Origin of the sequence: Mesorhizobium sp. BR-1-1-10, from assembly GCF_020165595.1 — a bacterium.
Taxonomy (GTDB): domain Bacteria; phylum Pseudomonadota; class Alphaproteobacteria; order Rhizobiales; family Rhizobiaceae; genus Mesorhizobium; species Mesorhizobium australicum.
This window is the reverse complement of sequence record NZ_JAIUIL010000003.1, coordinates 510,797-563,614: the sequence shown is the minus strand read 5'-3', so window position 1 is coordinate 563,614 and position 52,818 is coordinate 510,797. Positions and strand designations below refer to the sequence as shown.

The following is a 52,818-nucleotide window of genomic DNA, read 5'->3' as shown; positions in this document are numbered from 1 at the left end:
ACCAAGTCCGAATCCAGGTAGCGCTGATAATCCGGGGGCTGGATGAGCTGGCTGGCTATCGAGTCGATAAGGTCGAGCTGAACAGGACTAAGCCTTTCGAGCTTAGCCGCGACCTCCCCAACCTTTGGCGCCTCCGCCATCCCCGTAAGCCCGCTCCTGCAAGTCTTTGCAGAGGCCTAGCAAAACGAGTCTGATTCGGCGAATCTATTACGGGCTGCTTGGCCGATAAAGTTCCGTGGCAATTCGCGCCTTCCACTCCGGAACATGCATAACTGCGGCGCCTCTAAAATCATTCGCCCAGATCGGGTTGTCTAACCCCCAGTAAAAGAAGTGTGCCGTATTTCCGGCCTTCAGCGCTTTCTTGGAAGGAGTTCCTTCGCGAGTATATATTATCACCAAGTCGCCCGCCGTGATCTGGTCATAAGGAAACCAAAAGGTGTGATAAATTTGGATACTCGGCTCGCTACCGACCCAGCCCACTTGCGCGACCAGAAAATCTCCTATGTCGAGAGCAGATTTTACTCTCAACGTGAGCCGCTCAAGCCTGATATTGCCAGGTTCTATGATTGAACGGAGTTCCAGATTCATAGTCGTAATGCCTTCGCAGCCAACCCAGCCAATAGGACGATAGCGCCGAAGATTAACAGTAATATGGAGGTGTTCTGCTGGGCTGACCAAATGCTCGGTGCATAGCCCAACGCCGCACCTCCCACAGCCAAACAGCCACCTGCCATCACCTCAAATCCGGAATGCGGCTTCAATTTTTCGGTGAGAATCGCCTGCTGCTTGTCGGCTTGATGGAACATTTCCTGAAAATTGTTCGCCTCTTTACGAAATTTCTCCTGAAAGTCCTTTGCCTCTTTCAATTCCTCGGCCAACCGATCCGTGTCATCGAGCAGCATTTTCTGCACAGCTGGCGATTTTAGGTCTTCCTCTGTTAGGTCTCGTCGAACATTACTGAACGACCTTCGTGATCCTTTAGTTAGGACCACCGGAGCCGCACCCTCGGCGGCTTCGGGTTCAGGTTCTGTATGAGGCTCAGCCATGACGTGTACCCACGGGCGTTGTCGCCGTCCGTGCTATTAGCCGCGAAACAGATCGCCGGTCAATGAGTGCGGTTCGCGAAAGAAAAAGCCCCACGTGGGGCTTTTTTGTTGAAGCAACGGTTACTGATGGGCGTTGGACTTGGAATCCAGGAAGTGCGGGGCATCCGGGTTAGCCTTGGCCTGGTTGAAGCCCATGTTGGCAACGCCGAAGACGACAGCACCGAAGATTAATAGAAAAGCCATGATTTTCACTTTCGATTGATTAAGTGCTTTAGCGTCTCGCTATTCCTTATTGGTGTCAAACGTAATTGTTGGCGGGTGGCTGCTTATGCCGTAGGGTGTAGGGGTGAAGAAGAGCGTAGGCCGTCCGACTGAGTTTAAACCTGAATACAGCGAGCAGGCCGCGAAGCTCTGCCGACTCGGTGCAATCGACGCCGATCTTGCCGAATTCTTCGATGTGAGCGAGGTGACGATTAACGCTTGGAAGAAGGCTCAACCCGAATTTCTTAAGTCCATAAAGGGCGGGAAGGCTATCGCCGACCGAGAAGTGGCCGAAAAGCTTATAGACCGAGCCCTAGGTGCTCATTATTCCCAGCAGAAGGAGGTCAAGCTCAAGTCGGTAAAATACGACCCTAAGACCTTCAAAAAGATGTCTGAGGAAGAGCGGGTCGAGGTCATCACATTGGAGATGACCGCTCCGCCCGACACTCAGGCGCTTATCTTCTTCCTGAAGAACCGCCGCCCCGACCTATGGCGCGATAAGCAGGAGGTCGAGCACTCGGCCAACAAGGACGCCCCGCCCGTCTTCACGCTCAAAATCGACAACAGCTAAGAACGCCGATGCGAGGTTATGTCAGAACTTCAGATGGGATATTGGGCGTGCTAGGTAGAGGCCAAGTCCATCGTCTTCGCATGGCACTTCAAGCGGGCTTGGTTCGTGAACTTCCCTTTATGGTCGACGGGTGGCGGAAAGGCCAGATATTCGACGGGTTGATGCTGTGGCTCGATATTCCGTACCGCCAGATCGCGGATATGCACGAGAAGTACCCGCAAATCGTAATCGAGTTGCCCAAGCGTTAGCCGCCATGAGTGAGCGAACACGTCTACCAGCGGCCTAAGCTCTACGCCAAGCAAACAGCCGCCTTCTTCAACGATAGCCGCTACTCGTGGATTGAGGGCAGCACCAAGAGCGGCAAGACCGTCTCCTGCATGGCCTGGCTATTTGAGCAGGCTCTATTCCTCGGCAAGCCGGGACGGCAATTCTGGTGGGTAGCGCCAGTCTTCGCGCAAGCCAAGATCGCCTATGGCCGGATGAAGCGTGGCCTTCCGCATGAGCTTATCCGCTGCAACGATACCGAACAAACCATCACCATCATCCCCAACGGTGCCATCATCTCGTTTAAGTCGGGCGAGAAGACCGACAACCTCTATGGGGAAGACGTGTGGGCGGCAGTGCTGGACGAAGCCAGCCGTATGCGCGTGGAAGCCTTCTACGCCATCCGCTCGACACTCACCGCCACCCGTGGGCACGTCCGCATCATCGGGAACGTCAAAGGCCGTAAAAACTGGTTTTACCTCGGTTGCCGCAAGGCTGAAGGCGGGGAGCAGGGGCACAGCTACCACAAGATTATTGCTACTGACGCCGTCGCGGCCGGTGTGTTCCCTCAGGAGGAGCTGGACGACGCCCGGCGCGCCTTGCCGGACGCGGTATTCCGGGAGCTGTACCTGTGCGAGCCTTCCGACGACGGCGGTAACCCGTTCGGGCTGCAATTCATCCGGCAGAACATCGCACCGCTTTCAAACCACGCACCAATCGTCTTCGGTGGCGACCTGGCCAAGTCCGTCGACTGGACGGTGCTGCATGGGCTGGATGCCAGCGGCGCCACATGCCTGCACACCCGCTTTCAGAAGCCTTGGACCGATACCATCGACCACATCAAGCTCATTTGCGGCCACACGCATACGGTATTGGACAGCACTGGCGTTGGCGACCCTATTGTTGAAATGCTGAATAAGGTCGGGGATAACTTCATTGGCTTAAAGTTCACCGCGCAATCCAAGCAAATGTTGATGGAAGGTTTAGCGGTTGCCATCCAACGGGGCGAAGTGCACTATCCTGATGGGGTAATTGTATCCGAGCTGGAAAGCTTCGAATACGAATACACACGGACGGGAGTACGGTATTCCGCACCTGAAGGCCAGCACGATGACTGTGTGATGGCTTTGGCGCTGGCGGTTCATGCCCGGAATAGCCGACCGCCAGAACCACAACTGATTGTCCTGTAAGTGCGAGTTTTAAACTGGTTTTCTAAGAAGGCGCTGCCGGCGCCCGGCATGACCACATTTTTCATCAACGGCACCGACAGCCTTCCGCAGAACATCAAGGCCTATGCCAAGGAAGGATATTCGCAAAACCCCGTCGTATTCGCCTGTGCCAACATCATTGCCAGCGCTGCCGCCTCGGTAAAGCTGGAGCTGCATAGCTTCGACGCCAAAGGGCAAAAGAAGGTTGATACAGCGGCGCCCATCCTCAGCCTGATGGCCCAGCCCAACAAGATGCAGACGTGGGAAGACTTCGCCCTGGAGCTGGTGGCGTGGCACCGGGTGGCGGGCGAGGTATTCATCCTGCGGCTGCCTGAGACTGGCAAGCCGGTCGAGCTGCACATTCTCAATCCTGATGCCATGGAAGTGAAGCCCGGCAAGGGCGGCATCCCTGAGCAGTATGTCTTCGGCTCCGGCCCCGACAAGAAGACGTTCCCGGTAAACCAGTTCGACGGCACCAGCCAGATCCTCCACATCAAGACGTTCAACCCTCTCGACCCGTGGCGCGGCCTGTCGCCTCTCTCTCCAGCCGCCCGCGCCGTCGACATTCACAACCAGGGCAGTGCGTGGAACTCGGCCCTGCTGGTGAATGGCGCCCGGCCATCCGGCGTGGTGGAATTCACCAACGCTCCCTCTGAGACCACGCTGTCGCAGCTTCGCGAGTATTTCAAAAAGGCCTGGCAAGGGGCAGTAAATGCCGGCAACATTCCCCTCCTCACCGGCGGCGCCAAGTTCACACCCCTGTCCCACAATCCCAAGGACATGGATTTCCAGAAGAACATGGGCGAGGCAGCCAAAAACACCGGTCTCGTCTACGGCGTTCCCCTGCCGCTGCTGACGATGGATGCCGCCACCTTCTCCAACATGGATTCGGCACAGGAGCGCCTGTGGACGGAAACCGTGCTGCCGCTGCTCAACGTCGTCATCAAGAAGCTCGGCCAATTCGTCATGCCGCTCTACGGCGCCGCCGAGAAGAACACCCGCACATACCTGGCCTATAACTCGGAAAGCGTGCCTGCGCTCGAACCGAAGCGCGAACGCCTGTTCAAGCGCATGAAAGACGCGGTGGCAGGTAGCCTGCTGACGCCGAACGAAGCCCGCGCCGAGATGGGCTATGCCGAACTCGACGGCGCTGACCAACTCCTCATCGCCGGCACCATGAAGCCGCTCGATGCGATCGAGACCCAGCCCAATACCGAGCTGGTGAAGGCGATGAAGGCCAGCGGCTACACCGCGGCTGAGATTGCCGACGCGCTCGCCCCTCACCTCAAGGCTGCTGCATAGGGTGATCCTCTGGCGGGCCAAAACGAAAGACCCGCTGGCCCGGTGGGATGCGCTGATGCGCGTGGTGGAGGTCCCTTTCGCCAAAGAGGTCGAAGCCGAAAAGAACCGCTACATTCAGGAAGCCGCCGCCAACTTCCCCCTGCTCCGCCAGCTCTCGCAGACCGGCGCCGATCTGCACACGGCGAACATGATGGACATTGCCGCCCGGTACGACGGCATCGCCATACGTCTCGGCCTGAAGGAGGCGCTGGGCGGCATCAAGTCAGTGCATGACCGCCTCGGGAGGAAGGAGGATTGGGACAAGCTGTGGTTTTACCTCGTCCGGCTCTGGATACAGGAGAACGGCGCACAGCGCGCCCGCGAGACCGCCGCCACCACCCGGCAGGACATGCAGCGCATTGTCGACCAGGCGCTTGCCCCTGATGTCGAGTTCAACCCGGTCGAGGTCGCCACCAGCCTGCTGAAGGTGCAGGCGATGTCGGCATGGCGTGCCAGCACGATCGCTCGCACCGAAGTCCACGCGGCCATGATGTTCGCCAGCGAGGAAGGTGCAGCGAAGCTCGGCCGCGATGACAGCCTCAGGCTGCTCAAGTCGTGGCTGCCGGTGATGGATGAGCGCACGCGCATAAATCATGCGGCAATGGCCGACCATCCGCCTATCGGGCTGGATGAAGATTTTCTCGTCGGCGGTGTCCGCATGAAGCGGCCGGGCGACCCGCGCGGCGGTGCCGACAACTGTATTAACTGCCGTTGCGTCCTCACCTTTAAGGAGCAGGAATAGTTATTGCGTGATGTTTAATGTTGTGAGCTAAATATAACCATGAATAAAAAGCACCTTGAGTTTAGCGCAGAGTTTAAAGCAGTCGGTGACGATGCTAGCGGCGAGTTTGAAGGTTATGGCTCTGTGTTTGGTGTGGTCGATAGCTACAATGAGGTCGTCGATAAAGGTGCGTTCGTTGACAGCCTGAAGAAGAACGGCCTGCCGAAGCTCCTGCTTCAACACTCAACCTGGATGGTGGGCGGCGTCTACCTCGAAGCTCGGGAGGATGAACGCGGCCTCTTTGTGCGCGGCAAACTCAATCTCGAAGTGCAGGCGGCCCGTGAGGCTTATTCCCTGCTCAAGCAAGGTGCGTTGAGCGGTCTTTCCATCGGATTCCGCACCGTCCGTGAGGAAACCAACGCCGACACACGTATTACGCACATCAAGGAAGTGCGCCTGTACGAGGTGTCAATCGTGACCTTCCCCGCCAACGAGGCGGCGACCATTTCAGCGGTAAAATCCGCGCCCGATACCATTCGGGATTTTGAAGATTTCCTGCGTGAGGCAGGCAAATACAGCCAGCAAGAGGCAAAGCTTATTGCCTCTAAAGGCTTCAATGCATTGCAAGCACACCGAGAGGGTGGAGACGCGGCATTGGCTCTGTTGGCGCTGAAAGGCGCCCAAGACCAATTACGAAAGTTCCTCCCTCATGGATCAACTCCAAGAGCTGACTAAGCTCGGCGGTGATTTGCAAGTTGGCCTTACCGCCCTGCAAGCCGCCCAAGAAAAGTCCCAAAAAGACACCGACGGCCTGATTAAGGGCCAGATTGATAAAATCTCCACCGACATCGGTGCCAAGCTTGAAGATCTGCAAAGCAAGCAGGCTGCTTTGCAAGCCGCAGTCGAGCGCGTTGGCACCGGCACCGGCGAAAAAGCTGAGGATGCCGTCTCCCGCGAGAAGAAGGAAGCGTTTGTCGCGTTCCTTCGCGCTGGTGGTGACGCCAACAAGCTGACCGTCGACCAGGTGAAGGCCCTGTCCACCGACAACCTCGCCAACGGCGGCTACCTCGTCACCCCGCAAATGCTCGGTATCGTGAACGGTCGCGTGTTCGAGACCTCGCCGATGCGCAAGGTGGCAAGCGTCATCAAGACCAGCCACAAGAGTGTCGAAGTCATCTTGGATGACGATGAGGCTAGCGCGGGCTGGGCAGGCGAAAACGACACGCCTTCCGAGACCAACACCCCGCAGCTCGGCAAGCTCGAAATCGTCGCCAAGAAGCTCTACGCCTATCCCAAAACCAGCAATGAAATGCTGGCCGACGCCGAGTTCGACGTTGAGGCCTGGCTCACCGGCAAGATCGGCGACCGGTTCTCCCGCCTCGAGAACACCGCTTTCCTGACCGGCGACGGCGTGAGCAAGCCCCGCGGCCTTCTCACTTACGGTAACTGGACCACTCCCGGCGCTTACCAGCGGGGCGCGATTGAGCAGATCGCCAACGGGAGCACCACCGCGCCGGCCGAAGTTGGCCTGATTCAGCTGATGGGTTCGCTCAAGGAAGACTACCAGGCGAACGCATCCATGATGATGAACCGCGCAACCTTCATCGAGTACCTGAAGCTGTCCGGCACCAACGTGTTCCGCTTCTTCAACCTCCAGCCCCAGAGCGGTCCTACCGGCACCGTGCTGGGCACATCGCTGTCCCTGCTGGAGAAACCGGTCTACTTGGCATCCGACATGCCGGTGATCGCGTCCAACGCCCTTGCGGTGGCCTACGGGGATTTCTCCCGCGCCTACACCGTCGTGGACCGTCAGGCGATTTCCGTCCTGAAGGACCCCTACACCGCGCCGGGCATGACCAAGTTCTATGCCGAGAAGCGCGTAGGCGGTGCCGTCACCAACTATGACGCCATCAAGCTCCTCCGGATGTCTGTCTCCTAGTAACAATCGAAAGTCCCGAACATGCAGTTCGATACCGCAAACAGCTTGACGCCGAAGGTGGCCCTTAACACGGCAGCCATCTCGTCCAGCACCACCACCAACGGCGTTATCCTCGACACTCAAGGATATGGCGGCCTCACGTTCGTCTTGAACGTGGGCGCCCGCACTGACGGCACCTTCACCCTCGCCGTCACTCATGGCGACGACTCTGGCCTGTCAGATGGCGTCACCCCGGCAGCTGATGACTTGGTTGGCACTGCTGCCGGTACTGCCGTTAGCGCCGCACAGACAATGAAGAAGCTCGGCTACGTCGGCAACAAACGCTACGTGCGTGCCAGCGTTGTCAGCACCAGCGTCACGTCCGGTGCGACGGTCGGCGTTACCGCAATCCTCGGCCGTCCCGAGATTGGCCCAGCCGCCTAGACCTGATGGGGCGGTTCGCCGCCCCATGCTTTAACAATCGAAAGAAATTGCGATGAAAATCAAGATGCTTCGCAACAGCCTCGGCTCGAACGACGGCCACACCACCAAACATTACGATGCTGGCGAGATCTGTGAGGTCTCCGAAGGCCTTGGCAAATCCTTCATCGACGACAAGGCCGCCGAATTGGCAGACGAAAAGGCCGTAGCCGCCGCGCCCGCTAACAAGGCGATCGGCAAGGCGCCCGCTAACAAGGCGTCCTAGCTTGAAGGCTTACACGCTAGTCACAGCACCGGGCACTGAGCCGGTGTTGCTGGCTGACGTGAAGACATATCTCCGCATCGATTCCTCGGCTGATGATGCCGTGCTTGCCATCCTCATCGCCTCGGCCCGGCGCGCGGCGGAGGAATACACCAAGCGGGCCTTCATCACCCAGACCTGGCAGCTCGTCATGGATCGCTTTAGCGAGGACCATGATTACCACCATGGCCACCATCACAACCCGTTGGCTGCCATCCTGCACCACCGTGGGCGGGCCATTCGCCTGTCTCGTGAGCCCATCCAATCTATTACCACCATCAAAACCACAGACTGCGCCAACGCTGAAACCACCGTGCTGGCGGAGACCTACACGCTCGACACAAGCGCCGCCCGCATTCTCCTGAATGACGGCTATAGCTGGCCGTCCAGCCTGCGCGAGTACGCGGGTATCAAGATTACCTTCGTCGCCGGGTACGGCCTCGCCGCCGCTTCGGTCCCCGAGCCTATCCGGCAAGGCATTCTCCAGCACGTTGCTGCCAGCTATTCAGCCAAGGTGTGCGGGGACATCCCCGAAGGCGCCAAAACCCTTTACGACGGCTTCCGGCTGCCTGAGGCATTCGGTGCCGTCTGATGTGCAAGTGCGGGGCCGACTTCCCCTCTTCCGCTAATAAGCGGATCTCCGTGCAATCTGCTGCAACCGTGGATGACGCTGTCGGTGGGCGTTCTGAGACGTGGTCTGAGCTGCTTGCGCTGTGGGCCGAGATAGAACCCATGGCAGGCCGCGAAATCTACGTGAGCGCCCAGCTGCAAAGCCGGGTGGACGCCCGCATTACCGTTCGCTACCAGGGCGCCCTCTCCGACACCACCACAGCCGCCACACTCCGCGTCGTGTACGGCACCCGCGTCTACAACATCAAAGCCGTCCGCAACCTGTCGGACGACATGAAGACCGAAGGCACCGAATTCCAGCAACTGTTCTGCGTGGAAGGCGAGCCGTCATGACCGTGCGCGGCGCCGACAAGCTCATCAAGCAGCTCAACCGCCTGCCCCTTCAGGCGCGCTCTGGTATCGGCACGGCGCTTGCAGGCTCCGTGGTCATGCTCGACGCCTACGCCAAGCAGAAGATCCAAGGTGGTGCACGTAGCGGGCGGGTCTATCGTCGCCGGTCAATAAGCCATCAAGCCTCTGCGCCCGGCGAGTTCCCAAAAACGGACACGGGCCAGTTGGTGGCCTCGCTGTTCTTCCGGGTCGCGGCCGACAAGCTCTCCGCCTTCTTCGGCACCAAACTGGCATACGGCCGATACCTCGAATTCGGCACCAGCCGTATGCAGGCACGTCCTTGGCTGCGGCCGACGCTGCGGGCCAACCGAGATGCCATCACTCTTCGTATCCGAAACGCGGTCAACGAGGCCTTGAAGCGTGGCTGATACCGCAGTTCCCGTTATCAAAGGCATCATCGCCGCGCTGAAGGCGAGCGCTCCCGTCGTGACGCTAGTAGGCACGCGCATTTATTCCGACGTTCCGCAGGACGCGACCTTCCCTTACCTTGTCGTCTCCGTCCAAAGCGAACCTTTTGCCGCGAACGATTTCAGCGGCCAATCCCATACCGTCCGCCTGCAAGCCCATAGCCGGAAGTCTACCATTTCTGAGGCGCTGCTTATCCGGGCGGCTGCCATGACGGCTCTCGACCGCAACGAAGCTTCCATCTCGCTCGACGCCGGCACGCTGGTGAAGTGCGAGTATTCCGGCCTGAGCGACGCCTTTATCGAAGACGACGGTAAAACGTGGCAGTCGGTCGGCGAGCTGGAAGTCATCGTGGTTTAATGTTGCCGAGTGTCGATATTCGGGTTTTACTAATGGAATAAAGAAAGTCTCAGTTCATGGCCCCACAAAAAGGTCGCAACGTACTCGTAAAGATTAATACTACCGGTTCCACCTATGTTGCCATTGGCGGTGCACGCGAGCCCACCATCACCATCAATAACGAAGCCGTCGACGTGACAAACGCTGATGATAGCGGCATTCGCAAACTTCTGGAAAATGCTGGCGTCAACTCTGTGAGCATCAAGCTTCAGGGCATCTACGTGGAAGACGCCGCCGCCGCACTCATTCGCACCGATGCCAGCGTGAACGCGCACCGCAATTACCAGTTCGTCATCCCCGGCACGGTTTCCCGCACCTATCAGGGTTCCTTCATGGCGGCTTCGTTTGAAGAGGCCGGTTCCTACAAGGACGCCGTGACCTACAACCTCACGCTCGAATCTGCGGGCGCGGTGACCATCAGCTAATCGAAAGCACTGTCGTGAATAAACTCCCCCTCATCATCGCAACAGTCGGCCTACTCAGTGCAGCTTCTTGGGTATCAGCTCAAGTTGCCAACATCAGCACGACGGCAGCCAGCTCGTTTAACGCGCTGAACCTGACCACCACGATGCAGAATGCCTCGCCAACCACCTCGTTCAGCAATGACGGTTACACCATGCTGGTCATCAAAACCGGCGCCAGTGCGGTCAGCGCTACGCTGAAGACGCAGGCGCAGTCGATTTCACAGAATGGCTACGGCACCACGGCGCTGTCTGACATCCCGCTGGCCATTCCGGCCAATAGCGTCGTGCTTGCAGGGCCTTTCCCGCAGGCGCGTTGGAATACGTCGCAGGGAACCGTGAACGTGACCATCACGCCGACGGTAGCCGGTGTGAGCGTGTCGGCAGTAAGTCAGGCCCAGTAGATGGCCGACGTACTCCGCAACGAAGTTGCCATCACCCTCGGGGGCGCCGAGCGCACCATGCGCGCCACCTTCACCGCAATCCGGGCTATTGAGGCGGCTGTTGGTAAAAGCCTTATCGCGCTAATCAGCCAGGTCGGCGCCAACGGCGACCTCTCCATCACCGACGCTGCCACGGTCATCTATCACGGTCTGCGCGGTGCTGACGACAAGCGTTTGACGCTCGAACAGGTGGGCGATGCCGTGATGGAAGCCGGTTACAGCAAGGTCAGCATCCCGGTGATTGAATTTCTCAGCTCCGCCCTGAATGGTGTGAGCGTGGGAAAGCCGGAGCCGACTCCGGCCCAATAACAGAGCTACCGTGGGCGGAAATTATGTCGTCCGCGCTCGGTGTTTTAAAGTGGACTCCGAATATGTTTTGGGGCGCCGGGTTTTACGAATATACTGCCGCTATGAAGGGGCACTTAATCTCCCAAGGGATTGACCTTAAACCAGCCATGACACGGGAAGATTTCCTCGATCTTAAGGATGAGGTCAACGCCGCCGAGAAAACCAAGAGATTGCCCAATGCGTGAGCCAAACCCTCGATTCACTGGTTGTCGAGCTTCGGGCTGACGTAAAAGGCTTAACGGCAGCCCTACAATCAGCTGCTGGCGATGTTCAACGATTCAGCCAGAGCTCCAACCGGAGCCTATCCACCGTTGACCAGGCATTCGCCCGGGCGCGCTCGGAAGCATTAAAGTATTTCACGGTATGGAAAGCGTTCGACATCGGGCGCGGCATCATAAATGCCGGCATGCAGATGCAGGCGCTGCAAAACCGGTTCATTGCTGCCACCGGCGACGCCAAGGTAGCTGCTGACGGCCTCGCGTTCGTTCGTGAAGAATCGGAACGTCTCGGTCTGTCGTTCCAGAAGACGGCAGGCGATTTTGCTTCGTTCGCTGCCTCCGCCCTCCGTTCGGGAATGACCCTGCAGCAGACCAAGGACGTTTTCAGCTCGGTTGCTGAGGCTGCCACCGCACTGCATCTGTCGCCAGAACAGGCATCCTCCGCTTTCCTTGCCCTGGAACAGATGGCCAGCAAAGGCACCGTCCAGATGCAGGAGTTGAAGCTCCAGCTGTCTCAAGCCATCCCCGGTGCCTTCGAAATCATGGCAAAGGCCATGAACGTCAGCGTTGCCAAGCTTAATCAGATGATGGCGGCGGGGAACCTGCTGTCCAGTGACGCACTGCCCAAGCTCGGTGAAGAGCTGCACCGGCAATTCGGCGGTGTTGCCGTCCAAGCGGCCGATAGCGCACAAGCCGCCGTCAACCGGCTCGGCAACTCACTCTTTGACCTTCAAACCAAGTTGGCCGATGCCGGAATCCTCGACGCCTTCACGACAGCCGTCAAAAACCTCACTGCGTCCCTGAATGACCCGGATATGGTCAACGGCCTGAAGGGCTTCGCGGAATTGATGGGTCAAGCGGCCAATGCCGCTCTGCTCGTGGCTTCAGCTGTCGGTAAGGCGAACAACGCGATTGATGATGGTGCCGACATGGCTGCCAGCATGCTCGGCAAGCGGTTCTCTGAAGAAGTGGCGCTGGTGAAAAGGCAGGAACAGAGCGGTCTCGGCGAGGACTCCCAACGGCTCATCGACAAGATTACGGCTCAAGGCGGAATAAAATTTAAGCCACTCGCAATGGGTGACACCGGCGGGCTTTCCAACGAAGGCGCGTTCACCGGTGGCGAGGGCACAGTCAGCGGCGACTATAGCCTCGGCAAAAACGCGCCACCCGAAGAGACTGACGCCCAGAAGAAGGCGCGTGAGCGGGCCGCGAAGAAGGCGCAAGACCTCAAGGAGCAGATGCAAGCCAAGGTAGCCAATGTAGGCCTCTCAAACGCGCGCGAGATGGACCCAAGCAAGGCTGCCGCCCTCGAAGCTGAAAAGCAGCAAAAGATTCTCGATGACGCCTTGGCGGCAAAGGCCATCTCGGAAGAGAAGTACCGCGAAGACAGTCTGAACAATGAACTAGCCTATCAGCAGAAGCTGACCGACATCCGCCAGCAGGCGACGGATCTGGAGGTGGGCATGCGGGAAAAGGCTCTCGACAACATCATGGGCCTCCTCCAGGTGTTCGCCGGCAAGAACAAAGCCATCGCAATGGCTATGCTGGTGTTCGACAAGGCCCGAGCGATCGCTCAAGCCATCATGGAAACCCATGTAGCGGCTGCCGCTGCTCTGAAATACGACCCCACCGGCGCCACCTCGGCCTACGTCACCACCCTTGGCTATGCCAACGTCGCTGCGATCGCCGCCACCGGCATTGCCCAGCTCGCTACGATGGGCGGAGGTGGTGGCATCTCGTCGTCAAGCTCTGGCTCATCTGGCGGTTTCTCAAGCTCGGCCGATGCCACCACCGCCACTCCCGCCGCGGTAGCGCCGAATAAAAGCGTGTTCATCGCCCTCAACGGCGACGACGCCGTGCTCTACTCGAAGAACCAAATCCGCAAGCTCCTGCAAGGCATCAACGACGCCCTTAGCGACGGCTCGAAGCTCAACGTGGTGGTGTCGTCCTGATGGTCACCTCAGCCGCCCGCCTCGGATTTGAAAACCTGCTGGAGAACGGCACTGTTGTCGCGTCCAGCGAGAATGCCGATTTCCCGGTCGAGAATGCCTTTGACTGGTTGACCTCGGACTTCTTCAAGCCCGCCACCTCCGGCACCATCAACATCGACCTCACGCTTACAGGCGCGGATTCCGCCGACTATTTCGCCTTCTACGGGCAAGATCTCTATGCCCACGGCGGCACCATCAAGCTCCAGTATTGGGACGGTGCGGCCTACCAGGACTGCTTCGCCGCCCTCACGCCGACCGACAACACGCCGCAGTTCATCAGCTTCGCCAGTCAAACCTCTACCAAGTGGCGGGTCGTCATCACCTGCACCAGCGTTTTCAGCATCGCCGTCATTGCCTTCGGCGCCCAGCTGGCCCTCGAATACGGCATGTATCTTGGATGGACGCCACCGAAGTTCGGCCGCAACACCCAGCTCATCAACAGCCAGTCGGATGGAGGCGCCTTCCTCGGCCGCAGCATAATCTCCAGAGGTGTCAGCAGCACCCTTGTGGTGCAATATGCCTCTGACGTTTGGATGCGCGCCAACTGGCTGAACTTCGTCCGGCACGCCGAGCAAAAGCCGTTCTTTTTTGTGCCGAACATCACGGGCTATCCGCAGGATTGCGTGTTCGCCTACTCGGATGCGGCCATACCGCCGCCCAGCCAAACCCATTTCGGCCATATGGGCGCCAGCGTCCCGATCCTGGGGATGGTCGAGTGAGTTACAATGACCTCAGCGTAAAGGTCGGGCGCCGGCCGGTCACGGTGGTCGAGCTGGACCTGGACACCTGCGCCAACATCTACGGGTTTGCGCCGTGCACGGCGTCGGTTGGCCTCACCGGCACGCAGAAGTGCTTCAACACCTTCAGCACCTGCCAAGACACCGCCAATTATGTGAAGGCGGTCAAAACCTACAAATTCACCTCACAATCGTCGTTCTTGCCCATCGGGGAGACGGTTTACCCCTGCATCACCTCGGTCGACATCGCCCCCGTGCAAATCGACCCCAAGGGCTTCTCTGTCAGCGCCTCGGTGACGGTAGAGCTTCAGGACTTCCCGCACCATGACCGCGGCGTCGACCCCTACACAGACGACCGCGCCTATGACCCGCAACAGCAAGGCACCTTCTTCGGCAAGCTCCGTGGCCGGAACCCCTACCTTGAAAACCGAGTGATGCGCGTCAAAGAAGGCTACATTGACGACGACCGCACCATCTACTCCCGTACCCGCACCTATTTCATCGACCACATGGAAGGACCGGACGCCAGCGGGCGAGTGCGTATCGCAGGCAAGGATGCCCTCCGGTTCGCCGATGCCGAAAAGGCTCAAGCGCCGGCCTTAAGCAAGGGAAGCCTTTCCGCCGACATCACGGCGATCGCCACCAGCCTAACCCTGATACCGGCAGGCATTGGCGCCTCCTACCCGGCCTCCGGGACCATCCGCATTGATGATGAGGTTATCACCTACACCGGTAACACCGGCGACGTGCTGAGCGGCCTCACGCGTGGGAGCGACGGCACCACTGCCGACACCCACGACGCCAGCACCACGGTCCAGCTCTGCATCCGTTATACCGACGCCACCATTCCCTTCATTCTGAACGATCTGCTGGCCAACTACACTGGCATTGCCAGCGCCTATATCCCGCTAACTGATTGGACGACCGAGTACGACACCTGGCTTGGCACCATCACGTCCACCGTGCTGCTAAGTGAGCCGACCGGGGTCAAAGACCTCCTTCAGGAGATCCAGCAAAGCACGGCAACCTACCTCTGGTGGGACGACATCGACGCTGAGATCAAGTTCAAGGCTCTCGTGCCGCCATTGCCGTCGTCGCCACCGCCTGTTCTGAATGAATTGGAACACTTTCTGGCCGGCTCCATCACAGTCAAGGACATGACGAAGGATCGGGCGAGCCAGGTGCTGATGTACTTCGCCCCCACCGGCGCCATCGTGGAGCTGAAGCCGGAAAACTTCAAATCCGTCTCGATTCAGGTGGACACGACCGGCGAAGGCGTGAATGCCTATGGCACCTCCAACGCCATCACCATCCTCAACCGCTGGGTCGATTCCCTTCAGGTCATCGACGAAATCGCCCTGCGGGTGCTGAACCGCTACAAGGAAACCCCTGTTCAGGTGTCATTCCAGCTCGATGCCAAGGACGCAACGTTGAAGACCGGCGACCTAGTAGACATCTCCTCCCGCCTTATCCAAGGCGTTGACGGCCTGCCGCGATTAATCCGCTGCCTTGTGACCGAAAGCCGGGAAATGGTGATTGGCAGCCAATACGAATACACCGCCGTTCAGGCCGCCAGCACGGCAGGCAGCGCGGCTCTCATTGCGCCGGACAGCACGCCCGACTGGACGCTCGCCACCGATGAACAGCGCCGAACCTACATGTACTTCAGCAATGACGTTGGCCTGATGAGCGACTTCGCCATCGGCCCCCGCATAACGTGATTGCCGCACACCAAGTTATTGAGGTACGCTTTCAGAATAAGAAAGCCCACCCGTGACGACCTTTACCACCTTGTCGGATACCACCCTCGCGCAGGATAAACCGCTTACGCAATCCATAGCTCGGGCTTTCCGGGACAACCCTTTGGCGATCGGAGAAGGCGACGCAACAGCGCCGGACATAGCCATGAAGGCCGTCGACATTCGGCGGTTTAAGGCTTTTCGCTCGTCTAGCCAATCGATCACCGGCCCTAGCGCGACCGTTCTACAAGCCAACGCGAGTGTGTATGACCCGTCATCAAACTTCAACGGGACTACGTTTCGTTACACCCCTAATGTGGCAGGTGTCTACCTGATAGGGGCCAAGATCGTTGCGTCAAATGGAAACCTAACAAACGTCGAAATCTGGAAGAATGGCGTTTTGCTGATTTCGGTGGCTAGCACTGCCGGCATTACCACGATAACCGACCTAAACGGCACGACCGACTATATTGAGGCCCGCGCCACCGCGCCGAGCATCGGCAGTGCTATAATCTATACCGTTACGGGCGAGGTTTGGGCGGTCGGGCTGTGCGGACTATAAAAGTATTTGCCTTCGAAGACCGAGTAGGGGTTTAATGGATTAACGAAAGTACCTGTCCATGTTTAACCGTCAGCAATCCATCACGCGGGCGCGGGCCGTAGACCTCTCCTCCACAGACGACACCATGCCTGCAAACTCGCCCACGCGGGCTGTGTTTGTCGGTACTGGCGGCACGCTGATTGTCGAGCTGGCTGGCGCCCCCGGTGTGTCCGTCACCTATAAGGTGCAGAGCGGCACCCGCCAGCAAATCTCGGTCTCCAAATTCATCAAGTCCGGCACCACAGCGGCGGATATTGTCGCCGAGTTCTAATGTTTGTCGGTGTGAGCCCCTGCTATCCTGATCAACCGCTCAATGGATACGATCCTGCCACCTCTGCCTATATCGCAAGAATGACCGAGCCGCCCACACCGGCCCGCGCCGCTCTCTACGACAGCGCCATCGTAAGGCCGCTGAAGGCCGCCAACGTTTGGGACCTATTCGACTCGTTCTTATTGATAGGTATGGCAGTCGATAGCCAGGGGGCTAACCTGAACCTGATTGATGCGAACTATACGCTGGTGCCGGTGAACAGCCCCACCTTTGTCACCGACCGCGGGTATAACCTGGACGGCGTCACCAGTTACCTGCGAACCAGCATGCTACTCAACAGCCTCGCTAAATTCAAACAGAATGCAGGGCACATCGGTGTTTGGTGCAACTCGGCTCAGGGCGCGGCAACCGGGCGCACCGACTTTGGCGCGCAGGACGCCACAGCGCGTACTGACCTGCGCTCCTACAATACCGTCGCTGGGGATGTCGCATACCGTCTGAACACGCTGACCATTCAAACCGCAACAACGGTCGCCAACGAACTTGGCCACACAGTAATCAACCGCACGGGTTCAAGCGCCCAAAGCGTCTATAAGAACGGCGCGGCCCTCACCACGTTCAACCAAGCCTCAACCGGCCTGCCCTCGGTTGAGCTGTTCCTTGGGGCCAATAACAATCTCGGGGTGGCTGGCGGCTACACCTCACGGCGTTACTCTGCGTTTCACGTCGGGGCTCCCTTGACGCCGCAGAACGTTGCCGACATCAACGGCATCCTCTCGGCAGGCCTCACCGCTGTGGGGGCTGCGTAACATGATTATCCTCACCGCCCAACAAGCTGACCATGTGCGCGGCCCGACCGGCAACGGCGCGGCACTGGACCCGCGCGAACTGCCGGACGGCGTGTTTATCCTGCCGGAAGCGGTTCTCACCGACCCTAACCACGCCATGCACCACGATTTCCTCGCCGCCATGCCGACCCGCACCGTGGATATCCCTGCCGTGAGTGACGAGTGATGAGTGGTCGCCCGACAGTCGAGAGCATGATGCTGGATGCAATTAACGAGCTGAAGCTGACGCTTCGGGCTATTCAAGTCGACCTGTCGGCCACGAGGGACTTGGCCGCTGGTGCCCACAAGCGCATCGACGTGCGCGAAGGCAAAGAGAAAGGCTTGCTGGTCGGGATTGCTCTGTCTGGGCTCTGCGGCGGCGGCGTCGGTGCGGCGATCGTCCAATATCTCCCAATGCTCTTTTCGTAATGGCTATCTCGACCTGGCCCTTTGCTGCTTCAAAGCTCGGCCTTACCGAGGGTTTGTATTGGAATGATCCGGTCGGCGGGCCGACCATGCGTGGTGTCACCCTGACCAGTCTGCGGAATAATCGGTCAGCTTTGGGTCTGACGGCGGCCGACGCCATAACTGTCGACTTCCTCAAAACACTTTCTGAAGAAGACGCCCGGAAGATATGGAAGATTGGATATTGGGACCGGGCGTGCTGCGACCAGCTTCCTGCCGGCCTCGATTATGCGGTTTTCGACATCGCCATAAACTCAGGCCCGGCAAGGGCTGTCGAGCTGCTGCAAGAGGCTTTAGGCCTCCACGCGGATGGCATTTTTGGCAGGATGACGGAAGGCGCTGCTGCCAAGTGCAATGTCCCCGCCACGATCGCCACCATGAACAAGCTCCGGGTGAAATTCATGGTGAAGCTTAAAAACTGGAAGCCCAACTCGGCGGGATGGGCTGACCGGGTTGCCACTGTGACGGCAGACGCGATTGCGCTAGCCTGACGCGATTCCGGCGTGGTAATCTTGGCCACAAGGAAAGTCTCTCTCTATGGAAGGTTATAAGGGTATTCTCCAGAGCGCCACGATATGGTCTCTGGCGGTCGGGTTCAGCGCTACCATCCTGCAGAAGTTCGGCTATACAATTGATGCCGACTTGCAGGGCGAAATCGTTCAGCGAACGCTCGATGCTGTACAGCTCATCAGTTATGCGACTGCCGCTTACGGCCGCATTCGTGCCACCAAACTTATCGCTCCGGGCAAGTAGTTGTTTTGGGAGAAGCTGATCGGCGCGCTGCTCAAGGCATTGGAGCCTTATCTGCCAGGTCTGGCTGCCTTCCTGGCCGGCCGCGAATGGCAGCAGTCGCAACAGGCCTTAAAGGACCTGAAGCGTGTTGAGGATGCCACCCGCGCCGCTGCTATTGTTGACCATCTGTCTGACGATAATGTCGTGCAGCAGCTCAAGAAGCGCGGCCTGTATCGCGTATCGGGCAAATAGGCCATCGGTTGGTGTAACCGATAGCCTCGACACCCTGCGTAGTGTGCTCAAGCTGGATGTAGCGATGGATGCGGCCTGCCCCTAGCGAAGATGGCTTTCCCAGAACCGGATGCTGTCCGGATCGCTTTTTTCTCCGCGTTCCTTCATCGTCTTCCCGGCAGCATCGTTTTCGGCAAAAATGCTCTGGATGTGTTCAACCAGTCTCAACAGCTCTTTCACGTCGGGATTATCGTGGTTCCACACCTTGCTGCTTTGATCGTACACATCCAGCTCTTCGGCGCGGGCTACCTCGTCGCTGTAGTTATGCATGTCGGGCCAGGAGGGCTTCCCTAAATAGTCCAGGATGAGCAGTCGCTGTATCTCCCTTCCGCCTAGGTCGGGACGGAGATTGCGGATCTTCCCTATCGCTTCATCGAATTGTTCTTCCCAGCCCGAGTCGTCCAGTTGGGCGCGTAACTTCGCGACTTCATCGGCATCCTTGAGTTTCTCAAGAGCCTTGATCCTGACTTCAGCCTTTGCCAGCAGCTCCTCAGCCGCGTCTCTGGCCTCGATCGCATCGGCTGCGCTTTTCAATGCATCTGCATGCACCGCTGCCTCGATGCGAGCCGGGCCTTTGATCTTTTTGCTCAAATCCGCCCAAGAACGCTGAAATGTTCGCAATGCCCGCGTCTTTATCACCGCGGGTGGCTGCGGCACCCCTAGGGACGTGCATAGTTCCTCCAGCATCTGCAACAGGGCGTTTTCGTTGTCGAGGCTTACGCCAACAACACCGAGCAACGTGGCATTCATGACGCTAAAATCGTTCGGCGGCACCACAACGGGATATCTCTGGGTGCTGAGAGCCCAAGCCGCACCGAGTTCTGCCATGCAGAAGGCACTGTCCAGATAGGCGGGAGATATCAAAGCTACAACAGCTTTCGCAGCCAGCACCTTGGCCTTGATACCATCCACAAAATTAGCGCCTTTCGGAACTCCCTGGCCCTCCAGGCTCGAACAGAAGATCTGGGCTGATGTAATTCCCAGTGCTTGCGTCAGCAGTGTCTCGAACGCTTCGACCAGGTCATTGTCAGCAGACGAATGGCTAAGAAAAACATCCTTATTTATGGCGGCGTTCATTTTCAAAACTCACATGTTGAAAGGCGTTCATTATACGTGTCGGCGCTATCTGGTCTCGAATGCGATGGCCGTCAACAAAAAACCCGCCGAGGCGGGTTGTGACAGCGCGGGCATGAGGAGCAACGGTCAGAGGGGCATATCGCGCTCTGTCATCTGCCTCCGTTGTTGGTGACGGTGGGCTGCACCTTAAGCCAGCGGCGTGTGTCAATGACCTAGACCGTTCGGCAGCTGGGCTATTCCCTGCCGAAAGGAGTTACGGCGTGAGGGGAACCCCAAAACAATGCCGCAACCCGAAGGTCGCGGCAAAGCATTTCGTTATTCGGCAGCCTCAAGCTGCTTCTCTTCATGGAACGCCTTGTTCCAGAGGTAGTCAGACGCCTGACCGGCGTAGCTGGCAGCCGTGAAGATCGCCCGGGTATCCTGCTTCAGCACCTTCAGCCAGTTGTCGATGTAACTGGCTGACCGGTAACCGGCCGGTATGTCGAGCCGGGCGCAGAGGAAGGCGCTACCCAACTCCGCCACCAGCTCTTCGAAGGCGTATTGCTCGTCGCCGAACCGTTTGCCGAGTTTCCGTCCGCACCGCTTCTCATGGGCGGTGGCGTGGGTGAACTCGTGCATCAGGGTCTGCCAGTACGCCTCGTCGTCCACAAAAGCTGACGGCGGAGGCATCTGCACCTCGTCCTTCGACGGGATGTAGCAGGCCCGGTTGCCGCCATGCTGGACATGGACGCCACAACCGCGGGCAAGCTTGACCTTGGGCGAGCCCAGATCTTGCGGCTCGGACTCCGGCTCCTGCTGGGGTGCCAGGTATTTCTCCGGAATCTTCTCGATTTGGGAAAAATGGAACACTGGATAAGTTTTGACCAGAGTCCCCGGCCTGTCCTCGTCGTCGCCCTCGCCCTTGCGCATGATGTGCTTGGTGAAGATGACGTGCGTCGCCTTCTCCCCCTTACGCACCGATGCGCCGATACCGTTCAACTGCTGGTACGTGCAGAATTGAAGGTTGGAGTAGCCGTGAACGTGAGCCGCCAGCCACAGAAGCAGGATGTTCCCGCCGCTGTACCGCCTGCCGGTCACAAGGTTGGTGGGGATCATGCCGACGCCATGAAGCCGGTCGTCCTTCCATGGGCGAACCCACGGCGGAACGCCTTCCTCAAGCTGGCGGATGACCATGCTGGTGACGGTAGAATAAAGGTCGTTGGTTTTCATTGTGAGCCTCGCTGGAGGCCGCAGAGGATTATCTAGCCGGAGGTATCCCTGCGGCCCGCGATAAAAGGTTTAGATGTTTAAGGCTAGATGTGGAAAGTTTAACCCAATATGAATCCGTTCACTATTATAAAGTCGTTGTTTAAAGTCCTATGGTGGGCTTGGATCACCATTTTACGGTGCATAGAGGCGGCATTTAATTTTACGGTCTGGAGCATTTGGGGATCGTGGAATGCTGCCGCCGCGCTCCGTAAATGGCGAGACAAGGACAAACCCACCCACGGCAACGCCAGTTTCGCCACCGACAAGGAGCTGAAGAAGCGCGGCTATTTCCAGCCTAAGGGGTTTCTGATGTGCGTCACCGGTAAAGGTAAGCGAGTATTCACTCGCGACGAGCGGAGCGTGCTCATCATGGCGCCTCCGGGTGCTGGTAAGTCCCAGCACTTCATCGCAGACCTACGTGTCCTGCTGGAGCGGCCCTATGCCCAACTGCCGTTTCTGATGATCGGCGACGCCGGCAACGAGCTATTCAATACCCTCGGCCCACAGATGAGGGCCAAGGGCTACCAGATAGCCAAGATTGACGCGGTCGAACCGGACCGGTGGACGAAGTATGACGTTCTCTCCGGCCTCGATCCGCGGGACCACATGCGGTTTCTCTTTAACACCCAGCTCAAGGGCATCTGTGAGGGTATGGTCGCGGACGAGCCGAATTCTAAAAACCCGCACTTTGTCGAGTTCGCCCGCCTGCTGCTCAAATGCGTAATCTCGGTCGACGTGAAGTACGAGGGCAACCGCCGCACCATTTCGGAAATGGTGGATCTCCTGATCGATGACAATGTCAGGGACGCCATGCTGAAGCGGGCGGCCCAATACAACGATCCCCACATCAGCGCCACCCTGCGCGCAATGTCCAAGCTACAGGACAAGCCCGAGGGCCTGTCGATGATGACAACCTCCCTGCGCAAGCTGGATAGCTGGAATGATGATGCGGTGCGCGAAGTCACCTCCTTCGCGAAGGACATGAACGGCAATTACCGGCGCGGTTGGAACTTCACCAAGATGTTCACCCAGGATGCGCCCGTCGTGCTTTTCATACGGACAGGGTATCAGGACGTTGGCGGTGACCTGTCGCGCATCATCTACAGCAATGCCGTCAATGAGGTTTCCGCGCTGTGGGACGCCACCAACAAGCCGCTGAAGCGGGAGCTAATTATCTACGTCGACGAGGCTGGCCTGACCGGCTACTGCGCCGCGTTCGTCAAGGCCTTCAGCAGACTCCGTAAAGTCGGTGTCCGGCTCCGCCCCTGCTTCGTGGGCATGGAGGAATTCAAGAAGACCTATCCACAGGACCACAAGACCCTCTTGAATGGGTGCGACATGGTCGTGTTTGGCGGCAGCAACGACATGGATCTGAATGACTTGGCAAGCAAGCTGGCTGGAGAGTTCACCGTGCAAAGCCGCAACGAGAGTGAGAGCGCTTCCGGCGAAAGCAAGGGGCGCAGCGAGCAGCCCCGGAAACTCATCAAGCCGGACGAGATTCGGCGGCTTGAGCAGGAGGAGGCCTTGGCGTTCATCGACAACCGGGTGGTCCGCGGCTTCAAGCCTTGGCGCCGGGTTAAGGTCAGGGGCGCCTACCGTATCAAATACCTATAGGCTCTGGCCCTCGCCCTCGGCGAGCTGTTCCTCAAGCAATTGCAACTCGGCCGTATAGCCAGCCTCCCGCAGGAACGTCCGGTATTCATCGGGGGTTATAGCGCCCTCAAGATACGCGGACATCGCGTCCTCCAGCGAGACGACGAACGCTACGTCGTCAATGCTGTTCTCCATGAATCGCTCGGCGTGGTTGATTTCCTCGTCAGTGCCGTAAACCCGCGTGAGCGCGGCCTGGTGTTCGAAGGCGGCCTGCTCCGCCTGGGATGCTTGATGGTCGAGCACATACAGCCGCTGGTCATAAGCCTTGCGGGTATATTCCACCTGATTGGCGGCCAGCTTCAAGTCGTGGGCGACCGCGCTGACCTGTTCGGCTTCCTTGCGCGCTCTCGTCTTGAACAAGCTGACGCCGAAGACGTTCAGCGAAAACCCCCTCAGCTTCCCGTCGTGGGTCTGGTGGGCCATCAGCCGTTCCTCAGCCTTGTCGGCGGCCATCAGCGTGGGCAGGCTATCCTGATAGAAATCTCCGGCATCAACGGCCACGCGGGTTCTTTCGGCGACCAGCGCCTGATAGCGGACCCTCGCCTGCTCGATGCGCGCCCTCGCCGCTTGCAAAGCTTCGCGCTCACCCACCTGCTCGTGCATGAACCTGATGTTGGCGACTGGATCTCCGCCGATGTTGGCGAGGTCGACCTTACCGTCTTCTTCGTCGTCCAAAGCCACGTCCTCCGGCTGCTCAATCTCAGCCGGAGAATCGTCGGAATCGGCTTGCGGCTCCAATTCGTTATCGGGGCGTAACGGGGCAACCTCATTGTCGTTGGCTGCAACCGCCTCGGCAACGTCCTGACGCTCCTCGTAGCCTTCGTGCACCTTCACGCGCACGTCATAGCCCAGATCCTGAAAGGCGCCGTTGGCGACCTCCTCCCAAGCCAGCTTGAGTTTGGCAGTGCTGCCACGTTCACTCATCCCAAATACCCGGCGCCCATCCTCCCCTTTGTCGATGAAGATGAAGTGCGCATGGTGGTTGCGGCCGTCGAAGCCGTGCAAGGCAAACAGGAACGGCGCCTCGCCTTTCCCGATGCGATTGCCGAAGCGCCGCAGCACGTTCACCGCGTCGGCTTCCGAGATGTCGTGCGGCACCGAGATGATGAACTTCTCGATGACCCGGCCATTCTTACGAACGGTATCCTCGTGGTGATTCAGGAACCGCTGGACGGCGTGGTACTGCCTTGGCATCCGCTCCGAGTAGATCAGCGAGGCGGCGTTCTTGCGGGTGATGTAGCGGACGTGCGCGGCGGCTGTGTACGGCTCCGCCTGCTTGGCCTTCCCAATGTTCGAATGTTTGATAAAGGCCGTAACCGTTGCCATTGCGCCACCAGCTTAACATGCGGAGCGCGTAACCGGGTTTGCATCAAACCCATATTGTCGCACTACCCTTCACACGCTATCGCTAACCGGCTTTTTCGGCACTCGGGCTATCGGTGAGTAACGGGGCAAGGGTTGGGAATTTGCAACTCGGGCAATCAGGAGCCAGCGCTCGCTTCAACATCCACCAGAATGTTCTCATGCTCCGCAATAATCGCCTCGAAGCTGTCTCGGCTGAAGTAGTACTCACATGGAGCCGAGTGGTCTGGCACCGGCTTCCATACCAGCGCATGGGTGGGCATGGATGGGAACCCATACATCCGACCGGAACACTTACAGAGGTATTCATCAGCTAGCAGGACGAAATGTTCGAACCGTGGTTCTATGAGCGTTCCGATCTTGATGGCCCCGTGCGGGGCTGAACCCCGCTCTGCAGCGGAAATCGCGACTTCGGCGTAGGAATAGATCTCTCTAAGAGCGCCGTCCTCCTGTTCGCGCATACCAGGTAGGTCATGATGACTGTATTCGGGGTGAGACGTCATGATGATCGTCGTCTTCTCGGGGTCGCGAAACCGTGCCTTCATTGCCTGCCGGTGTTCATGCAGCTGCATGAAGAGAGCTAACTCGTCGACGAACATGTAGAGCACGGTCGCAGTTCGTACCTCATGGCTAAAGTCAGCATAACGATAACCAATGACGACGCCGGCAAGTCCGATTTCGCCGAGCGACCTCATAGCATCAGAGTTGGGGTCGTTACGCCTCTCCCAAAGCTCGTCCAAGGCGAGCCTCACAATCGCAGAGTTGGAATTCTTCAATTTGCCGCCGTACTTCGCAGCGGCCAAAGGAGCCAACTCACTGTTGTACCCCCCGGTCGGCAGACGGCTTACCGGGTCCACCGCCATTCGCTGTTCGTACTCAGCTGGCAAACTTACCGAAAATTTATAGGCCTCGGTATCGGAGGCGGCGGCGGGAACCTTGGGCTCTTTCACTGCTCGTTTTCGCTCATCGGTCGCTGTCGAATCGGTCATACCAGCCTCCTACCACGGTCACATTAACTCAAAGTCTTTGATTGGGCATGGTCGGTCATTCCCGGTCGAGAAGGCTCCACAACGGGGCCTTGCCGGGCAAGACGGAGAAGACCATGACCTACCATCAACCCCCCCTCTGGATCTCGGATGCCGAGGTCCGCGCTATCTTCGCCCGTACCACCTGCTCTTACAAACACGGCTACGGCCGCCGCGCTAAGGTCGCCCAAGGCATCTTCATGAGGGAGAAGCGCGCCAACGACGGCACCCTCGGCTACGTGCTGCACAATCCTATCGGCAAGGTGAACTGGCTCTGGATCATCGGCAAGCGTGACCGCCGCCCGTTCGCGGTCTGCGTCGTCAGCTAAAGGAGAAGGGCGGGCTTCGGCCCGCCCCTTTCACATCATGAAAATCATCGAAATGCTCATTCAATCCATGCTGCGCGTCACGGAGCTGTGCATCCGCTTGCTGCTGCAGCTGACGGTCGCCGTGATGACGGCGCTGTTGTCAGGCATCGGCGCCCTAATTAGCCGCCGCCGTGACGTTCACCAGCAGGCACGGTCGGCTCGCCCACAGGCAAGCCGGTCGCGACGCCGGAAAGGGAGGCGGAAGTGGCAAAAGACTCGGCACTGACACTTAAAGACTTCGCGATTGTCGCCCCCCTCGTGTTGGGGGGCGCCAACTTCATTGCCGCGCGGTATTGGGGCTATCCGTTCCTGTATTGCTGGGCGGCGCCGACCGCGCGCGACCTTTATCTGTCGTGGGGACAGGTCGCAGTTTATTATGTCGTCGGGTTTATCCTTATTACCCTTTTGCGCGGGAATAAGGCTGGCGTTATTCTCGGCGTCATGATATTCATCGGCATCTTTGAATTGCCTCGCATTGCGGACACTATGTTCCGGTTGGGAGGCAGCTGTGGATAGGACGGAGCGCGAAATGCTGCGTGAAGCAGTGGCCCTCGAATATGACTTCAGGCTTTACCGGCAGTATTCAGAGCCGGAGGCAGCGTTCATCCTGCGCGTCGATCTATCAACGCTCAAGCGCTGGCGTCGAGCGAATAAGGCCCCCGGTGTCAACATGGGCGAGCGGCAAGTGAGGTATTGGGGCTACAAGCTGGCAGACTTCATGCTCTTGGGTGAACAATGGCGCGATATACCCGACGCGAATTCCAACTAGGAGAATACTGGCTCGACCAGCGCGAGGGCTCGCCAGCATGGTATCGCTGCTGGATCGAGGGCGCTCGCACGAAACGTGTCTCCCTGGGCACCGCCGACCTCGAAGAGGCCAAGGCGGCGCTCAGGGAGTTTTTCATTCTGGAGCACACCAAGACGCTGGAGGAACCGGCATCGACACCGCTGGCCGACATCCTCAAGCGCTATCAGGCGGAGCACGGCGGCAAGGTGCGTTCGTCCAGTTCCTCGGCTGTGGCGGTCGGCTACTGGCTCGACCATTTCAACGGCACCACCGTCGACCACCTCTCCGACGTGACCAAGCAGGAGGACTTTCACCGCGCCCTGCGCGGGAAAGGTCTCAAGGAAAGCTCCATCCTGCGTATCCTGACCACCGGCAAGGCGGCGTTGAACCGCGCCTACAAGCGCGGCGAGCTGAAAAGTGTCCCCTACATCCTGACGGTCAAGCCCGGCGCTGCCGAGCCCATGGGGCGCCCTATGGATTTAGCGGAGCTGCGCCGCCTGTATACGGTATCGCCTCCTCACCTCAAGGTGTTCATCGGCTGGATGCTGGGCACCGCTGCCCGGACAGAGGCGATTATCTCGCTGACCGCCGAGCAGGTGGAGCGGGACGACAACCTCATCAACCTTAATCCGGCCGCGCGTGCCCAAACCAAAAAGTATCGTCCAACAGTTCGGCTCATCCCGTCGCTGGCGGCTTGCCGCTTCAAGGGCAACCTCATCGTCACGAAGAGCGCGCCGGTGCAGGATGTCAAAACCGCGTGGCGTAGCGCCCGAGTGGCGGCGGGGCTGGATGACAAGGTCAACCCCTACAGTCTGAGGCACACAGCGGCCCGCTGGATGCGTCGTGAGGGCGTCAGCGAGTGGGACACCGCAACTCAACTCGGACACCGTCGACCGGGCGTGACGGAGCGTTACACGGCCTATGACCCGGCTTACTTGAAGGGTGCCGGTGAAGCGCTGGACAAGCTGGTGAACGCCGTCGTTGACGAATGGCCAGTTTGGGGTGAAGGAACGGTGTGGCGGGCTCGGGAGCAGGTCAAGCGAGTCGGCTGGTACTCGGTTTTGCCGGACGGCTTTACTGGCGCGTAACTGGCGCGTAAATAGCGCCCCCTTACGCCCCTTTGCGCGTTTTACGCGCCACCTAACGCGCGCTGTAACCCGCAGGAAACCGCCATTCTAGCCCTATCGGCTCCCTTCACACGGGTGGGGTCGCAGGTTCAATCCCTGCATCGCCCACCATCTGTTTGCTGAACATCACATCGGCAGCTACAGCCCGCCTTCCCCTTTGGCGCTCTGCCTTTCCGCACAGGCGCTGAACGCCGGAACACCCACATGCGGAACAAACCTGCATGACAGCGAGTTTCCTTGCGTCGAAACTTGAGGGAAAACCATGTCCAGATTTCTGCTTGCGGCCTACGTCGTCGTTCTTTTCGCCGCCGGACCCGCCTTTGCCGCGGATGAAACTGCACTGCCGCCACCCAATGCCAAGAAGCTGTCGGAGATCATCGCCAAGGTCGAGCAGCGTGACGGGTTTCGCTACGTGAAGGAGGTCGGCTGGGACAAGGACGGCTACACCGTCACCTACTATACCTCGGACAAGGCAAAGGTCGAAATCGTCTTCGATCCTGTGACGGCCGAACCAAAATAAGGTTCGCGGACATCACGTCGCGAATGCGCTGCGTCTGCGTGTTCTCAACGACAAAACGAGCGTCAAAATTGTCCATCCTGGCGTATGTTAGGCTGGGCGCGGGGCCGCGCCTTCGGCAATCCTGTTGGCTTGGGGGCCATCATGCGATGTTTCGTTAGACCCTATCTTCTGTCTGTATTCGCCATCGTCCCAGCCGGCGGCTTCCTTGCCGTTTCTCCGGCATTGGCGGACGGGTCGTCCTTCGACTGCGGCAAGGCAAACCTGCCGGCGGAAAAGGCGATCTGCGCCGACCCGCAGTTGTCGGCCATCGATCTGCTGGTTTCGAAGGCCTACAAGGAATTCGAGCCGGCGTTCGGCGGCGACAGGCGTAAGATTGCCCGCGGGCTGATCGCCGATCGCAATGCTTGCAAGAGCGATACCCCCTGTATCGCCAGCGCGCTCGACAACGCCTTGCAGACCTATGGAAATGCGCCGTCCTGGGTGCAGGACTACACCATCGCGCTGATCGGCAAGAAGGCGCTGGACGCTGCTGCACGGAATCCCGGCAATAAGGACCAGCCCCTGCCCTCGGCGATCGGCCAATGCGCGTCGACGCATATCGAGACGCTGACCACGCGGCTTGGCGACGATCCGCTGGAAACGGCTACTCCCGAAGCGGGCAGCGCGGCCACATTCACCAATGGCGGCGGCGCCGTATCCTATGATCGCGAGGCTGGCCTTGCCGCCGCCAAGGTCGGCGAACCCGTCGTCATGTGCTTGATCTCCATTCCCAGGGACTGCCCCAAGGACGACGACCGTGGCCGGGTTTATTATTCCGTCGACCTCGTCGCGAAAGGCTCCTGGGCTCTCCCGGATTCGCAGCATATGTGCGGCGGCGCCTGAGCGGCGGGATTTTCACCAGCGAGCCCAGGAGTGCTCCGTCTCCCCTTGCGTCAATTCGCCATTGATGGCTGATTGTGGAAGGATCAGGCTTCACCGGGGGGTGGACATGTCAACTGCGAAGCACTTGATGAAGCGCGTCCTCATGATGCTGGCCGGCTATCTCGTCGCCATACTGGTTGGTCTGATCGCCGTCGTGGCGATCTATGCCGCGCTGAGTTCCCTGCCCAACGCGCCAGCCTATTTCGACCTCATGGGGGTCTCGCCGATCGCGGCCTTTGTGGTACCGCCGCTCGGCATGTTCATCTATTTCCTGACCATCGTGGTAACCGCGCCCCAGACGCTGATTTTTGCGCTGATCGCCGAATTCTTCTCTCTTCGCAACGCTATGCTGCACATGGTCTTCGGCGCCGCGGCTGCGGCCGGAGGTTTCTTCCTGATCTGGCCGGGCGCGGCGGAGGACGTGGATCTGGAGCGCTGGGCCGACATCGGCATCATAGCCGCCGCCGGTCTGGTTGCCGGGCTGGTCTATTGGCTGATCGCCGGGCGCGACGCCGGTTTCAGACGCTCGCTGTCGGAGCGATAAACGACTAGCTCGAGGGTGAGCGCACCGCCTCGGTTGCGTCCAGGGCCTGCTTCAGCCGGGAATCGCGATCGTAGACGTCGCTGAAATACTCGACCTTGCCGGACATGTCGGGCCAGGCGGTGAAATAAGCGACATAGACTGGGATCGTGCGTGTCACATCCTCGGTCGAGTGTCCGTGCTTCAGCTTCTCCGCGATATAATCGACCGAGGTGCCTAGCACTGCCGCCGCCATGCCGCGCGGATCCTGCAGGCGCACGCAGCCATGGCTGAGCGCGCGCATATCCTGCTTGAAGAACGATTTCTGCGGCGTGTCGTGCATGTAGATCGCGTGCTTGTTGGGGAACAGGATCTTCAGTTCGCCCAGAGCATTGGCCTCGCTCGGCTGCTGGCGCACATTATAGGGAATGTTGGCGCCATAAGCGCCCCAGTTCACCGCCGAGGAAGGGATGCGCTTGCCGCGTGAATCCGTCACCTCATAGCCGGCCCGGTCAAGATAGCCGGGATCGCCGCGCAACCTCGGCAGCATTTCGTTGACGATGATCGACTGCGGCACGCCCCAGTAGGGGTGGAAATCGACTTGCTTGATCTGGTCGTAGAAGAAGGCGGTCTGGTTGGTGACGCGGCCGACGACGGCACGCGTCTTCAATTTTTCCTGGCCGTCGTCGATATAGCTTGCGGTGAAGGCAGGCTGGTTAATGAAAACACGCGGGCTGCCGAGATCGGAAGGCAGCCAGCGCAGTTCTTCCAGCGCCACCTCCACCTTCAGCAGCCTGTCGGCTTTCGACGTCCCGGCCAGCGTGGCGACCGTGCGTGGACCGATGACGCCATCGCCCTTCATGCCTTCCTTCTGCTGCACCGCCTTGATCAGCGGCACCAGCTCGGGAACGTAGACTTCGCTGGTTGCCAGCCGCGACAGGACCTCGCCATAGGTGCCGCCCATCTCGTCATCGAGATTACGCGCGATCAGCGACAGCAGCTTCGGCAATTCGGGGCTGGTTTCGCCTGGCTTCAGCAGCAGCTTGGGATCGACGACGATTTCGTTCTCGGCGCTCGCCTGCAGCGCTTCCAGTTCGACGCGCAGCGCCTGATATTCCGCATTCTGCGGATGGCGCGATTCCAGATAGGTGCGAACCTCCTGGGTATGCGCCAGAGTCTTCAGCACGCCCATCATGTCGAGCGGCTTGGCCGGGAAATCGTAGTAGCCGGTCATGCGGTTGGGCTCGACACGGCCATTCTGGGCGTCATGGGCATAGCGCAGGACACGTGCCGACAGCGCCATCTCGAATCGCACGAGCTCCTTCAGCTTGACCTCGTCGTCCGCCGAGGACGAACTGGCGGCAGGCACATCGACCGTGTAGTCGGCAGGCGTGAGGCCGTAGCTTGCAGCCTCGCCAAGCACCCGCACGGCATCCTGCGCGCGGTTGTTCGGGGTGGTTCCGGTCACCCAGATGAAATCCGGGTTGGCCGAGTAATAGGCGATCAGCGCCTTGGCGATGTCGGGCTCGGCATAGAGTTCATAGTCGGCGAGCCCAGCAATGGCTTCATGGAAGGCAGCACCCGTGGCCGAAGGCACGAAAGCGGCGTCTTGCGGTGCAGCCGGCTGCGGCGCCGTCGCCAGCGTCGAGAAGTCGACACGCACCAGCTTGTCGGCCTTGTAAGTATAGTAGGACGGACTGCTGATCCTCACGCCGCCGCCGGCCGGAGCGTTCGGCTTGGGTTTGTGCTTTGGCGGAGGAGGCGGAAACTCGCCTTTCGGCTCATGCCTGATGCCACCGCCGAACAGCATGTCGAAAAATCCCTGGGCTCCTGCCTGAGGCATGCCGAAAGCCAGCGTCGCCGTAATCGCCACCAGCGGCATCACGGTTGCTTTTTTACCGACGAATTTCATGGATCACCCGCTCCGGTCGCAACCGGTTCCCGTTCCGCACGCTAGACCGTCCCGCTCACCGCATGGCGGATGTAAGGCGCGACTATACCGATTCATACCGATTTCGTTAAGCTTTCATAAATTTCGGCAGGGCTGTTGCAGAACGGTTTCACAACATCGTGACGGCCGGCGCGACCGAACTGTCGCGCCGGCCCGGGAATCCCTGTGGCTTACGCGTTTGCGCCTCCATCGATGGTCAGCGCGGCTCCGGTGACGAACCTGCCCTCCGATCCGGCGAGCCAGGCAACCATGCCGGCGATATCGTCAGCTTCGCCGAATCGCGGGGTGGCCATCTTCTGGCGCTGATGCTCGGCATGCGGGCCGTCGGCCGGGTTCATGTCGGTGTCGGTCGAACCGGGATGGACGACATTGGCGGTGATGCCGCGTGACCCGAGGTCGCGGGCCAATGCCTTGGTCAGGCCGACCAGCGCCGCCTTGCTGGCCGAGTAGGCGCCCAGGCTGGTGTCGGTGACCCGCTCGGCCAGATTGCTGCCGATCGAGATGATCCTGCCGCCCTCGCCCATGTGCCTTGCCGCCGCTTTCGAGGCGATGAACGGCGCTCTCAGATTGATCGACATGGTTTCGTCGAAATCGGCAAGCGACAGCGCATCGATCGGCGCGGCGCGCCAGATGCCGGCACTGTTGACCAGGATGTCGAGCCGGCCGAAGGCAGTCACAGCATCGGCCACCGCCTGGTCTATGGCCTCGGCGTCACGGTTGTCGGCTTTAATGGCGATGGCGCGACCGCCCTTGGTCTCTATCTCGGCGACGACGGACCGAGCCTGCTCCTCGCCATGCACATAGGTCAGCGCCACATCGGCCCCCTCCGCCGCCAACCTTCGTGCAATGGCCGCGCCGATACCGCGGCTGCCTCCGGTGACGAGTGCTGCCTTGCCGTTCAAATTTCCTGATGACATCGGTTTCTCCATTTATATAGCGATTGATACATAAATACCTGCCAGCCTTGCCTGGCCGCGTCAACTCATTTATGTATCGATCAACACAGAAAAGAGCATCATGTCGGAAAGAGGCCGTCCACGAACCTTCGATCGAACCGCGGCCTTGCGGCGCGCGATGGACGTGTTTTGGGCCAAGGGCTATGAAGGCGCATCGATCAGCGATCTCGCCGTGGCAATGGGCATAAATTCGCCGAGCCTCTACGCCGCCTATGGCAGCAAGGAGGCCCTGTTCCTCGAGGCGACCGATCTCTATTCCCGCGTTGAGGGCGCCGACATCTGGCTCGCGCTGGAAGAGGCGCCAACGGCGCGGCTTGCGATCGAGCGGTTCTTGCGCCGGACCGCGAAGGCCTATTCGCAAAGCGATCGTCCGCAGGGCTGCCTGATTACGCTGGGTGCGCTGCACGAAGACTCGAGCCGGGGCGCGATCTGCGCGGATTTGCGGCGCCGGCGCGCCGAGAATCTAGCCGCGCTGAAGAAGCGTCTGCAGCGCGGCGTGGCCGAGGGTGAATTGCCTGCCGACTTCGATTGCCTTGCAGCCGCGACCTTTTTCGCAACGGTCCAGCATGGCATGTCGATTCAGGCGCGTGACGGCGCTTCCCGCGCCGCCCTGATGGCGACGGTAGCCGGGGCAATGGCCGCTTGGAAGGCCATGGCCGGCACCATCGAGGCGTGACAAACACCATCCGTTGTGCTCGAAATCCGACTTGCCAGCAAACTTGCGGCCGGAGGGAACCACGTGAAAAAAGGGTATCGCGAACTGCTGGATGAAGCCAATGCCGAGATCGAAGTGGTTTCGCCCGAGGAAGCGGCAGGGCTGCTTGAGGACGAAGACACCATCTTCGTCGATCTGCGCGATCCTCGTGAAATCGAACGCGACGGCAGAATTCCCGGCGCCAAGCACGTCACGCGTGGCATGCTGGAGTTCTGGATCGATCCCGAAAGCCCCTACCACAAGCCTTTCTTCGCTTCCGGAAAAAGCTTCGTCTTCTTCTGCGCCGGCGGCTGGCGTTCAGCGTTGGCTACCAAGACGGCGCAGGACATGGGTCTTTCCCCGGTCAAACACATCCTCGGCGGCTACACGGCCTGGAAGGCTGCCGGACTGCCTGTAGAGCCCGGAGACAAGAAGAAATAGCCTGAGTGCCGCTCAGTGGAGCAGCGACGGGTTCTGCTGCATGGTCACGAAGCCGACGGCGCGTTCAACCACGCCCTTGTCGGCCAGAATGCGGCGATGGCCGAGCCCGTCGGCCCAGTGCAGCCGTACATGGTCGCCGGCGCCGGCATAGCGTCGTGCATGTTCAGCCGGCACCTCCCGGTCGTCGGGCGCGTGGATGACCAACGTCGGCACGGGCGCCTGGGCGAGCTGCCGGTCACCGGTGAATTCGTGCAACGGCCGGCCGGAGAGATATTCGACGCGGTCAGCCATGGCGACCTGCGAGCGGGGACCGACATTGAGCATGCGGCTGAAGTCGGCGAAGATTGCCGGCAGCGAGCTTGGTGCCGCGATCAGCACAAGACGTGCGGCCGACAGCGGCGGGATGTCCTTGACGGAGCCGGCGATGGCATTGGCGGCAACGGCGCCTCCGAAGGAATGGCCGACGGCAGCCACGAACGGCCCAAACCATTCGCCGGCCACTCTTGCGGCTTCGACGGCATTGACCATGTTCAGGTGCCTGCCCTGCGAATGGCCATGACCGGGAAGATCGAGTGAGACGACCTTGTAGCCGGCGGCGCGAAAACCTTCGATCAGCACGCGCATATATTCGGTACGCGAGCGCCAGCCATGGATGACTAGGACGGTGCCGGCGGACTCGCGGCCCGGCTCGGGGCGGAATTCATGAACCATGACGCAGCCGGTCGCGGTCTTCAGCCGGTGATGCCGCGCCTCGGCCATGAACTCCGCGGCGCGGTCGATGGCGCGGCGCTCGCCGTCGGTCAGTGTCCTGGTGCTTGGCGTACGGCAGAACAATTCGAAAGCCGCGCGCCCGGTGATGCGCGGCGCGACATGTTCGGCCGCACCAAACGCACCTCGGATGACCTTCAGCCCGAATGATGCCATAGTCAGAATCCATCCATACGTTCAAGCATGAACATAATAGTTCAAAGATGAACAATAAACAAGAGCTACCCTGGGACAACCCGCGTTTTCGCAACTGGGTCGCGGTGGCGCGCGCCTGCCATGTGCTGGAGCGCACGCTGGCGGTGAAACTTGCGCCGCTCGACCTTAAGCCGGCGCAGCTCGACGTGCTGATGAACCTCTACCGCCATCCGGGCATGTCGCAGCACGACCTCGCCCGCAAGCTGCTCGTGGGCCGCTCCAACATCACCATGCTGTTGCCGCAGTTGGAGACGCGTGGCCTGCTGCGGCGCGAAGGCGATGAGAAGGACAAGCGCATCTTGCGGCTTACGCTGACCGAAACCGGCGAGGCGCTGCTGATGCGGGCGCTGAAAGTGCATATGGCGCTGATCGAGAAGGCGATGAGCCAGTCGACGCCGGAACAATGCGACATGATCGGCGAGCAGATGCGCAAGATCTATGACGTGCTGAACGAGGCGTGATCGCCCTTTCAGGCGATCACCACATCGATTTCTTCGCCCGCTCCGGCCATTCCCTGTCGTAGGTTTCGCCATCGATATTCTTGCGGCTGGTGATCTCCAAAATCTTTCCTGGTGTCGGCAGCGACTTCGGGTCGACATGCTTGGCAGGGTTCCACAGTTCCGACCGCACGATGGCGCGAGCGCACTGGAAATAGACCGAATCGACATCGATCACGGTGACCGAACGCGCAGGCTTGCCGTCGACCATGAACGACGCGCACAACGCTGGGTCCGTGGTGATATGGGCCCGGCCGTTGATGCGCAGCGTCGTGCCGGAGCCCGGCACCAGGAACAGCAGGCCGACACGCGGATCGCTGATGATGTTCTTCAGCGAATCGGCACGGTTGTTGCCGCGCCGGTCCGGCATCATCAGCGTTTTCGCATCGACGATGCGCACGAAGCCCGCGAGATCGCCGCGCGGCGAACAATCCAGCCCCTCCGGGCCGCTGGTGGCTAGCGCGACAAAGGGCGAGGCTTCGATAAAGGCGGCGTATTCGGGGATGACGTGGTCAAGTTCCTTGACCACCGAGGCCTCGCCGGGCAATCCGTAAAGGGCTTCGAGTTGTTCAACTGTGGTGATGACCGACATTTTTCAGTCTCCCGTCCCGCCGCCCCTACGCCCGATCCGTGACGTTTTGACGACGCAATGGCGGCTAACGATCGCGGCTCAGGCCCTTCTCGGCGAGCTCCGCGAGATAGGCATTCCAGCGTGCATCCTTCTCGTGGCCCAGTGTATGCAGGTAGGTCCAGGTAAAGATGCCGGTGTCATGGAAGTCGTCGAAGGTGATTCGCACCGCATAGTTGCCGACCGGCTCGATCTTCAGGATGGCGACATCGCGTTTGCCGGGGACCGTCACCCGCTGTTCGGGCGAATGGCCCTGCACTTCCGCCGACGGTGAGGCGACGCGCAGCAACTCGGCCGGCAACTCGAACGGCTGGTGGCCGGGAAAGGTCACGGTGAGCAGCTTGCGGTCCTTGGAGACCCTCAGTTCTTTCGGCGCCGTCATGGTCGATCCTGCATGATTTTGCCCTTCCCTACGCTGCTTCGCGCCGTGCGAAAAGGTATGGGATCGTGCCGACACGCAATGTCGGTCGCGGAATGTTACCAAAGATCGAGGTCGGCTATCTTGAATGGCGGGCTGGATCGTATCACATAGCTGTATATAACGGCGCCGTTAACGGCCACGGAAACGCTCGAACATGAACATGATCGACCCCTTCGGTCGCACGATCAGCTATCTCAGAGTGTCGGTCACCGACCGCTGCGATTTCCGCTGCACCTATTGCATGGCCGAGGATATGGCCTTCCTGCCCAAGAAAGACCTGCTGTCGCTGGAAGAACTCGACCGGCTCTGCACCGTGTTCATTGAAAAGGGTGTCAAACGGTTGCGCCTCACCGGCGGTGAGCCGCTGGTGCGCAAGAACATCATGCATCTGGTGCGCCAGCTTTCCCGGCACCTTGACAGCGGCGCACTGGAAGAACTGACGCTGACCACCAACGGTTCGCAGCTTTCGCGCTTCGCCGCGGAACTCGCCGATTGCGGCGTCAAGCGCATCAATGTTTCGCTCGATACGCTCGATGCCGACAAGTTCCACGCCATCACCCGCTGGGGTCATCTCGGCAAGGTCATGGCGGGCATTGATGCCGCCCAGGCGGCTGGATTGAAAGTCAAGCTCAACGCGGTGGCGCTGAAGGATTTCAACGACGCCGAGCTGCCCGAAATGATGCGCTGGGCGCATGGTCGCGGCATGGACCTTACCGTCATCGAAACCATGCCGATGGGCGAGATCGACGCCGATCGCACCGACCAGTACTTGCCGCTGTCGCTGCTGCGCGCATCACTCGAGCGCCAGTTCACGCTGACCGACATTCCGTTCAAGACCGGTGGCCCGGCCCGCTATGTCCAAGTCGCCGAGACCGGCGGAAAACTCGGCTTCATCACGCCGATGACGCATAATTTCTGCGAAAGCTGCAACCGGGTCAGGCTGACTTGCACGGGCACGCTCTATATGTGCCTTGGCCAGGAAGACGCGGCCGACCTACGCGCTCCGTTGCGCGCGTCCGAAGGCAATGAACTGGTTGCCGACGCTATAGACGAAGCCATCGGCCGCAAGCCGAAGGGCCATGACTTCATCATCGACCGCCGCACCAGCCGTCCGTCGGTGTCTCGGCATATGAGTGTCACCGGCGGCTGACCTTGTCTCCTGTCCGTGCGAGAATGCCGTGCAATCATCGGCTTCGGGGCAAGGCATGCGACGGCTCTACTCAATCATCATATCTCTTGCCGCGGTCTCGGCGAATACCGCGTTTGCCGCGCAATCCACCTACGTGAACGAGCGCTTCGGCACCGTTTGCACCTTCCCCGACGATATCTTCACCGATCGCCAGCCCGAGCCTGAGAATGGCGACGGTCAGGTATGGCTGAGCGCGGACGGCGCCAGCCTGACATGCTCCGGCATCCTCAACATCGACCATGAGACGCCGAGAGACTTTGTCGTCGGCGAAAAGACGAGCAATGAGCCTGGCTACAAGGTCACCTACGGCAAGGCCGGCAAGGATCGGGCGGTCCTGTCGGGCGTGAAGGACGGAAAGATTTTTTACGAGCGGCGGCTGTTTGGCGGGGATGGCGTCATCCGCACGATCTGGATCGACTATCCGCCGGCGCTGAAATCGAAATATGACCCGCTGGTCGGCGCCATCGCTGGCAGCCTCAAGGGGCCATGAACCGTTCGAGCCAAGAGTATTTTAGCCACACCGCAAACAAATCTCTGTCGGCAAATGTCGGTCTGATTTACTGGTCATGGTTTCCCGCCTACCCTCCGTTCCGTAGCGATTCATCGCATTTTCGGGGGATTACATCATGCGCAAACTTCTTCTCGCTTTCGCCTTGCTCAGCTTGGCTGCCCTGCCGGCGGCTGCCCAGTCGATCGGCGGCACTTACACCGTTGCCGGCACCAATTTCGATGGTTCGTCCTATGGCGGCGAAGCCACCATCACGCTGACCAGCGGCACCACCTGCACGATCCACTGGGAGACCGGCGGTTCTTCTTCCGACGGCATCTGCATGCGCAACGACAACGCATTCTCCGCTGGCTACGAAATGGGCAAGGATATCGGCCTCGTCGTCTACAAGGTCGAGGATGACGGGTCGCTGCATGGTCTGTGGACCATCGCCGGCAAGGAGGGGAACGGCACCGAGGTGCTGTCACCCAAGAAGTAGACAATCCCTCGTCCGCACCGTGTCGGGAGGCGTTGCCGCCTTCCGACAGAATTCATACCTCGTCCGGGATGGTTTCACGCCGGCGAAGATGGATATCGGGTCCTGGCCCAGCCCTTTGCCGTTGCTGTCTCGTGGCGGGCTGTTACAGCCTTGCTTGCCAAAGCAACCGGTAGATGTCTTGCCCCTTTCCCCAAATCTTCGCGGCGCGTTGTTCATGGTGGTAGCAATGGTTGGCTTCACGCTCAACGACGCCATCACCAAATACTCTTCGGAGTCGATGAATATGGCGCAGGTCATGTTGATCAGAGGGGCGTTCGCCTCGCTGTTCGTCGGTCTGCTGGCTTGGCAACGTGGCGCACTTTTTCAGCCGCGCCTGATGCTGCAGCCGCTGGTGGCGGTCCGTGTCCTGGGCGAGGCGGGCGCTACGGTGTCCTTCCTAGTCGCGCTCGCCCATTTGCCGATCGGCAGCGTTTCGGCCGTTCTGCAAGCGCTGCCGCTGGCGGTGACGATGGGCGCGGCGCTGTTTTTCGGTGAAGCGGTCGGCTGGCGGCGCTGGCTGGCGATCGCCATCGGGTTTGCCGGGGTCATCATCATCGTGCGGCCGGGTTTCGAGGGCTTCAGCATTTACTCGCTGGTGGCGCTGGCATCCGTCGCCTGCTGCACGGTGCGGGACCTTGCCACCAAGCGCATCCCCCAGGCCATCCCGACGATGCTGGTCTCGACCGCCACCGCGCTGGCCATGACCGTAGTCGGTGCGTTTTTGTTGACGCCGATGGGTGGCTGGACACCGATGACCGGCAAAAGCACGGCGCTGCTGGCGCTGGCCGCGGTGCTGGTGCTCATCGGCTACCAATTCATCATCATGGCGATGCGATCGGGTGAGATCTCCTTCATCGCCCCGTTCCGCTACACGGCGCTCCTCTGGTCGATACTGCTTGGCTTGATTATTTTCGGTGACATACCGGACGTGCCGATGATTGCCGGCGCGGCAATAGTTGTTGGCTCGGGTCTCTATACGCTTTATCGCGAGCGGATGGTCGGCCGGCGAAAGATCGTCGCCGAAAGCACCGGCCCGGCCATGGCGCCGGAAGGACTCTAGCACCCCCTTGAAGCCGCTTGCGATTTCCCGCGGCTGGCGTACAGGCTGGATAGCATGAAGCGGGATATCGCGGGGATCATCCTGGCAGGTGGCCAGTCGAGGCGGATGGGCGGTGGCGACAAGGCGTTGTTGCCGCTGGGCGGCGGCTGCGTGCTCGACCAGGTGCTGTCGCGATTTGGCCCGCAGCTCGAGACCCTGGCCCTCAGCGCCAATGGCGATCCGGCGCGGTTCGCCCGGTTCGGGCTGCCGGTGCTTGCCGATACCATCGAAGGCTTTGCCGGGCCGCTTGCCGGAATCCTGACCGGCCTGGAATGGGCCGCCACCGGCACGCCTTGCAGGGCGATCGTCACAGCGGCCGGCGACACGCCTTTCCTGCCGCCGGATCTCGTCGATCGTCTTGCGGCGGCGGCGCATCAACACCCCGGTTCGATCGCCGTCGCCTCTTCGGCGGGCCGGCGGCATCCGACCTTCGCGCTGTGGCCAACCGGATGCCGCGAAGCCTTGCGGCATTTCCTGGTCGATGAGGACAACAGGCGCGTTTCGGCCTTTATCGAACAACACGGCCATGTCGACGTGGAATTCCCTGTCCCGCAATCCGTCGGAATCGATCCTTTCTTCAACATCAATGTGCCGGACGATCTTGCCCAGGCTGAACAGCTGTTGCAGAGCATGTCGCCATGAACAGACGCATCTTCGGCATCACCGGCTGGAAAAACTCCGGCAAGACCACACTGACGGAAAGGCTGGTCGCGGAGCTTGTGCGGCGCGGCTGGAAAGTCTCGACGGTCAAACATGCTCATCATCATTTCGACATCGACAAGCCCGGCGCCGACAGCTTCCGCCACCGGCAGGCGGGTGCTACCGAGGTTGCGATCGTATCGGGCAGTCGCTGGGCGCTGATGCACGAATTGCGTGGCGAGCAGGAGCCGCCGCTGGACGCCATCCTGTCGCGGCTCGCCCCCTGCGACATCGTGCTGGTCGAAGGCTACAAGCGCGAATCCCACCGTAAGATCGAAACGAGGCGGCTGGAAGCGAAGGACCGGACGCCGCTTGCGGTGGATGATCCCAATATTGTCGCCGTCGCCGCGGATTTCGCCATCGCCGACCAGAGCCTGCCGGTGTTCGACCTCGATGACGCAAAATCCATAGCCGACTTCATCGAGCGTACGACCGGCCTCGTTGCTTGAGAAGTAACATAACGGTAGAAGCCCATTACCGATTTCGGCGGTTTTGCGGTTGCTTTTTTCTTGGAAAGAGTGGGAGTATCGGCCTAGCGGGCGGTCAAAAAGCACCGCCCCACAGAGCCGTTTCGGAACGACGGCCGGGACCATAAAGAGAGGACTATCATGCGTATTGCACTGCGTATCGCGCTCGCCGCATCGGCTGCGCTGCTGACGCTCGGCGTAGCCCAGGCCCAGGAGAAGACCCTGCGGATCGGCACCGAAGGCGCCTACCCCCCCTTCAACAACCTCACCGCCGATGGCCAGCTTGTCGGCTTCGACATCGACATCGCCAAGGCACTTTGCGATGAGATGAAGGTCAAGTGCACCTTCGTCGCCCAGGATTGGGACGGCATCATCCCCGCACTTCAGGCCGGCAAGTTCGACGCCATCGTGGCCTCGATGTCGATCACGCCGGAGAGGCAGCAGAAGGTCGACTTCTCGCACAAATACTACAACACCCCGTCGGCGATCGCCGTGCCGAAGGATTCGCCGCTCAAGGGAGTGACCAAGGAAGACCTCGCCGGAAAGAATATCGGCGTCGCCACCACCACCACCCATTTCAACTATGCCTCGAAGACCTACACGGACAGCACCATTAAGGGCTATCCGAGCAGCCCCGAGGAACAGGCTGACCTCGCCAATGGCCGTCTCGACGCCATCGAGGACGATATTGTCGTGCTGCAGCAGTTTCTGGATTCGCCTGAAGGCGCCTGCTGCAAGATTCTCGGCCAGCCCTCGCCGCAACCTGTCGAAATTTTCGGACCTGGCGCCGGCATCGCCGTTCGAAAGGGCGATACCGACCTGGTCAACAAGCTGAATTCCGCCATCGACGCCATCCGCGCCAACGGAAAATACAAGGAAATCAACGACAAGTACTTCAAGTTCGACGTCTACGGCGCCGAGTCCTGATCATCATTGCCAAGGCGGCGGGGTTTCCCTGCCGCCTTGTTCATCTCGGGAGCGCCGTGGGGTAAGGCCAGTCAATGCCAGTCCAAAGCATATGGACACTGCTCAGTTGGGGACCGGAGGGCTGGAGTGACGATATTGCCTATGGTGCGTTGGTCACCATCGCGCTCGCGCTTGCAACGCTGCCGATCGGCCTGACGATCGGCTTTTTCGTAGCCTGGGCCAAGCAGTCCGAAGAACCGTCGCTGCGGCTGGCCGCCAACATCTACACCACCATGTTTCGCGGCCTGCCGGAATTGGTGACGCTGTTCCTGTTCTTCTTCGGCATGCCCATCTTGCTGCAATACGTCATCCGCCTCTTCAAGCCCGAGGCAACGATCGATGTCGACAGCTTCATCGCCGGCATGATCGTGCTGTCGCTGATCTTTTCTTCCTACGCCAGCGAGGTATTCCTCTCCGCCTTTCGCGCCATTCCGAAGGGCCAGTATGAAGGCGGCTATGCAATCGGCCTGTCGAAATGGCTTACCATGCGCAAGGTGATCCTGCCGCAGCTGCTGCGCATCGCCTTTCCCGGCCTTGAGAATTGCTGGCTGAGCCTGCTCAAGGACACCGCCCTCGTCTCGGTCGTCAACCTCGCTGAAACCCTGCGCAATGCCGGCGTGGCGGCACGTGTCACCAAGCATTCCTTCCTGTTCTACAGCGTCGCCGCACTGGTTTTCCTCGTCCTGGCGATCCTGTCGTCGATCGCGACCGGGTTCATCTTGCGCTCGCTGGGGCGGAGGGAGGCACGATGAGCGTCACGGAAGCGATCTCGGTCGACCGCCCGCCGCCGCGGGCACGCGGCTGGCCGCGCACCCGCATCGTCGGTTACGCACTCGTCGGCCTCTGGATCCTCTTCGGCCTCGGTATCCTCGCCTATCTCGTCTACGCCTGGAATGGCGAGTTCTTTGCCAGGTATGTACCCGCCTATCTGCAGGGGCTGTGGACCACGCTGTCGCTCGTGGCGATCTCGATGGTGGCCGGCGCGATCTTTTCGCTGCCCGTCACCTATGGCCGCATGTCGAAGAACCGGTTCTTGTCCGGCCTCGCCTATTGCTATGTCTATTTCTTCCGCGGCACACCGCTGCTCGTCCAGGTCTATCTGGTCTATTACGGGTTGGGTTCGTTCCGGCCGGAACTCAGTGCATTTGGCTTCTATTTGCCGGTCATTAGCGATTGGCAACAAATTATGCCCTACGTAAGCATCCCGACCGGGCTGGCGATCGAAAGATTCACGCTCTGGGATTTCTTCAAAGATGCGTTTTTCTGCGGCGTCTTTGCCTTTGCGCTCAACACCGCGGCCTACCAGGCCGAAATCCTCCGCGGCGCCATCGAGAGTGTTCCCAGGGGCCAATGGGAAGGTGCTGCCTCGCTCGGCCTGCACAAGCTGCAGACGCTGCGCAAGGTCATCCTGCCGCAGGCGTTCATCGTGGCCTTGCGGCCCTACGGCAATGAACTGGTTCTGATGATCAAGGCCTCGGCGATCGTCGCCATCATCACGGTCTACGACTTGATGGGCAATGCGAAACTTGCCTACGCCAAATCCTTCGATTTCCAGGCCTATGTCTGGGTCGCCATCGTCTATCTGGTGATGGTCGAAATCCTGCGCCATGGCGTCGAATGGATCGAGCGCAGGATTACGATCCACCTCAATCGCTGAGCCGCTCCGGATCGGCCTGTGCCAGTCGATGCCGCAGCGCGCGCCTTGACGAATTCGTCGCATGGCCTAGAGCTTCCGCAGCTGAAATCTCTGTTTCGCCGGAAGGACAAGGCATGGCATCGGTGGCATTTCTCGGTCTTGGCGTCATGGGCTATCCCATGGCCGGACACCTGAAGAACAAGGGTGGCCACGACGTGACCGTCTACAACCGCACCCAAGCCAAAGCTGAGCAGTGGGTCGCCCAACATGGCGGCGGCTCTGCCGCGACGCCGGCCCAGGCCGCCGAGGGCAAGGATTTCGTTTTTTCCTGTGTCGGCAACGATGACGACTTGCGCTCGGTGACTACAGGCCCCGCGGGCGCTTTCAAGGCGATGAAGAAAGGCTCGGTCTTCATCGACAACACCACGGCTTCGGCTGAAGTCGCGCGCGAACTGGCCGAAGCCGCGCAATCGGGCGGCTTCTCATTTCTCGACGCGCCCGTCTCCGGTGGCCAGGCGGGCGCCGAGAACGGCGTGCTGACTGTCATGGTCGGCGGCGATGAGGCCGCCTTCGACAGGGCCAGGCCAGTTATCGACGCTTTTGCCCGCATGGTTGGACTGATGGGATCGGCGGGCGCCGGGCAGCTCACCAAGATGATCAACCAGATCTGTATCGCCGGGCTGGTGCAGGGGCTTTCGGAAGGCATCCATTTCGGCAAGAAGGCAGGTCTCGACATTGAGAAGGTCATCGAGGTGATTTCCAAGGGCGCGGCCGGTTCCTGGCAGATGGAAAACCGGCACAAGACCATGAATGCCGGCAAGTATGACTTCGGTTTCGCCGTCGACTGGATGCGCAAGGATCTCGGCATCTGCCTTGAAGAGGCCGATCGCAATGGCGCCAGGCTGCCGGTGACCGCGCTGGTCGACCAGTTCTACAAGGACGTGCAGGCGATGGGCGGCAAGCGCTGGGACACGTCCTCGCTGCTGGCGCGGCTGGAGAAGTAGGCGCAGTGTCCCTGCCCGTTCCAGGCTGGACCGCGCAGGACATCGTCGCCCATCTGCGCTCGATCGGAACCGAGGAAACCCGCGCCGGCATGGGGCGGTTCGGTATCAACACCGCGACCGCGCTCGGTGTCGCCAATGCGGATTTGCGGCCTTTGGCGCGCAAGCTGAAACGCAACCACGAGCGATCCCTGGCGCTGTGGGACAGCGGCGTTCGCGAAGCACGGCTGATGGCGGCCTTCACCGGCGAGCCGAAAAAGATCACCATTGAAGAGTGCCGCCGCTGGGCCGGCGATTTCGACTCCTGGGAGATCGTCGACACCGTCTCGGATCTGTTCGTGGACACGCCGTTCTGGCGCCAGCTGGTCGAGGAGTTTGCCGCCGACGAGCGCGAATTCGTCCGCCGCACGGCCTTCGCGATGCTGGCATGGGCGTCAGTGCATTTGAAAAAGGAGCCGGACGCGACGTTTCTGTCCTACCTGCCGCTAGTCGAGGCTCATTCCCGCGACGAGCGCAATTTCGTCAGGAAAGCGGTCAACTGGGCGCTGCGGCAAATCGGCAAACGGTCGGTGGGTTTGCATGGCCCTGCCCTTGCCCTGGCGCAGGAACTTGCCAACTCCGCGAACAGGACGGCGCGCTGGATCGGCAAGGATGCGGTGAAAGAACTCTCGCATGCCAAAACCCACGAACGCCTCGCCACCAGAAAGACCTGACAAGGCGGGGATTGCCGCAGCCGGTTCTCGCCGACATGTGACGCGGCTCGAGCATTGACGCCACCGACAGCGGCGTCTTTACTCGCCCGCAAAGGATGCGACCATGAACCATTTCAAAGCGATCCTGGCGCTTGCGGCCGCGCTTGCACTCTCCACCGCGGGCGCTTCGGCCGAGACCACGCACATCTTCTGGAAGGATCTGCGCCCGGCGACGCAGGCCGTCGCCGAAGACGCCGGCTTGCCGATGATCGCGGCGAAACTGCCGGATCATGGCGAGACACTCTCGGTCGCCCTGCACGACAAGACCATACAATTAGCCGGCTATGCATTGCCGGTCGATCGCGACGGAGATCTCGTTTATCAGTTCCTGCTGGTGCCATGGACGGGTGCGTGCAGCCACATGCCGACGCCTCCGCCCAACCAGATCGTGCTGGTCACACCGGCCCGTCCCTACAAGATGTCCGAGGCCTACCAGTCGGTTGCCGTCACCGGCGCCCTGAACCCGGACATGGAGAAGAGCCAACTGTTCATTCTTGACGGCGTCAGCGTCATCCAGTCCGGCTACACCGTGCGCAAGGCAGATGTCGTGGGCGTCGACACGGTTCCGGACTCCGTTGTGTTGCCGGTGAACTCGCCCTGGAGCTTCCTCAACAAGAAGAAGAATTGAACGGCGGGCTCAGGCCGCGTTCGCGCCCGACTCCTTGTCCAGCACCATATAGTCGAGCGGGATTTCGGTCGTGTACTTGATCTGCTCCATGGCGAAGGATGACGACACGTCCCGGATCTCGATCTTGGCGATTAGCCGTTTGTAGAAGGCGTCGTAGGCGGCAATGTCGGGCACCACGACCCGCAAGAGGTAATCGACGTCGCCACTCATGCGATAGAATTCGACCACCTCGGGAAATTCCTGGATGACCTCGGAAAACCGGCGCAGCCATTCATGACTATGCGAATTGGTGCGGATCGACACGAAGACGGTGACCCGCACATTGACCTTCTCGTGGTCGAGAATGGCGACGCGCCGCTTGATGACGCCCTCCTCCTCCAGCTTCTGGATGCGCCGCCAGCACGGCGTGGTCGACAGGCCGACTTTCTTGGCGACATCGGCGACCGCGAGCGTCGCGTCCTCCTGCAGCAAGCGGAGAATTTTTCGGTCGAGGCGATCCATCGGAGGCTCCTGGTGGAATAGTTTCGCTATATTCCCTTTTGTTTGGGCCATTCACAAGAAAAAAATTCTGCCGCTTGTGACGAAAGCGAGTGTTTTCTTGCTCAATGCCTAACCGAGGCGATAGCGGATTTCCGAGCGCAGGAAAGGCAGCAAATCCATTTCAAACCACGGATTCTGCTTCAACCAGCCTGTGTTGCGCCAGGATGGATGTGGCAGCGGCAGCACTTTGGGGCCGACGGAATTCTCCCAGATGGCGCGCCAGTCCATCACCGTTTCCGTCAGCGAGGCGCGCCGCGCCGCGCCCATATGCCAGGTCTGCGCGTAGATGCCGATCGTCAGCACCAGGTCGATCCGCGGCATCAGCGCCATCAAGGGCGCGCGCCAGGCCGGGGCGCATTCGCGCCTCGGCGGCAGGTCGCCGCCCTTGGCGTCCTGTCCGGGAAAGCAGAAGCCCATCGGCACGATGGCGAATTTCTCGATGTCGTAGAATTCGTCGCTGGTCACACCAAGCCAAGTCCGCAAACGGTCGCCCGAAGCATCGGTGAAGGGCATGCCCGACAGATGCACCTTGGTTCCCGGTGCTTGGCTGGCGATCAGGATGCGGGCGCTGGAAGAGGGTCGCAGCACCGGACGCGGCTCATGCGCCAGCGGCTTGCCGATGGGATCGTCCGCGCAGATGCGGCAAGCGCGGACCGTCGTGGCGAAGCTGTCCAGTTCCACGCTCAAGCAGCGGCACTCGGCCGGCTGGAGATTGCCTGATGCCAACGCGACACATTGGTGCATTCCTCCGGCACCTTGATGCGTGCCGGCTTCATGAAGTCGATCGCGATCAGCCCTGTGATGTCGGCAATGGAATAGCTGTCGCCGGCGACGAATTCACGGCTGCCGAGTTCAGCATCGAGCAGCATGAGAAACTCCACCGCCTTCGGCTTGTTGGCCTCACCCCATTCAGGGATCTGCGGAATTTCCCATTCCTTCATGGCGGGATGGATATGGCGGAAAGCCTGCGTGACGCTGCTGAGCAGGTTGAACTCCATCCGCCTCTGCCACATCTCGACCTTTGCCTTGCCAAGCGCGTCGTTTCCGAACAATGCCGGCTCGGGATGGAGTTCCTCGAAATAGCGGCAGATGGCGACGGATTCGGTGAGGATGGTGCCGTCATCGAGTTCCAGCACCGGCAGGCGCCGCAGCGGGTTGCGCGAGCTTACCGGCTGCTGTTTGTGCTCCAGCGCGCCCATGTCGACGGGCACCAACGGAACCGCGATCCCCTTCTCGGCGAGAAAAATCCGAACCCGCCGAGGGTTGGGTGCCCGGCCGCCGTCGAACAGCTTCATTTCGATCCTCCTTTTCCTTCCGCCAGACACGCTTCACCAGAAGCGAAAGATCTCGCGCGCCGCGTCGCCGATCGACGCCAGTGTGCCATGTTTTCGCTCGACGACCTCGCCGTGGTGACTATCGCGCCAGTCCTGCGGCAGGTCGAACGTGCCCGCCCAGATGCCAACCCTGGCCGCGCGGGCCGTTGCTTCATCGCCTTCGAAAGCGCCGTAGGCAACGGCCCAGCCGGCCTCGACCTGGGCGCGGTTTAGGTCGGTGCCGCCGGCCTTGCAGTCGCCGAGCAACCGGCCATAGCGGTCGCGCTGCCAGCCGCTGCAGGTGACCGGCCTGCCGGCGATCAGCCGCACCAGCGACTGGCGCGCCAGCGTGCCACAGGCATAATCGGCGCCGTTCTTGTGGCAAGTCTGGGTGTATTCCGGGGCGTCGATGCCGCGCATGCGGATGCGCTCGGCGCCGAGCGTGATCGAATCGCCGTCATTGATGATGGCTGTACCTTGCGTCTTGCGTGTCTCCACTCGATCGAGACGCGCCGCAAGCAGGATCAGCAGCCCCAGAATGATGACGGTCAGCCCGTAATCCAGCAGCTTTCGCCACGGACTTCTCGGGCGCGCTGCCGCGTACCTCGGGCGCGACCTTGGCGACCACGAACGGCTCATATGGCAAACGGTTGGTTAATCATTCGCACGTAGCTTAACACCTTGAAATCGCTGCGCGCATAAATTGAAGCTTTTGATGCCCTTGCAACGCTCGAACACGGCGGACAAGTTCATTGTGGACCGCAGGAAACGGCATCGCAACAGCGATGTCGCGCGCGCGGTTCGCAAGACGCGCGACCGTCTTTCGCAGCAGGCCGGCAATCTCGATTTCGACCGCGAGCTGCTGAAGCTCCATGCCCAGGCGATGACCAGCGGTGCCGTCGTCATCCCGATGCTCGTCCTGGCGATCGCCGCGGCCGGTCGTCTGGCCGGTGTCGGCAATGAGATCGGGCTCTGGGCGTTGTTTACGCTGACCTCTTATACGATCGTCGTTTTCATGGCGCGGCGCATCGAGCGCACGGAAGCTTCCGAACTTAACGCCTTGCAAACGCGAAGGGAATTCCTGGTCGGCCACTTCCTTTGTGGTCTGGGCTGGGCCTGGTTCGTCTGGCTGGGCTGCGGGGCCTGCGAGGTCGACCAGTTCCAGGCGGTCAAGGCGGTGGTGCTGCTGTTTGCCATGGCAGGGACGGCGCTCATGGCCTCGTCCCTGGGCGGAGCACTGCTGGCGACCTTCGCGGTTCCAGTGGCGCTCTACGCCTATGCCGCGACCAAGTCCTGGATGCCGGTCGGGGCCACCATGGCTGCGCTGCTTGTCCTGTCGCTGCCTTTCTTCGCCTATATTGCCAGTCACCTCAATCGTTTTTCCCTGCTGCTGTTGTCGTTCCGCTCCGAAAAGGACGCGCTGATCGCCGAAGTGGAGACGGCGAAGTCGATGTCGGACGAGGCGCGGCGGCGGGCTGAGGACGCCAACCTGGCAAAATCGCGTTTCCTCGCTTCGATGAGCCACGAATTGCGCACGCCGCTCAACGCCATTCTCGGCTTTTCCGAGGTGATGGCGAACGAAGTCCTCGGGCCGATGAGCAATCCCACCTATCGTGACTACGCCCACGACGTGCATGACTCAGGCCAGCATCTGCTCGACCTGATCAACGAGATCCTCGACCTATCGCGCATCGAGGCCGGCCGCTACCAGCTCAACGAGGAGCCGGTCATGTTGCTCAACATCGTCGAGGATTGCTGCCACATGATGGAGTTGAAGGCGCGCAACAAGGACATCCGCGTCATCCAGGATTTCGAACAGACATTGCCGCGGCTGTTCGCCGACGAGCGCGCCGTGCGCCAGATCACGCTCAACCTTCTGTCCAATGCCATCAAGTTCACCGCCACCGGCGGCGAAATCCGCGTCCGGGTCGGCTGGACGGCGGGCGGCGGACAATACATTTCGATCAAGGACAACGGTCCGGGCATTCCCGAAGACGAGATTCCGGTCGTGCTTTCAGCCTTCGGCCAGGGTTCGATCGCCATCAAGAGCGCCGAGCAAGGCACCGGGCTTGGCCTGCCGATCGTCCAAGGGCTGCTCGCCATGCATGGCGGCGAGTTCGAGCTTCATTCCAAGCTGCGCGAAGGCACCGAGGCGATCGCTATTTTCCCGCTGAGCCGGGTGATGGAAGAACTGCCGGCGCTGCCGACCGCGGCGGTGGCCGCGCGACGGCGGTAAGGACCCCGTAAACGCTGGTGCCGCGTGGTCAACCCCGCACAGCCGCCGCCATGCCCGAACTGGTCAGTGCCGCCGCCTTGACCAGCCCAGCCGCCAGAGCGGCTCCCGCCCCTTCGCCGTGGCCGATCCCCAGATCGAGCAGCGGAGGCAGCCCGAGGTGCTCGGCCGCCCTTGCATGCGCGGGCTCCGGCGACAGGCTGGCGAGAAGACAATGATCAAGGGCTGCGGGGTTCGCTGCATGCAGCACCGCCGCGGCTGCCGTTGCCGCGAAGCCATCGAGCAGTACCGGTATCCGCTGCATCCGCGCGGCAAGGATTGCGCCGGCTATCGCCGCGAACTCGCGGCCGCCCACCCGGCGCAGCGCCTCAAGCGGATCTTCTAGATGGCGGCCATGAAAAGCCAGCGCCGCATCGACCACCTCTGCCTTGCGAGCCCGCATCGCCGCGTCGGCGCCGGATCCCGGGCCAACCGAGTCGGCACCCCTGCCCCCCAAAAGCGCGGCGAGCAGGGCGGCGGCGACGGTGGAATTGCCGACGCCGAGATCGCCGAGGCAAAGCAGGTCGGTGCCGCCGGCAATCGCCTCCATGCCGAAGGCCATGGTGGCGGCGCAACCGCGCTCATCGAGCGCGGCGTCCTCGGTGATGTCGCCGGTCGGGATGTGCAGGGCAAGATCGAACACCTTCAGACCGAGGTCGTTGGCAATGCAGATCTGGTTGATCGCCGCACCGCCGGCCGCGCAAAGCTCGACCGCGTTAGCGGTCGCCGCCACGGGCCTCGGCGAAATGCCTTGCCTGGCAACGCCATGGTTGCCGGCAAAGACAGCCATCAGGGGCCTAGTCACGGCAGGCGGAGCGCGACCGCTCCAGGCTGCGAGCCAGGCGGCGATGTCCTCGACGCGGCCAAGCGAATTCTCAGGCTTATCGGCCTTGGCAAACAGTGTGCGCACGCGCGCTTCAGCTTTGAGGTCGGCCAATGGCAGATTGCCGAGCAGGTCGCGGAAATCATCGAAAGGCAGTGCACTGGTCATGTCGCGAACAATCGTTCCTGGAGCAGAGGAGCGGAATAGCTGTCTTGCGTGACCGGCACAACCTCCTCGATCGTCCTTCCTGATTTGCCGCAAAGGCGGCCACGGAAGGCGCGATCGGGAGGGCTTGCATTGGCTTTGCCGTTGCACCATGTGGAGGTGGAAGAGCGGATTCCGGACCGGGTCCACCGAGAGAAAGTCATGACGGCCATCGAATCTCCCTGCATCCTGGTCTGTTCGATCGATATGAAAACCGGCTTCTGCTTCGGTTGCGGCCGCACGCGCGAGGAGATCGGCGCCTGGATAGGGATGACGCCCGAGACGCGCCGCAGCGTGATGGCCGAACTGCCAGCCCGGCTCGAAACCGTCGAGCGCCGGCCGCGCCGTGAAACGCGCCGCACCCGCATGGCACGCGAACGCGACGCACTCTAGCGAGGGACGAGTGAGCAGCCGGCTGTTCTGGGTTGTGATGGCGGTGATCGGTGTAGGGGCAGCCCTGCTCATGCTCAACGATTCCGCCGGCAGCACGTTCGGCGTCGAGAATTACGATTTTGGCCGGCTGATCTGGCTTGGGGCTTTCGGCGCCCTTATCGGCGCCGGCTTGCTGCGGTCCGCTCCGCTGGGTGTAATGGCCCGCAATCTCGGCGCCTGGGCGGCTATCGTGCTCGCGCTGATCGCCGGCTATCAATATCGCTACGAGCTGCAGGACGTCGCCAGCCGGGTGACCGCCGGCCTCGTTCCCGGCAGCCCGCTGGCGCTCGGTGTCGAAGACGGCCACGCCACCGTGACCTTGGACAAGGCCGACAATGGCCATTTCGAAGCGCGCATCCTGGTCAACGGCAACCCGGTTCGCGCCGTTGTCGACACCGGCGCCACCAGCACGGTGCTGAGTTCGGAGGACGCCCAGGCCTCAGGCTTCAATCCCGCGGCACTCAACTACACGATACCGGTTTCGACCGCCAACGGCATGGCGCGCGCCGCGGCGGTCAAAACCGACGAACTGGCGATCGGCGCCATCGTGCGCAAGGATATGCCGGTGATGATCGCCGCTCCCGGCATGCTGAGCCAAAGCCTGCTCGGCATGAACTTCATCGGTTCGCTGTCGGGCTTCGACGTGCGCGGCGACCGGATGATCCTCAGGGACTGAGCTCAGGCCGCTTCGGCGGCCGCTCCTCCGAGTTCGACAGCCGCGAAAGCCTTCTTCAGCACGTCAGCCCCGGCCCCGGGTCGGGTTGCGTCGGTGGACAGGATCTGACGATAGCGGCGCGCGCCGGGCAGCCCATGAAACAGCCCGACCATATGGCGGGTGACATGGCCGAGCCGGCCGCCCTGTTCGATATGGCGCGCCGCATACTCCGCCATAGCATCGATCAGTGCCGCGAAATCGAACGCCTCCGACCGCGCACCGTAGAAGGCGGCGTCAACGCCGGCCAGAATGCCTGGTGTGTGGTACGCGGCGCGGCCGAGCATGGCTCCGTCGACATGATCGAGATGCAGCCGCACCTCGCCAAGAGACTGAATACCGCCATTGATGCCTATGAATTTGCTTTGTTTTCCAGCCTTCAACCGATAAACCCTGTTATAGTCTAGCGGCGGGATGTCGCGATTTTCCTTGGGGCTCAGCCCTTCCAGCCAGGCCTTGCGAGCATGCACCCACAAGGCATCGGCGCCGGCATCGAAAACCCCATTCGCCAGCGCATCGAGCGCCGGCTCCGGATCTTGTTCGTCGACGCCGATGCGGCACTTGACCGTGACTGGCACCGTCACCGCCGCCTTCATCGCCGCGACGCAGGTTGCGACGAGGTCGGGTACTTTCATCAGGCAAGCGCCGAACGTGCCCGACTGGACGCGGTCGGACGGGCAGCCGACATTGAGATTGATCTCGTCATAACCAAAGGCTTCGCCAACGCGCGCCGCTTCGGCAAGTTTTGCCGGATCGGAGCCGCCAAGTTGCAGGGCGACGGGATGTTCCACCTCATCGAAGCCAAGCAGCCGCTCGCGCGCGCCGTGGATAACCGCGTCGGCCACAACCATTTCGGTATAAAGCAGCGCATGTGTCGTCAG

General features: G+C 60.6%; 72 protein-coding genes (2 of these 72 only partly in view). 53 read left to right on the top strand and 19 right to left on the bottom strand.

The genetic code is table 11. The features are described 5' to 3' along the window. From LB555_RS08670 to LB555_RS29275, 4 genes are all read right to left on the bottom strand, one after another. Positions 1-140, bottom strand: partial view of a hypothetical protein gene (locus tag LB555_RS08670; protein ID WP_224682663.1) — the 5' end (the start) only. Its footprint begins 634 nt before the window's first position; 140 of the gene's 774 nt are visible here — the first part of the coding sequence; the start codon lies at positions 138-140; its stop codon lies beyond the left edge, outside the window. A 67-nt stretch (positions 141-207) separates the two neighbouring features. Next, complete coding sequence (locus LB555_RS08665) at positions 208-588, bottom strand: hypothetical protein (RefSeq protein WP_224682662.1); 381 nt, start codon at positions 586-588, stop codon at positions 208-210. Beyond that, positions 585-1,046, bottom strand: a complete 462-nt coding sequence (locus LB555_RS08660; protein ID WP_224682661.1) for a hypothetical protein — start codon at positions 1,044-1,046, stop codon at positions 585-587. Before LB555_RS08660 ends, LB555_RS08665 begins: the two co-directional genes overlap by 4 nt. A gap of 120 nt (positions 1,047-1,166) precedes the next feature. Next, a complete protein-coding gene (locus tag LB555_RS29275) occupies positions 1,167-1,289 on the bottom strand; it encodes a hypothetical protein (protein ID WP_263488964.1) in 123 nt (40 codons plus the stop codon). 103 nt (positions 1,290-1,392) lie between these two features. On the opposite strand from LB555_RS29275, the gene LB555_RS08655 reads away from it, so the two are divergent. From LB555_RS08655 to LB555_RS08525, 27 genes are all read left to right on the top strand, one after another. After that, positions 1,393-1,878, top strand: a complete 486-nt coding sequence (locus LB555_RS08655) for a hypothetical protein (protein ID WP_224682660.1) — start codon at positions 1,393-1,395, stop codon at positions 1,876-1,878. A 257-nt stretch (positions 1,879-2,135) separates the two neighbouring features. Then, entirely contained in the window at positions 2,136-3,332 is a 1,197-nt protein-coding gene (locus LB555_RS08650; protein WP_224682659.1) for a terminase large subunit domain-containing protein, read from the top strand. A gap of 48 nt (positions 3,333-3,380) precedes the next feature. After that, complete coding sequence (locus LB555_RS08645; protein WP_224682658.1) at positions 3,381-4,652, top strand: phage portal protein; 1,272 nt, start codon at positions 3,381-3,383, stop codon at positions 4,650-4,652. Positions 4,653-4,707: 55 nt separating this feature from the next. Next, positions 4,708-5,433 carry a phage minor head protein gene (locus LB555_RS08640; protein ID WP_224682657.1) on the top strand — a complete coding sequence of 242 codons (726 nt, stop codon included), beginning with the start codon at positions 4,708-4,710 and terminating at the stop codon, positions 5,431-5,433. A gap of 39 nt (positions 5,434-5,472) precedes the next feature. Then, the gene (locus tag LB555_RS08635; RefSeq protein WP_224682656.1) at positions 5,473-6,147 is read left to right on the top strand and encodes an HK97 family phage prohead protease; all 675 of its coding nucleotides are present in this window, start codon (positions 5,473-5,475) and stop codon (positions 6,145-6,147) included. Continuing rightward, the gene (locus LB555_RS08630; RefSeq protein ID WP_224682655.1) at positions 6,122-7,351 is read left to right on the top strand and encodes a phage major capsid protein; all 1,230 of its coding nucleotides are present in this window, start codon (positions 6,122-6,124) and stop codon (positions 7,349-7,351) included. The genes LB555_RS08635 and LB555_RS08630 overlap by 26 nt, the downstream gene beginning before the upstream one ends. A gap of 21 nt (positions 7,352-7,372) precedes the next feature. After that, on the top strand, positions 7,373-7,774 hold the full coding sequence (locus LB555_RS08625; RefSeq protein ID WP_224682654.1) for a hypothetical protein: 402 nt from the start codon (positions 7,373-7,375) through the stop codon (positions 7,772-7,774). Between the two features lie 52 nt (positions 7,775-7,826). After that, entirely contained in the window at positions 7,827-8,036 is a 210-nt protein-coding gene (locus LB555_RS08620) for a hypothetical protein (protein ID WP_224682653.1), read from the top strand. 1 nt (position 8,037) lies between these two features. Next, positions 8,038-8,664 carry a head-tail connector protein gene (locus tag LB555_RS08615; protein WP_224682652.1) on the top strand — a complete coding sequence of 209 codons (627 nt, stop codon included), beginning with the start codon at positions 8,038-8,040 and terminating at the stop codon, positions 8,662-8,664. Beyond that, the gene (locus LB555_RS08610) at positions 8,664-9,035 is read left to right on the top strand and encodes a phage head closure protein (protein WP_224682651.1); all 372 of its coding nucleotides are present in this window, start codon (positions 8,664-8,666) and stop codon (positions 9,033-9,035) included. The genes LB555_RS08615 and LB555_RS08610 overlap by 1 nt, the downstream gene beginning before the upstream one ends. Continuing rightward, positions 9,032-9,460: an HK97-gp10 family putative phage morphogenesis protein gene (locus LB555_RS08605; protein ID WP_224682650.1), complete on the top strand. Its 429-nt coding sequence runs from the start codon at positions 9,032-9,034 to the stop codon at positions 9,458-9,460. Before LB555_RS08610 ends, LB555_RS08605 begins: the two co-directional genes overlap by 4 nt. Further along, complete coding sequence (locus tag LB555_RS08600; protein WP_224682649.1) at positions 9,453-9,857, top strand: DUF3168 domain-containing protein; 405 nt, start codon at positions 9,453-9,455, stop codon at positions 9,855-9,857. Before LB555_RS08605 ends, LB555_RS08600 begins: the two co-directional genes overlap by 8 nt. Positions 9,858-9,913: 56 nt before the next feature. Next, positions 9,914-10,321, top strand: coding sequence for a phage major tail protein, TP901-1 family (locus LB555_RS08595; protein WP_224682648.1), 408 nt, complete (start codon positions 9,914-9,916; stop codon positions 10,319-10,321). 14 nt (positions 10,322-10,335) lie between these two features. Beyond that, entirely contained in the window at positions 10,336-10,761 is a 426-nt protein-coding gene (locus LB555_RS08590; protein ID WP_224682647.1) for a hypothetical protein, read from the top strand. Beyond that, entirely contained in the window at positions 10,762-11,109 is a 348-nt protein-coding gene (locus tag LB555_RS08585; protein ID WP_224682646.1) for a gene transfer agent family protein, read from the top strand. Beyond that, a complete protein-coding gene (locus tag LB555_RS08580) occupies positions 11,046-11,333 on the top strand; it encodes a phage tail assembly chaperone (protein WP_318013001.1) in 288 nt (95 codons plus the stop codon). Before LB555_RS08585 ends, LB555_RS08580 begins: the two co-directional genes overlap by 64 nt. Further along, the gene (locus LB555_RS08575) at positions 11,330-13,318 is read left to right on the top strand and encodes a tape measure protein (protein ID WP_224682645.1); all 1,989 of its coding nucleotides are present in this window, start codon (positions 11,330-11,332) and stop codon (positions 13,316-13,318) included. Before LB555_RS08580 ends, LB555_RS08575 begins: the two co-directional genes overlap by 4 nt. Then, on the top strand, positions 13,318-14,076 hold the full coding sequence (locus LB555_RS08570; RefSeq protein ID WP_224682644.1) for a hypothetical protein: 759 nt from the start codon (positions 13,318-13,320) through the stop codon (positions 14,074-14,076). Before LB555_RS08575 ends, LB555_RS08570 begins: the two co-directional genes overlap by 1 nt. Beyond that, entirely contained in the window at positions 14,073-15,815 is a 1,743-nt protein-coding gene (locus LB555_RS08565; protein WP_224682643.1) for a hypothetical protein, read from the top strand. Before LB555_RS08570 ends, LB555_RS08565 begins: the two co-directional genes overlap by 4 nt. A gap of 52 nt (positions 15,816-15,867) precedes the next feature. Continuing rightward, entirely contained in the window at positions 15,868-16,395 is a 528-nt protein-coding gene (locus LB555_RS08560) for a hypothetical protein (protein WP_224682642.1), read from the top strand. Between the two features lie 58 nt (positions 16,396-16,453). Continuing rightward, on the top strand, positions 16,454-16,705 hold the full coding sequence (locus LB555_RS08555; RefSeq protein ID WP_224682641.1) for a hypothetical protein: 252 nt from the start codon (positions 16,454-16,456) through the stop codon (positions 16,703-16,705). Continuing rightward, positions 16,705-17,514, top strand: a complete 810-nt coding sequence (locus LB555_RS08550) for a hypothetical protein (RefSeq protein WP_224682640.1) — start codon at positions 16,705-16,707, stop codon at positions 17,512-17,514. Before LB555_RS08555 ends, LB555_RS08550 begins: the two co-directional genes overlap by 1 nt. A gap of 1 nt (position 17,515) precedes the next feature. Next, positions 17,516-17,719, top strand: a complete 204-nt coding sequence (locus LB555_RS08545; protein WP_224682639.1) for a hypothetical protein — start codon at positions 17,516-17,518, stop codon at positions 17,717-17,719. Between the two features lie 29 nt (positions 17,720-17,748). Beyond that, positions 17,749-17,961, top strand: coding sequence for a hypothetical protein (locus LB555_RS08540; RefSeq protein WP_224682638.1), 213 nt, complete (start codon positions 17,749-17,751; stop codon positions 17,959-17,961). After that, on the top strand, positions 17,961-18,488 hold the full coding sequence (locus LB555_RS08535; protein WP_224682637.1) for a glycoside hydrolase family 108 protein: 528 nt from the start codon (positions 17,961-17,963) through the stop codon (positions 18,486-18,488). Before LB555_RS08540 ends, LB555_RS08535 begins: the two co-directional genes overlap by 1 nt. Before the next feature lie 46 nt (positions 18,489-18,534). Further along, positions 18,535-18,750 (top strand): hypothetical protein, encoded by a 216-nt coding sequence (locus LB555_RS08530; protein WP_224682636.1) that lies wholly within the window; start codon positions 18,535-18,537, stop codon positions 18,748-18,750. Continuing rightward, positions 18,751-18,981, top strand: a complete 231-nt coding sequence (locus LB555_RS08525) for a hypothetical protein (protein WP_224682635.1) — start codon at positions 18,751-18,753, stop codon at positions 18,979-18,981. A gap of 81 nt (positions 18,982-19,062) precedes the next feature. On the opposite strand, the gene LB555_RS08520 is transcribed toward LB555_RS08525, so the two are convergent. Both LB555_RS08520 and LB555_RS08515 read right to left on the bottom strand, forming a co-directional pair. After that, the gene (locus LB555_RS08520; protein WP_224682634.1) at positions 19,063-20,097 is read right to left on the bottom strand and encodes a toll/interleukin-1 receptor domain-containing protein; all 1,035 of its coding nucleotides are present in this window, start codon (positions 20,095-20,097) and stop codon (positions 19,063-19,065) included. A gap of 315 nt (positions 20,098-20,412) precedes the next feature. Further along, positions 20,413-21,306, bottom strand: a complete 894-nt coding sequence (locus LB555_RS08515; RefSeq protein ID WP_224682633.1) for an ArdC family protein — start codon at positions 21,304-21,306, stop codon at positions 20,413-20,415. A gap of 108 nt (positions 21,307-21,414) precedes the next feature. On the opposite strand from LB555_RS08515, the gene LB555_RS08510 reads away from it, so the two are divergent. Beyond that, the gene (locus tag LB555_RS08510; protein WP_224682632.1) at positions 21,415-22,959 is read left to right on the top strand and encodes a type IV secretory system conjugative DNA transfer family protein; all 1,545 of its coding nucleotides are present in this window, start codon (positions 21,415-21,417) and stop codon (positions 22,957-22,959) included. On the opposite strand, the gene LB555_RS08505 is transcribed toward LB555_RS08510, so the two are convergent. Then, a complete protein-coding gene (locus LB555_RS08505; RefSeq protein ID WP_224682631.1) occupies positions 22,954-24,324 on the bottom strand; it encodes a MobA/MobL family protein in 1,371 nt (456 codons plus the stop codon). The two genes, LB555_RS08510 and LB555_RS08505, sit on opposite strands and share 6 nt — an antisense overlap. Before the next feature lie 155 nt (positions 24,325-24,479). Next, positions 24,480-25,349: a hypothetical protein gene (locus LB555_RS08500; RefSeq protein WP_224682630.1), complete on the bottom strand. Its 870-nt coding sequence runs from the start codon at positions 25,347-25,349 to the stop codon at positions 24,480-24,482. A 113-nt stretch (positions 25,350-25,462) separates the two neighbouring features. Between LB555_RS08500 and LB555_RS08495 the strand changes: the two genes are divergently transcribed. The 7 genes from LB555_RS08495 to LB555_RS08465 all read left to right on the top strand — a co-directional run bounded on the left by LB555_RS08495 (position 25,463) and on the right by LB555_RS08465 (position 29,652). Beyond that, on the top strand, positions 25,463-25,714 hold the full coding sequence (locus LB555_RS08495) for a hypothetical protein (RefSeq protein ID WP_224682629.1): 252 nt from the start codon (positions 25,463-25,465) through the stop codon (positions 25,712-25,714). 243 nt (positions 25,715-25,957) lie between these two features. Beyond that, positions 25,958-26,269, top strand: a complete 312-nt coding sequence (locus tag LB555_RS08490) for a hypothetical protein (protein WP_224682628.1) — start codon at positions 25,958-25,960, stop codon at positions 26,267-26,269. A 13-nt stretch (positions 26,270-26,282) separates the two neighbouring features. After that, positions 26,283-26,522: a hypothetical protein gene (locus tag LB555_RS08485; RefSeq protein ID WP_224682627.1), complete on the top strand. Its 240-nt coding sequence runs from the start codon at positions 26,283-26,285 to the stop codon at positions 26,520-26,522. Continuing rightward, positions 26,489-27,628 carry a tyrosine-type recombinase/integrase gene (locus tag LB555_RS08480; protein ID WP_224682626.1) on the top strand — a complete coding sequence of 380 codons (1,140 nt, stop codon included), beginning with the start codon at positions 26,489-26,491 and terminating at the stop codon, positions 27,626-27,628. Before LB555_RS08485 ends, LB555_RS08480 begins: the two co-directional genes overlap by 34 nt. A 301-nt stretch (positions 27,629-27,929) precedes the next feature. Then, entirely contained in the window at positions 27,930-28,187 is a 258-nt protein-coding gene (locus LB555_RS08475; RefSeq protein ID WP_224682625.1) for a PepSY domain-containing protein, read from the top strand. 141 nt (positions 28,188-28,328) lie between these two features. Continuing rightward, positions 28,329-29,069, top strand: coding sequence for a lysozyme inhibitor LprI family protein (locus LB555_RS08470; protein ID WP_224682624.1), 741 nt, complete (start codon positions 28,329-28,331; stop codon positions 29,067-29,069). 106 nt (positions 29,070-29,175) lie between these two features. After that, positions 29,176-29,652 carry a hypothetical protein gene (locus LB555_RS08465; RefSeq protein ID WP_224530866.1) on the top strand — a complete coding sequence of 159 codons (477 nt, stop codon included), beginning with the start codon at positions 29,176-29,178 and terminating at the stop codon, positions 29,650-29,652. Positions 29,653-29,656: 4 nt separating this feature from the next. On the opposite strand, the gene LB555_RS08460 is transcribed toward LB555_RS08465, so the two are convergent. After that, entirely contained in the window at positions 29,657-31,540 is a 1,884-nt protein-coding gene (locus LB555_RS08460) for a murein L,D-transpeptidase (protein ID WP_224682623.1), read from the bottom strand. A gap of 209 nt (positions 31,541-31,749) precedes the next feature. Continuing rightward, the gene (locus LB555_RS08455; protein ID WP_140873894.1) at positions 31,750-32,496 is read right to left on the bottom strand and encodes a 3-oxoacyl-ACP reductase family protein; all 747 of its coding nucleotides are present in this window, start codon (positions 32,494-32,496) and stop codon (positions 31,750-31,752) included. Positions 32,497-32,596: 100 nt separating this feature from the next. On the opposite strand from LB555_RS08455, the gene LB555_RS08450 reads away from it, so the two are divergent. Together LB555_RS08450 and LB555_RS08445 are read left to right on the top strand one after the other, a co-directional pair. Next, positions 32,597-33,211, top strand: a complete 615-nt coding sequence (locus LB555_RS08450) for a TetR/AcrR family transcriptional regulator (protein WP_140720441.1) — start codon at positions 32,597-32,599, stop codon at positions 33,209-33,211. A gap of 63 nt (positions 33,212-33,274) precedes the next feature. After that, entirely contained in the window at positions 33,275-33,670 is a 396-nt protein-coding gene (locus LB555_RS08445) for a rhodanese-like domain-containing protein (protein WP_015317866.1), read from the top strand. Between the two features lie 12 nt (positions 33,671-33,682). On the opposite strand, the gene LB555_RS08440 is transcribed toward LB555_RS08445, so the two are convergent. Further along, the gene (locus LB555_RS08440) at positions 33,683-34,594 is read right to left on the bottom strand and encodes an alpha/beta hydrolase (RefSeq protein ID WP_224682622.1); all 912 of its coding nucleotides are present in this window, start codon (positions 34,592-34,594) and stop codon (positions 33,683-33,685) included. 47 nt (positions 34,595-34,641) lie between these two features. On the opposite strand from LB555_RS08440, the gene LB555_RS08435 reads away from it, so the two are divergent. Then, on the top strand, positions 34,642-35,094 hold the full coding sequence (locus tag LB555_RS08435) for a MarR family winged helix-turn-helix transcriptional regulator (protein WP_023773737.1): 453 nt from the start codon (positions 34,642-34,644) through the stop codon (positions 35,092-35,094). Between the two features lie 16 nt (positions 35,095-35,110). Here LB555_RS08435 and LB555_RS08430 read toward each other — a convergent pair whose 3' ends face one another. Beyond that, positions 35,111-35,722: a pyridoxamine 5'-phosphate oxidase family protein gene (locus LB555_RS08430; RefSeq protein ID WP_224682621.1), complete on the bottom strand. Its 612-nt coding sequence runs from the start codon at positions 35,720-35,722 to the stop codon at positions 35,111-35,113. Positions 35,723-35,786: 64 nt separating this feature from the next. After that, on the bottom strand, positions 35,787-36,140 hold the full coding sequence (locus LB555_RS08425) for a gamma-butyrobetaine hydroxylase-like domain-containing protein (protein WP_224682620.1): 354 nt from the start codon (positions 36,138-36,140) through the stop codon (positions 35,787-35,789). Positions 36,141-36,333: 193 nt separating this feature from the next. Between LB555_RS08425 and moaA the strand changes: the two genes are divergently transcribed. From moaA to LB555_RS08365, 12 genes are all read left to right on the top strand, one after another. Next, the gene (moaA, locus tag LB555_RS08420; RefSeq protein ID WP_140664526.1) at positions 36,334-37,329 is read left to right on the top strand and encodes a GTP 3',8-cyclase MoaA; all 996 of its coding nucleotides are present in this window, start codon (positions 36,334-36,336) and stop codon (positions 37,327-37,329) included. 55 nt (positions 37,330-37,384) lie between these two features. Continuing rightward, entirely contained in the window at positions 37,385-37,858 is a 474-nt protein-coding gene (locus LB555_RS08415) for a hypothetical protein (RefSeq protein WP_224682619.1), read from the top strand. A 136-nt stretch (positions 37,859-37,994) separates the two neighbouring features. Further along, entirely contained in the window at positions 37,995-38,354 is a 360-nt protein-coding gene (locus LB555_RS08410) for a hypothetical protein (RefSeq protein WP_140790819.1), read from the top strand. A gap of 178 nt (positions 38,355-38,532) precedes the next feature. Next, a complete protein-coding gene (locus LB555_RS08405) occupies positions 38,533-39,453 on the top strand; it encodes a DMT family transporter (protein WP_015317858.1) in 921 nt (306 codons plus the stop codon). A 54-nt stretch (positions 39,454-39,507) separates the two neighbouring features. Next, a complete protein-coding gene (gene mobA / locus LB555_RS08400) occupies positions 39,508-40,134 on the top strand; it encodes a molybdenum cofactor guanylyltransferase MobA (protein ID WP_140718205.1) in 627 nt (208 codons plus the stop codon). Next, positions 40,131-40,640: a molybdopterin-guanine dinucleotide biosynthesis protein B gene (gene mobB, locus LB555_RS08395; RefSeq protein ID WP_140619683.1), complete on the top strand. Its 510-nt coding sequence runs from the start codon at positions 40,131-40,133 to the stop codon at positions 40,638-40,640. The genes mobA and mobB overlap by 4 nt, the downstream gene beginning before the upstream one ends. Before the next feature lie 159 nt (positions 40,641-40,799). Further along, a complete protein-coding gene (locus tag LB555_RS08390) occupies positions 40,800-41,585 on the top strand; it encodes an ABC transporter substrate-binding protein (RefSeq protein ID WP_015317855.1) in 786 nt (261 codons plus the stop codon). 74 nt (positions 41,586-41,659) lie between these two features. Continuing rightward, positions 41,660-42,376, top strand: a complete 717-nt coding sequence (locus LB555_RS08385) for an ABC transporter permease (RefSeq protein WP_015317854.1) — start codon at positions 41,660-41,662, stop codon at positions 42,374-42,376. Next, a complete protein-coding gene (locus tag LB555_RS08380; protein ID WP_140718207.1) occupies positions 42,373-43,281 on the top strand; it encodes an ABC transporter permease in 909 nt (302 codons plus the stop codon). Before LB555_RS08385 ends, LB555_RS08380 begins: the two co-directional genes overlap by 4 nt. A gap of 113 nt (positions 43,282-43,394) precedes the next feature. Then, a complete protein-coding gene (locus tag LB555_RS08375; RefSeq protein WP_140718209.1) occupies positions 43,395-44,264 on the top strand; it encodes an NAD(P)-dependent oxidoreductase in 870 nt (289 codons plus the stop codon). Positions 44,265-44,269: 5 nt separating this feature from the next. After that, the gene (locus LB555_RS08370; protein WP_224597457.1) at positions 44,270-44,974 is read left to right on the top strand and encodes a DNA alkylation repair protein; all 705 of its coding nucleotides are present in this window, start codon (positions 44,270-44,272) and stop codon (positions 44,972-44,974) included. 103 nt (positions 44,975-45,077) lie between these two features. Continuing rightward, the gene (locus LB555_RS08365) at positions 45,078-45,641 is read left to right on the top strand and encodes a DUF3299 domain-containing protein (protein WP_140873880.1); all 564 of its coding nucleotides are present in this window, start codon (positions 45,078-45,080) and stop codon (positions 45,639-45,641) included. A gap of 9 nt (positions 45,642-45,650) precedes the next feature. On the opposite strand, the gene LB555_RS08360 is transcribed toward LB555_RS08365, so the two are convergent. The 4 genes from LB555_RS08360 to LB555_RS08345 all read right to left on the bottom strand — a co-directional run bounded on the left by LB555_RS08360 (position 45,651) and on the right by LB555_RS08345 (position 48,133). Beyond that, a complete protein-coding gene (locus tag LB555_RS08360; RefSeq protein ID WP_006205209.1) occupies positions 45,651-46,142 on the bottom strand; it encodes an Lrp/AsnC family transcriptional regulator in 492 nt (163 codons plus the stop codon). Positions 46,143-46,250: 108 nt separating this feature from the next. Continuing rightward, positions 46,251-46,925 carry a uracil-DNA glycosylase family protein gene (locus LB555_RS08355; protein ID WP_224643828.1) on the bottom strand — a complete coding sequence of 225 codons (675 nt, stop codon included), beginning with the start codon at positions 46,923-46,925 and terminating at the stop codon, positions 46,251-46,253. After that, positions 46,865-47,476, bottom strand: coding sequence for a glutathione S-transferase (locus LB555_RS08350; RefSeq protein WP_140824456.1), 612 nt, complete (start codon positions 47,474-47,476; stop codon positions 46,865-46,867). Before LB555_RS08350 ends, LB555_RS08355 begins: the two co-directional genes overlap by 61 nt. 33 nt (positions 47,477-47,509) lie before the next feature. After that, positions 47,510-48,133, bottom strand: coding sequence for a thermonuclease family protein (locus LB555_RS08345; protein ID WP_140619697.1), 624 nt, complete (start codon positions 48,131-48,133; stop codon positions 47,510-47,512). 76 nt (positions 48,134-48,209) lie between these two features. Between LB555_RS08345 and LB555_RS08340 the strand changes: the two genes are divergently transcribed. Continuing rightward, complete coding sequence (locus LB555_RS08340) at positions 48,210-49,730, top strand: sensor histidine kinase (RefSeq protein ID WP_140619699.1); 1,521 nt, start codon at positions 48,210-48,212, stop codon at positions 49,728-49,730. A gap of 28 nt (positions 49,731-49,758) precedes the next feature. Here the strand turns inward: LB555_RS08340 and LB555_RS08335 are convergent, their stop codons facing one another. Continuing rightward, positions 49,759-50,757 (bottom strand): nicotinate-nucleotide--dimethylbenzimidazole phosphoribosyltransferase, encoded by a 999-nt coding sequence (locus LB555_RS08335; RefSeq protein ID WP_224643829.1) that lies wholly within the window; start codon positions 50,755-50,757, stop codon positions 49,759-49,761. A gap of 198 nt (positions 50,758-50,955) precedes the next feature. On the opposite strand from LB555_RS08335, the gene LB555_RS08330 reads away from it, so the two are divergent. Next, positions 50,956-51,186, top strand: coding sequence for a DUF1289 domain-containing protein (locus LB555_RS08330; protein ID WP_041163452.1), 231 nt, complete (start codon positions 50,956-50,958; stop codon positions 51,184-51,186). A gap of 10 nt (positions 51,187-51,196) precedes the next feature. Continuing rightward, positions 51,197-51,901 carry a TIGR02281 family clan AA aspartic protease gene (locus tag LB555_RS08325; RefSeq protein ID WP_224682618.1) on the top strand — a complete coding sequence of 235 codons (705 nt, stop codon included), beginning with the start codon at positions 51,197-51,199 and terminating at the stop codon, positions 51,899-51,901. 2 nt (positions 51,902-51,903) lie between these two features. Here the strand turns inward: LB555_RS08325 and dusA are convergent, their stop codons facing one another. After that, positions 51,904-52,818, bottom strand: the 3' portion of a protein-coding gene (dusA, locus tag LB555_RS08320) for a tRNA dihydrouridine(20/20a) synthase DusA (protein WP_224682617.1). The gene runs 84 nt beyond the window's last position; 915 of the gene's 999 nt are visible here — the last part of the coding sequence; the start codon falls outside the window, past its right edge; it ends in the stop codon at positions 51,904-51,906.

Excerpts from the sequence above, each read along its gene's own strand:
- LB555_RS08355 (WP_224643828.1), bottom strand. The coding sequence starts at position 46,925 with ATGCACCAATGTGTCGCGTTGGCATCAGGCAATCTCCAGCCGGCCGAG.
- LB555_RS08530 (WP_224682636.1), top strand. The coding sequence starts at position 18,535 with ATGGAAGGTTATAAGGGTATTCTCCAGAGCGCCACGATATGGTCTCTG.
- LB555_RS08570 (WP_224682644.1), top strand. The coding sequence starts at position 13,318 with ATGGTCACCTCAGCCGCCCGCCTCGGATTTGAAAACCTGCTGGAGAAC.
- LB555_RS08610 (WP_224682651.1), top strand. The coding sequence starts at position 8,664 with ATGTGCAAGTGCGGGGCCGACTTCCCCTCTTCCGCTAATAAGCGGATC.
- LB555_RS08340 (WP_140619699.1), top strand. The coding sequence starts at position 48,210 with ATGCCCTTGCAACGCTCGAACACGGCGGACAAGTTCATTGTGGACCGC.
- LB555_RS08335 (WP_224643829.1), bottom strand. The coding sequence starts at position 50,757 with ATGACCAGTGCACTGCCTTTCGATGATTTCCGCGACCTGCTCGGCAAT.
- LB555_RS08475 (WP_224682625.1), top strand. The coding sequence starts at position 27,930 with ATGTCCAGATTTCTGCTTGCGGCCTACGTCGTCGTTCTTTTCGCCGCC.
- LB555_RS08540 (WP_224682638.1), top strand. The coding sequence starts at position 17,749 with ATGCTGGATGCAATTAACGAGCTGAAGCTGACGCTTCGGGCTATTCAA.
- LB555_RS08645 (WP_224682658.1), top strand. The coding sequence starts at position 3,381 with ATGACCACATTTTTCATCAACGGCACCGACAGCCTTCCGCAGAACATC.
- LB555_RS08500 (WP_224682630.1), bottom strand. The coding sequence starts at position 25,349 with ATGACCGATTCGACAGCGACCGATGAGCGAAAACGAGCAGTGAAAGAG.
- mobA (WP_140718205.1), top strand. The coding sequence starts at position 39,508 with ATGAAGCGGGATATCGCGGGGATCATCCTGGCAGGTGGCCAGTCGAGG.
- LB555_RS08515 (WP_224682633.1), bottom strand. The coding sequence starts at position 21,306 with ATGAAAACCAACGACCTTTATTCTACCGTCACCAGCATGGTCATCCGC.
- LB555_RS08390 (WP_015317855.1), top strand. The coding sequence starts at position 40,800 with ATGCGTATTGCACTGCGTATCGCGCTCGCCGCATCGGCTGCGCTGCTG.
- LB555_RS08455 (WP_140873894.1), bottom strand. The coding sequence starts at position 32,496 with ATGTCATCAGGAAATTTGAACGGCAAGGCAGCACTCGTCACCGGAGGC.
- LB555_RS08375 (WP_140718209.1), top strand. The coding sequence starts at position 43,395 with ATGGCATCGGTGGCATTTCTCGGTCTTGGCGTCATGGGCTATCCCATG.
- LB555_RS08415 (WP_224682619.1), top strand. The coding sequence starts at position 37,385 with ATGCGACGGCTCTACTCAATCATCATATCTCTTGCCGCGGTCTCGGCG.
- LB555_RS08550 (WP_224682640.1), top strand. The coding sequence starts at position 16,705 with ATGTTTGTCGGTGTGAGCCCCTGCTATCCTGATCAACCGCTCAATGGA.
- LB555_RS08385 (WP_015317854.1), top strand. The coding sequence starts at position 41,660 with ATGCCAGTCCAAAGCATATGGACACTGCTCAGTTGGGGACCGGAGGGC.
- LB555_RS08460 (WP_224682623.1), bottom strand. The coding sequence starts at position 31,540 with ATGAAATTCGTCGGTAAAAAAGCAACCGTGATGCCGCTGGTGGCGATT.
- LB555_RS08505 (WP_224682631.1), bottom strand. The coding sequence starts at position 24,324 with ATGGCAACGGTTACGGCCTTTATCAAACATTCGAACATTGGGAAGGCC.
- LB555_RS08555 (WP_224682641.1), top strand. The coding sequence starts at position 16,454 with ATGTTTAACCGTCAGCAATCCATCACGCGGGCGCGGGCCGTAGACCTC.
- LB555_RS08330 (WP_041163452.1), top strand. The coding sequence starts at position 50,956 with ATGACGGCCATCGAATCTCCCTGCATCCTGGTCTGTTCGATCGATATG.
- LB555_RS08485 (WP_224682627.1), top strand. The coding sequence starts at position 26,283 with ATGCTGCGTGAAGCAGTGGCCCTCGAATATGACTTCAGGCTTTACCGG.
- LB555_RS08410 (WP_140790819.1), top strand. The coding sequence starts at position 37,995 with ATGCGCAAACTTCTTCTCGCTTTCGCCTTGCTCAGCTTGGCTGCCCTG.
- LB555_RS08595 (WP_224682648.1), top strand. The coding sequence starts at position 9,914 with ATGGCCCCACAAAAAGGTCGCAACGTACTCGTAAAGATTAATACTACC.
- LB555_RS08635 (WP_224682656.1), top strand. The coding sequence starts at position 5,473 with ATGAATAAAAAGCACCTTGAGTTTAGCGCAGAGTTTAAAGCAGTCGGT.
- LB555_RS08535 (WP_224682637.1), top strand. The coding sequence starts at position 17,961 with ATGGCTATCTCGACCTGGCCCTTTGCTGCTTCAAAGCTCGGCCTTACC.
- LB555_RS08465 (WP_224530866.1), top strand. The coding sequence starts at position 29,176 with ATGTCAACTGCGAAGCACTTGATGAAGCGCGTCCTCATGATGCTGGCC.
- LB555_RS08495 (WP_224682629.1), top strand. The coding sequence starts at position 25,463 with ATGACCTACCATCAACCCCCCCTCTGGATCTCGGATGCCGAGGTCCGC.
- LB555_RS08365 (WP_140873880.1), top strand. The coding sequence starts at position 45,078 with ATGAACCATTTCAAAGCGATCCTGGCGCTTGCGGCCGCGCTTGCACTC.
- LB555_RS08620 (WP_224682653.1), top strand. The coding sequence starts at position 7,827 with ATGAAAATCAAGATGCTTCGCAACAGCCTCGGCTCGAACGACGGCCAC.
- LB555_RS08440 (WP_224682622.1), bottom strand. The coding sequence starts at position 34,594 with ATGGCATCATTCGGGCTGAAGGTCATCCGAGGTGCGTTTGGTGCGGCC.
- LB555_RS08425 (WP_224682620.1), bottom strand. The coding sequence starts at position 36,140 with ATGACGGCGCCGAAAGAACTGAGGGTCTCCAAGGACCGCAAGCTGCTC.
- LB555_RS08520 (WP_224682634.1), bottom strand. The coding sequence starts at position 20,097 with ATGAACGCCGCCATAAATAAGGATGTTTTTCTTAGCCATTCGTCTGCT.
- mobB (WP_140619683.1), top strand. The coding sequence starts at position 40,131 with ATGAACAGACGCATCTTCGGCATCACCGGCTGGAAAAACTCCGGCAAG.
- LB555_RS08435 (WP_023773737.1), top strand. The coding sequence starts at position 34,642 with ATGAACAATAAACAAGAGCTACCCTGGGACAACCCGCGTTTTCGCAAC.
- LB555_RS08640 (WP_224682657.1), top strand. The coding sequence starts at position 4,708 with ATGCGCGTGGTGGAGGTCCCTTTCGCCAAAGAGGTCGAAGCCGAAAAG.
- LB555_RS08430 (WP_224682621.1), bottom strand. The coding sequence starts at position 35,722 with ATGTCGGTCATCACCACAGTTGAACAACTCGAAGCCCTTTACGGATTG.
- LB555_RS08510 (WP_224682632.1), top strand. The coding sequence starts at position 21,415 with ATGAATCCGTTCACTATTATAAAGTCGTTGTTTAAAGTCCTATGGTGG.
- LB555_RS08630 (WP_224682655.1), top strand. The coding sequence starts at position 6,122 with ATGGATCAACTCCAAGAGCTGACTAAGCTCGGCGGTGATTTGCAAGTT.
- LB555_RS08665 (WP_224682662.1), bottom strand. The coding sequence starts at position 588 with ATGAATCTGGAACTCCGTTCAATCATAGAACCTGGCAATATCAGGCTT.
- LB555_RS08380 (WP_140718207.1), top strand. The coding sequence starts at position 42,373 with ATGAGCGTCACGGAAGCGATCTCGGTCGACCGCCCGCCGCCGCGGGCA.
- LB555_RS08585 (WP_224682646.1), top strand. The coding sequence starts at position 10,762 with ATGGCCGACGTACTCCGCAACGAAGTTGCCATCACCCTCGGGGGCGCC.
- LB555_RS29275 (WP_263488964.1), bottom strand. The coding sequence starts at position 1,289 with ATGGCTTTTCTATTAATCTTCGGTGCTGTCGTCTTCGGCGTTGCCAAC.
- LB555_RS08360 (WP_006205209.1), bottom strand. The coding sequence starts at position 46,142 with ATGGATCGCCTCGACCGAAAAATTCTCCGCTTGCTGCAGGAGGACGCG.
- LB555_RS08605 (WP_224682650.1), top strand. The coding sequence starts at position 9,032 with ATGACCGTGCGCGGCGCCGACAAGCTCATCAAGCAGCTCAACCGCCTG.
- LB555_RS08350 (WP_140824456.1), bottom strand. The coding sequence starts at position 47,476 with ATGAAGCTGTTCGACGGCGGCCGGGCACCCAACCCTCGGCGGGTTCGG.
- LB555_RS08625 (WP_224682654.1), top strand. The coding sequence starts at position 7,373 with ATGCAGTTCGATACCGCAAACAGCTTGACGCCGAAGGTGGCCCTTAAC.
- LB555_RS08450 (WP_140720441.1), top strand. The coding sequence starts at position 32,597 with ATGTCGGAAAGAGGCCGTCCACGAACCTTCGATCGAACCGCGGCCTTG.
- LB555_RS08480 (WP_224682626.1), top strand. The coding sequence starts at position 26,489 with ATGGCGCGATATACCCGACGCGAATTCCAACTAGGAGAATACTGGCTC.
- LB555_RS08545 (WP_224682639.1), top strand. The coding sequence starts at position 17,516 with ATGATTATCCTCACCGCCCAACAAGCTGACCATGTGCGCGGCCCGACC.
- LB555_RS08660 (WP_224682661.1), bottom strand. The coding sequence starts at position 1,046 with ATGGCTGAGCCTCATACAGAACCTGAACCCGAAGCCGCCGAGGGTGCG.
- LB555_RS08470 (WP_224682624.1), top strand. The coding sequence starts at position 28,329 with ATGCGATGTTTCGTTAGACCCTATCTTCTGTCTGTATTCGCCATCGTC.
- moaA (WP_140664526.1), top strand. The coding sequence starts at position 36,334 with ATGAACATGATCGACCCCTTCGGTCGCACGATCAGCTATCTCAGAGTG.
- LB555_RS08345 (WP_140619697.1), bottom strand. The coding sequence starts at position 48,133 with ATGAGCCGTTCGTGGTCGCCAAGGTCGCGCCCGAGGTACGCGGCAGCG.